Genomic DNA, 57,671 nt, shown 5'->3' with positions numbered 1-57,671 from the left:
GCGCCTCGAATTCGGCACTGCCGGTGCGGAGTTCGGTGAGCAATCGGGTCAGGTCGGGGTCGTCGGGATAGGCGGCCTTGACCGCGCGCAGGCAGCCGACGCAGGCGGCGGCATTGCTGTCGGCCTCCTCGGGCGTCATGACGACGCGGCCCATGCCGGTGCCGAGGAAGCGCTGCCACATGATGTTGCGCCGGCCGGGCGGGATCGCGGAGAAATCGCCGAGCAGGGCCGCCGACAGGGGATTCCACGCGAGGATGTCGGACTTGGCGGAGAGCACGAGCACCGGCAGGTCGGCCAGTCGATCCAGCAGCCGCTGCACGCTCGGGCGGATGACCAGCGGAATGCGCCCGGCCTGCGGCGGTTCGGATCCGGCGAGCCGATAGACCAGATCACGGTCGACATCGGTGAGCCGCAGCGCCCTGCTCAGCGCGCCGAGCACCTGATCGGACGGCTTCGGCCCGCGCCCCTGCTCCAAGCGCACGATGTAGTCGACACTCACCCCGGCCAGACTCGCCACTTCCTCGCGCCGCAACCCGGGCACCTGCCTGCGTGATCCGGCGGGCAGACCCGCGTCGGCGGGGGTGAGCCGAGATCGCGCGCTGCGCAGGACGGTCGCCAATTCCGCTCTGTCCATGTGCTCCATGGTGCCGCAGGTCCTCGGGCGCGGGGTGGAACCGCGAATCCCATCCGGTGCTGCCTGTGTCGCAGACCATATCGCTGGATCTATACGGATACGTATAAATAGCCGATATGCTGTGACTTATACGGTGCCGTATAGATATGAGGGGTTCGTGATGGAGCGACAGGGCGTGAATCGGATGATCAAGTGGGCTGGGGTGGTGCTCGCGATCATCGGCGGCGGACATCTCACCATCGGACTGCTGCTCAGCTCGTCTTCCTTCGACGAATGGCTGTCCCTCGAGCTGTGGGGTCACTGGTGGGAGGACACCCCGGCGGCCAACAGCTTCTGGGCCAATCCCGCCGGTTTCGGCTGGCCGCTGCTGCTCGTCGGCTCGCTCATCGTGTGGATGGACCGGCGCGGCATTGTTCCGCCGGAATTCCTCGCGTGGGCGGTGCTCGGCTGGGGTGTGGTGTGCGCTGTCATCGTCGAACCGACTCCGGGGCCGGTGGTGGTGATCGCCGCGATCGTGCTGCTGCGCGGCATCCGTGTCGCCGGTGCGCGGGCCGAATCCGGGTCGCCGGTGCCGGCGTCGTAGGCCCTGGTATCGCCCGTCCTATGCCTCGTCGGCACTGGAGCGCGGCCCGTCGCGGCGCGAATCTGGGTGCATGACACAGACGATCGCCCTGGTCACCGGGGCCAACAAGGGACTGGGCCTGGAAACGGTCCGCAGGCTGGCCGGGTCGGGCTGGCAGGTGTACCTGGCCGCGCGCGACACCGCTCGGGGCGAGGCGGCGGCGGGTGAATTCACCGCGGCCGGGCTCGACGTCCGGTTCGTCGCACTGGACGTGACCTCCGACGACTCCGTCGCCGCCGCCGCGGACGCGGTAAAAGCCGAGGCGGGCCGCCTCGACGTCTTGATCAACAACGCGGGGATCGGCGGTCCGCGCACCGCACCGGGCTACACCAGGCCCGACGACCTGCGGGAGGTTTTCGAGACCAATGTCTTCGGTCCGATCCGGGTGACCAGCGCGTTCCTGCCGCTGCTTCGCCTGTCCGGGCATCCTCGGATCGTCATGGTCTCCAGTGGAGTCGGCTCGATCGCTACCATCACCGACCCGAAATGGGCGGGTCTGCTGCCACCGGCTCTCGGTTACCCGAGCACTAAGGCGGCGCTGAACATGCTCACCGTCATGTACGCGAGTGAACTCGACGGCATGAAGGTCAATGCGGTCGATCCCGGCTACACCGCGACGGACCTCAACGGGCACAGTGGGTTCCAGACCGTCACCGAGGGCACCGATGCCGTCGTGGCCATGGCGACGGTCGACCGGGACGGGCCCACCGGCGGCTTCTTCGACCGCACGGGCACCACGTCGTGGTGAGAGCGGGCGTCCTGCTCGCGACAGTGCTCGCGGGTCTGGGCGCTATCGCGTATCTGATGAGAATGGAGGACGCAGTGGCCCAACAGAATCCGCAGACCGTGCTGTCGATCGGACTGCACCCCAGCGCCGTCGACTACTCCCGCTACCCGCAGCTCGACGAGGCGACCCTCACCGCCCGCATCGCCGCCGGTGAAACCGCTTTGCGCGAAGCGGGTTTCGACCTCGTCAGCTGTCAGCTACCCGCCGACCCCGATGCGGCGGAGGAACAGCTGCGTGAGTGCGTGGCTGGCCGGGACTTCCGGGTCGCCATGATCGGCGCCGGGGTGCGGATGGCGCCCGAACACACCCTGCTGTTCGAGCGCCTGATCAATGTCGCATCCGAGCTGGTCCCGGGAATCCGGTTCTGCTTCAACACTTCCCCGGAAACCACGATCGACGCGTTGCGTCGCTGGGTGCAGCCGAGCTGAGCGCCGAGATCCGATTCGCCCATGTCGTCGGCGGGCAGCCAGTGGAACACCGAACCGTAGAGCTCGGTGAGGAAGCCGAGGTCGGCGTTGTCGCGAGCGCTGAACCGGGCTTCGTCCATGGTCACCGTGGACGAGCGCAGCGCTCCGGTGATGGCCAGCTCGTCGATGGCGCGTTCGATCGCAGCGTTCGTCCGATAGTGCGACATCACCGACTGGTCGAGGAGGTATCTCGGACGGACGGTTGTCGCGGTCACCTCGCGTCGCCCTGATCGGCCGCCAGCTCGTCCTCGGTCAGGAAGGGGTTGTGGTCCAAGCGCTTGAGCCGGGTCAGTGCCTCACGCTGCCGATACCCCTGGACGAGCTCGGACATCGCGAGATTGATGACAGCCTTCTTGGTCGGCAGTCCGGTCAGCCGCAGGGCTTCGGCTAGGAGCTCGTCCGGAATCTCCACTGTCGTCACCATCGTGCCTCCCTATTACGAATATGACGCGCTGGGGACTGCTCTGGCCAGTCGCTATTTGTGGCCGCCGCCGTGGTCGTGGGTGCCGCAGGTGTCGGCGCGCCGGCCGTCGGTGGTGCTCGCCTGGCCGGCGCCGTGACCTTCCAGGGCTGCGAACGGGCCGCATTGGTGCGGGGCGATCCAGACGTGGACCATCGGATTGCCCGATCCGGGGTTGATCGAATTGGGCGGGCAATTGCCTGCGGCGTCGGTGACGCCCGCGACCTGGGGGCCGTTGTCGCCTGCCTTCCAGCACAGGTTGTCGTGGACGTGCCACTGCATCAGCGGACCGGCGTAGTCGGTGAGGGCGGGGTCGTCGATCTTCTTGCCCTTGGCGATGTACATGGCCGAGACCAGGGTGCGGTTCTGCCCGTCGACCCGGTAGACCAGCGACTCCGGGCGGGTGGCGTCGAGGAAGCTGTCGTCGCGGATGTAGCCGGTGTTGACGTAGTGCTCGTAGCCGGAGGCGGCGTCCCCGATCGAGCGGAAGCCGAGCGCGCCGACGGTCGTCACGTCGGCGAAGGCGGGCAGCCCGGCCATGGTGCTGCGGATCAGGTCGGCGGCGCGTTGCTCCTGCTCCGAGGTCACGCCAGGCACACCGGACACGTCGATCGGCTGGGCCGGGTCGAACGGGCGCGGCCACGCGTCGCCGGTGTGACCGTGCTCGTCGCCCGCCGCGTGCGAATGTCCGTCGCCGCCTTCGCCGTGACTGTGCACGTGCCCGACACCGTTGAGCATCGCCGCCACCGCGAGCACACCCACCGCGGCGGCCGCGATCCCGGACCGCATCGGCGGCAGGGTCGCGGTGGGCCGGAGCAGCGCGATGGCCGCACCGATCACGGCGAGCGCACCCAGCGCGGCGCACGCGGTATCGGCGACACCGGGTGACTCCGCGGTCAATCCGGTGACCCACGGGATATCGGCGAAACGGGTGAACGCCCACACCGCCACCGCGAACGCGTTCACCGCGATCAGCGACGTCACCACGAGCTTGCGCTCGTTCAGCAGTACCGCCAATCCGGCGGCGCACTGGATCGCGGCGAGGACGACCATCAGCCGCGCCAGCGTGGCGTGGTCGGTGTGCATTCCGGCGGCCAGGAAATGCACCGCTCCCGCCCCGACCGACGAGATCCCGCCGAATAGCAGGAATCCGTTTCGTCCGCTCACCTGCGTCACCTCTCCTGGTCGTGTCCGCGGACCCTACCGGGCAACCGTGAGGGTTGTGTGCCAGGCGGTTAAGAGGACTCTGTGACCCACGTCTCTCCCGTTGCCGGTGGGCCTGTTGCCTCATTGAGACCATTACGGTGGTTAACGACCTCGGGGCGAGCGGCGAATTCCTGAACATGAGTCTGAAAAGCACACAACGTCAACGGGTTTCGGTTCAGGTCGGGGTGGCCGCCGCAGCGGCCGTTGCCGCGCTCGTCGGGTTCAGCGGTCCAGCGACGGCCCTGCCGTCCGATCAAGTCGTCCAGTTCAACCCGACCCTCGCCCGGGTGCCGGGGAACGGCTGTGCGGCCATCATCAATGCCGAAACGGTGCCACAGCCGCAGGCCGGGCAGCTCGGGGTCCGGGTGAAAATCGTCCAGACCGGGCAGAACTGTGAGGGTTACCGAGTCTCGGTGCGGTGGAAGAACCTCGACACCGGCGTCGCGAACGGCCAGTCCCACAAGGTCGACAGCAACGGCGTCATCGAACATGCTCCCGACGGCGTGATCACCGGCATGGGCATGGCGCCCGGCCCCGGCCGCGTCGAGGCGACCGTCGTCGCCACCGCCGACATCTATCCGAACCACCCTGAACTGGAACAACTCTCGGGCCAGGCCTGGATCACGCTCAACAAGTAGGAAGCGGACGATGGGGGCGGATCCTGGACGGACCCGCCCCCATTTCGGCTTCGGTGATTCCTGTGCGGATTCCGGGCCGTCATCGAAAGAATTTGCGGGAGTGGCGGATTCGTGGTTTTCTGTGTGGTTCCGATCCTCGGAACTGTTCGCAAGAGGAGAACTGTCGGATGAGTTTTATCGGTAGGGCCGGCGTTGCGGTGGCGGCGGTGGGCCTTGCGGTCGGGTCGGTGCTGGGTGCCGGGTCGGCCAATGCTGCGGGGGACCTGTGGGGAGCGATCGGGTTCAGCGAGCAGATGTGGGAGAGCTGGAGCTCGGCGAACTGGGACAGTGCGGAGGGGGCGCGGGGCGCGGTGCTCGACGCCTGTGCCGCCAAGGGCGGGGAGGACTGCGGGGTCATGACCACGTGGGCCAACGGGTGCGGTGCAGTGGTGTGGAACGACCAGGGGTGGGTCGCCGCGGCGTCGGGGCCGAATCGGAGTGAGGCCATTCGCAAGGCCATCGACCGGCTCTCCGACGGTGTTCCGATCGCGCGCCTGGCCAACTTCGGCTCGTCCGATCTGAGCGGCACCAAGGTCATCGACGTGGTGTGTACCCGGAACGCGGGCTGATCACCCACCGACCGAAACGGCGAACGCCGGGTGGATCGTGCTGATCCACCCGGCGTTCGCCGTTGTGCGGTAACCGGTTACGCGGTCGGCTCGAAGGCCTCGGCGATGATCTCGGCCTGTTCCACGGCGTGGACCTTCGACGAACCCGAGGACGGGGCCGACATGGCGCGGCGGGAGATGCGGCGCAGTTTGCCAAGGCGGTCGGGGAGGACCTCGGGGAGGTTGAGGCCGAAGAACGGCCAGGCGCCCTGGTTGGCGGGCTCCTCCTGGACCCAGGCGATGTCGGTCGCGTTGGGGTACTTGGCCAGTGCCTCGTTGAGGCGGTACGTCGGGATCGGGTAGAGCTGCTCGACCCGGACGATGGCCACGTCTTCGCGCTTCTGCTTGGCCTTCTCCGCGGCCAGCTCGTAGTAGAGCTTGCCCGAGGTCAGCAGGATGCGCTTGACCTTGGTGGTGTCGCCGATGCCCTGCTCGTAGGTGGGCTCGTCGAACACCGAACGGAACTTCGACTCGGTGAAGTCCTTGATGTCGGAGACCACGGCCTTGTTGCGCAGCATCGACTTCGGGGTGAAGACGATCAGCGGGCGGCGGATGCCGTCCAGTGCGTGGCGGCGCAGCAGGTGGAAGTAGTTCGCCGGCGTCGACGGAACCGCGACCGTCATCGAACCCTCGGCGCACAGCTGCAGGAAGCGCTCGATGCGACCCGAGGTGTGGTCGGGGCCCTGGCCCTCGTGGCCGTGCGGCAGCAGCAGCACGACGTCGGAGAGCTGGCCCCACTTGGCCTCACCGGAGGAGATGAACTCGTCGATGATCGACTGCGCGCCGTTGACGAAGTCACCGAACTGCGCCTCCCACAGGACCAGCGCGTTCGGGTTACCCAGCGAGTAGCCGTATTCGAAGCCCACCGCCGCGAATTCGCTCAGCGCCGAGTCGTGCACCGCGAACCAGCCCGGCTTCTCCGAGCCGATGTTGTGCAGCGGGGTGTACTCGTCGGCGTTGAGGCGGTCGATGATGACCGCGTGGCGCTGGGTGAACGTGCCGCGGCGCGAGTCCTGACCGGTCAGGCGCACGTCGTGGCCCTGGTCGATCAGCGAGCCGAAGGCGAGCAGCTCGGCGAAGGCCCAGTCGACCTTGCCCTCGTAGGCCATCTCGCGGCGCTTCTCCAGCACCGGCTTGACGCGCGGGTGCACGTTGAAGCCGTCCGGCGGGGTGTTGAACGCGTCGCCGATGCGCTGCAGGACCGACTTGTCGACCGCGGTCTGCACGGTGGCAGGCACCTTCTGGTCGTCCTCGACGGACTCCGACGGCTCCGGAACGTACTTCTCCAGCTCGCGGACCTCGTTGAACACGCGCTCCAGCTGACCCTGGTAGTCGCGCAGCGCGTCCTCGGCCTCCTTCATGGAGATGTCGCCACGGCCGATCAGCGATTCGGTGTAGGCCTTGCGGACCGAACGCTTGGTGTCGATGACGTCGTACATCTCCGGCTGGGTCATCGAGGGGTCGTCGCCCTCGTTGTGCCCGCGGCGGCGGTAGCAGACGAGGTCGATGACGACGTCCTTGCGGAACTTCTGCCGGAAGTCGACCGCGAGGCGCGCGACCCAGTCGCAGGCCTCCGGGTCGTCACCGTTGACGTGGAAGATCGGCGCGCCGATGAACTTCGCGATGTCGGTGGAGTATTCGGTGGAGCGGCTGTTCTCCGGCGCGGTGGTGAAGCCGATCTGGTTGTTCACCACGATGTGGATGGTGCCGCCGACGCGGTAGCCGCGCAGGCCACCCAGGTTCAGCGTCTCGGCGACCACGCCCTGACCGGCGAACGCGGCGTCACCGTGGAGCATCAGCGGCATGACCGAGAAGCCCTCGGGACCGTCGCCCTTGTTCAGCAGGTCCTGCTTGGCGCGCACGAGGCCCTCGAGGACGGGGTCGACCGCCTCCAGGTGCGAGGGGTTCGCGGTGAGCGAGACCTCGATCTCGTTGTCGCCGAACATCTGCAGGTACTGGCCCTGCGCGCCGAGGTGGTACTTCACGTCGCCGGAGCCGTGTGTGGCCGCCGGGTTCATGTTGCCCTCGAACTCGGTGAAGATCTTCGAGTACGGCTTGCCGACGATGTTGGCCAGCACGTTGAGGCGACCGCGGTGCGGCATGCCGATGACGACCTCGTCGAGCGCGTGCTCGGCGCACTGGTCGATGGTGGCGTCCATCATCGGGATGACGGCCTCGGCGCCCTCGAGCGAGAACCGCTTCTGGCCGACGTACTTGGTCTGCAGGAAGGTCTCGAACGCCTCGGCGGCGTTGAGCCGGTTCAGGATGTACTTCTGCGCGGCGACCGTCGGCTTGACGTGCTTCTGCTCGACCCGTTCCTGGATCCAGCGCAGCTGATCGGTCTCGAGGATGTGGGTGTACTCCACACCGACGTGGCGGCAGTAGGCGTCGCGCAGGATCGACAGGACGTCGCGCAGCTTCATCCGCTCCTGGCCGTGGAAGCCCGCGACGTTGAAGGTGCGGTCGAGGTCCCACAGGGTCAGGCCGTGCTCGGTGACGTCGAGGTCGGGGTGGCTGCGGAACTTGTCCTTGACCAGGCGCAGCGGATCGGTGTCGGCCATCAGGTGACCGCGGTTGCGGTAGGCCGCGATCATCTCCAGCACGCGGGCGCTCTTGTCGACACCGCGCTCGGCCATGTCCTTGCGCCAGCGGATCGGCTCGTACGGCACGCCGAGGCCGTGGAAGATCTCGTCGTAGAACTCGTCGGAGATCAGCAGGTTGTGGATGGTGCGCAGGAAATCGCCCGACTCGGCACCCTGGATGATGCGGTGGTCGTAGGTCGAGGTCAGCGTCATCAGCTTGCCGACGCCGATGTCGGCGAGGCGCTCGTCGCTCATGCCCTGGAACTCGGCCGGGTACTCCATGGCGCCCGCACCGATGATCGCGCCCTGGCCCGGCATGAGGCGCGGCACGGAGTGGACGGTGCCGATGGTGCCCGGGTTGGTCAGCGAGATGGTGACGCCGGAGAAGTCGTCGGCGCCGAGCTTGCCCTCGCGGGCGCGGCGGACGATGTCCTCGTAGGCGGAGTGGAACTGACCGAAGCTCATCTCTTCGGTTTCCTTGATGGCCGCGACCACCAGCGAACGGTTGCCGTCCTTGCCCGCGAGGTCGATCGCCAGGCCCAGGTTGGTGTGCGCGGGGGTGACCGCGTTGGGCTTGCCGTCGATCTCGGCGAAGTGGCGGTTCATGTTCGGGAACGCCTTGATCGCCTGGACGATCGCGTAACCGAGCAGGTGGGTGAACGAGATCTTGCCGCCGCGGGTGCGGGCCAGGTGGTTGTTGATCACCAGGCGGTTGTCGATCATCAGCTTGGCCGGGATCGCGCGCACCGAGGTCGCGGTGGGGATCGTCAGCGAGGCCGACATGTTCTTCGCGATGGCGGCGGCGGGGCCGCGCAGCACCTTGCTCTCGTCGGCAACGGCGACAGCGGCGGCCTTGGGCGCGGCGGCCGGTGCGTTGGACACCGGGGCCGGCGTTGTCTGCGGCGCGCGCACGGTGGCGGGAGCAGGCTTGGCGGCGGGCGCCGGCGCCGGAGCGGGAGCCGGAGCGGGCTTGGGAGCCGCGGCGGCAGGCGCGGGAGCCGGTGCCGGAGCGGCGGCGGGAGCCGGAGCCTGGCTGTTACCGGATTCGGTGGCCTCCGGTGTGTAATCCGCGAGGAACTCGTGCCAACTCGCGTCGACCGAGGATGGGTCCTGTTTGAACTTCTGATACATCTCGTCGACTAGCCACTGGTTCTGTCCGAACTGGGAAGTTGAGCTGCTCACAGCTGGTGTTCGCCTCATTTCGTTCTTCGCGCTGCGACGTTTGTGACGTGCCCGGCAGGGGTATCAGCGGATGGCTGCCGATGCGCCCTCACCGAGCATATGCCCAGCGGCATACCCGTGTTGCTACTGACCCGATCTCCTCGACTACGACCGGTCACGCGCCGACAGTATTCCCTCGGCTTCGGCGCCCGCCGCCCAGAGTCGCGCGTAACGTCCGCCCTGGGCGAGCAGTTCCTGGTGCGACCCGAATTCCACGACCCTGCCCTGCTCGACCACGCCGATCAGGTCGGCGCGCGCCGCGGTGGCCAGCCGGTGCGCGACCACGACGGTGGTCCGGCCTCGCGCCAGCGATCGGCTCGCTACCAGCACCGATGCCTCGGTGTCCGGGTCGAGGGTCGAGGTGGCCTCGTCGAGCAGGAGCAGATCGGGGTCGACCAGTTCGGCGCGGGCCAGCGCGATCAGCTGACGCTGCCCGGCGGACAATCCACGCCCTCTTTCACCGACCGGTTGGTTCATTTTTCGGGGCAATCCGGCGATCATTTCCGCCGCGCCGACGTTCTCGGCCGCGGTGCTGATGTCCACCGTTGTGGCGAAAGGTTGCCCGAACGCAATGTTGCTCGCGACGTCACCGGTGAACAGGTGAGCTTCCTGGGGCACAATTCCCAGCCGCGTCCGGTAGTCGGTGAGCACAAATTTACGTAAATCGACGCCGTCGACGCGGATCGAGCCCGCGGCGGGGTCGTCCGGGAGGTCGTAGAGGCGGGCCAGCAGCTTCACGATCGTCGATTTGCCCGCGCCGGTCGCGCCGACGAGCGCCAGTGTCGACCCGGCCGGGACGGTGAAGGAGACGCCGTCGAGCGCCGGGGTGTTGGCGCCGGGGTAGCGGAAGCGCACGTCGTCGAAGACGATCTCGCCGTCGAGCCGGTCGATGGTCAGCGCGTCCGGCGGATCGGCGGCGATCGAGGACTCGGTGCGCAGCAGATCACCGATGCGGCGCAGGCCGACCCTGGCCTGCTGGTAGCCGTCGAACACCTGCGAGAGCTCCTGGATCGGGCCGAACAGCAGGCCGAGATACAGCACGAAGGCGACCAGGGTGCCGGTGGTCGTTCGCCCGTCGGCCACCGCGTTCGCGCCGAGGTAGACCACCACGGCAAGGGCGAGGTCGGCCCAGGCAAGGCCGAAGGAGAAATAGGCCGCGATCGCGCGCTGGGCGCGCATGCGCGCGTCGCGATAGCGGTGGGAGTACTCGGTGAAGCGGCGGGCCGCGGTCGGCTCGTTGCGCGCGGCCTGCACCGCCCGCAGGCCCGCGATGTTCTCCTGGAAATCGGCGTTGACCGCGGACACCCGCTCGCGGGAAACGGAGTAGGCCACCGACGAGACCCGGCGGAACGCCAGCGTGGCCAGCAGCATCGGCGGCACGGTGGCCAGCACGATCAGCGCGAGTCCGGCATCGATGAAGACCAGGCCGACGGCGACGCCGATCAGGGTGATCAGCCCGACCAGGCCGGTCGCGACGCCGGTCTGCAGGAACGTCGAGAGCGCGTCGACGTCGGTGGTCATCCTGGTCATGATCCGGCCGGACAGTTCGCGCTCGTAGAAATCCAGGCCGAGCCGCTGCAACTGGGCGTAGCTGCGCACCCGTAGCCCGAACAGCACGCGTTCGCCGGTGCGCGCGGTGAGCACGGTGACCGCGACGCCGACCAGCAGCCCCGCCAGCACCAGCCCGATCCCGATCGCGCCCGCGATCGCCAGCGCGGTGCCGTCGCCCGCGGTCACGCCGGTGTCGATGGCGTAGCGGACCAGCGGCGGGAAGGCGACGCCGATCAGCGCGTCGGCGATCAGGAGCAGCATGACCGCGGCCACCAGGCCGCGCACCGGGCGCAGCAGGACGCGCAGGCCGAAGTCGGGTTGGGGAGCGCGCAGGTCACCGGGTAGGCCGGGTTGCTCGGTGGCCGGTGGCAGCGCGTCGACGGCGGCGCGCAGTTCGGGGGTCTCGCTGAGATCGGCGGAGGCGGCCGACATCGAACGCGGTCTGCCGCCGTCGGGGAGGCGCTTGGTGAGTGAGGTCGCCGCGGGCACCGCCGAGCCGGTGGGCCCGGGCAGCCGGATGACGCGATCGGCCTGGGCCAGCGTGGACTCGCGGTGGGCCAGGATCAGCGTGGTCCGCCCGCCAGGGTCGGGCAGTCTGCGGAAGATCTCGGCCTCGGTGACGGCGTCGACGGCCGACGTGGCGTCGTCGAGCACCAGCACGCGGGGCCGGGTGAGCAGTGCTCTGGCCAGGGCGATGCGCTGGCGTTGCCCGCCCGACAGGGTGAGGCCGCGTTCGCCGATGACGGTGTCGTAGCCGTCGGGCAGGGCGGCGATGAACTCGTCCGCGGCGGCGGCGGTCGCGGCCGCCGCGATCTCGGCGTCGGTGGCCTCGGGACGGCCGAGGGCGATATTGGCGGCGATGGTGTCGGAGAACAGGAACGGATCGTCGAAGACCACGCCGAGCGCGCCGCGCAGGTCCTCGGCGCGCAGGTCGGCCAGGTCGGCTCCGGTGCCGTCGGCGCCGACCAAGCTGATCCGGCCCGCGTCGGGCGCGTAGAAGCGGGGCAGCAGCAGCGACAGCGTCGACTTGCCCGAGCCGGCGGGACCGATGATCGCGACCGTCTCCCCGGGCCGCACGGCCAGGTCGAGGTTCTGCAGCACCGGCTGATCGGCCTCGAAACCGAAACTCACCGCATCGAATTCGATGCCGAGCGGGCCGGGCGGCACCGTGACCGGCTGTTCGGGATCGACCAGCACGGGCGCGGCGTCGATCACCTGGAAGACCCGGTCGACGGCGGCCTTGGTGAGCTGACCCATGATCACCACCGAGGTGATCGTGCGGGCCGAGGATGTCATCGTGGCCAGGTAGGCGGTGAACGCGAGGAAGGTGCCGACGCCGATCGCGCCGTGCCTGGCCAGCACCCCGCCGACGATGATCACCGCGACCAGCCCGGCCTGCGGCAGCGCCGAGACCACCGGCGCGAACCTGGCATTGATCCTGGCCGCGCGCAGCCGTTCGGCGAACAGGCGGCGGCCGTGGTCCTCGAGCACGTCGACCATGCGGGCTTCCTGCCCGAACCCCTTCACCACCCGCACCCCGGTGACGGTCTGCTCGACGTGTTCGGCGAGGTCGGCGGCGCGCTGCTGGGCCGACCAGGTCGCCGCGTACAGGCGCGGCCGCAGTCGCAGCACCACCACCGCCATCGCGGGCGCGACCAGCAGGGCGGCCAGCGCCAGCGGCGGGCTCAGCCACACCATCACCACCGCCGACAGCACGAACTGCAGCACCGCCAGCCCCGACCACGGCACCATCGCCAGCAGTCCCTGCACCAGTTGCAGATCGGTGATCGAGCGCGAGACCACCTGCCCGGTGCGGATCGCGTCCTGGCCCGCGCCGTCGAGCCGTTGCAGGGCGGCGAGCAGCGAGACCCGCAGGCTGTGCTGCACTTCCAGCGACAGCTTGCCCGCCCAGAGTCTGCGCGCGAAGGTGACGAAGAACCGGCCGACCGCGAGCAACGCGAGGAGCGCGGCCGCGGTGCCGATGACTGTGGTGTCGCCCGCGACGGCGGCGTCGACGGCGCGTTTGGTCGCCAGCGGCGCGGCGATCGATACCGCCGCACCCGCCAGCACCGAGACGGTGATGCCCGCGAGCAGGCGGGGGTGCTGCAGGCTCAGGTGCCAGAGTCTGCGGATCCAGCCGGGTTCGGTGGTGGCCACCGGCGCTACAGGTCGCGGGTGCGCAGGTCCCACCAGCCCGCGGCGCCGATCGCGACGGTCCACAGCACGAGCACCACCAGCGCGGCCGGTGTCGGCGCGAAGACCTCGGCCTCCTGGAACGAGCCGGCGCTCACCCCGGCGACGGTCGCGGAGACGGGCAGGATGGACGTGAAGCCACCGGCCCCGAAGCCCTTGGCCACCACCCAGATCAGCGGTTCGAGCACGAACGCCCAGCCGAGCACCAGCCAGACCGCCCCGCTGACCGTGCGCAGCAGCAGCCCGATGCCGGCCCCGATCACCGCCCAGCACATGGCGACCAGCAGGCCGGCGCCGAGCACCTCGATCAGCTGCCAGCCGAGCTCGAACTTGCCGCGCCCGACCGCAAGCAGCACCAGGAAACTCACCAGTTCGGCGGCCAGCGCGACGGCGAAGGCGAACGCGGCGGTCGTGGCGTATTTCGCGGTCGCCAGCCGATCGCGGTCGGGCGCGAACAGCACCGTCAGCGCCATGGTCTTGCGCCGGTACTCACCGCCGGTCGCGGCGATGCCGAGCACCGCGGCCACCACGAACACCGCGATCATCCCGAGATAGAGCCCGATCGTGGCGGCCCCGGTGGCGGGCTGACCCTTCGGATCGGCCGGCCCGGACATGAGCGCGGTGATCAGCGTCGCGACCAGCGCGAGCACGACGGGCGCGCCGAGCAGCACACGGGCAGGGCGCACCGCGACGACCTTGCGCGCCTCGGACTCGATGCCGGGCAGGAGATCGGCGGGCAGCACAGCGGTCATCGTGGCATCCCATACGAGGTCGGCGCCGGGGCGAACGCGGCGGGATTCGCCGCCTGCACGGGCGGGGAGTGCCGGTGCCTGCGCGGTTTGGTCAGCGAGGCGAGCACCCGGTCGGGGTGGATCGGGTCGGTGACGATGCTGCCGATGCGCACCTGCGCGGCCTCGGCGACCGAGCGGATGGTCGACTCGCTCGCCTCGGCCACCGCCAGCCGCCCGTCGGGCCGCATCACCGCGTCGGTGAAGCCCTGCGCGGCCAGGGCGGTGGCCAGCGCGATCGAGGGCGAGGCGGCCACGACCAGCCGGTCGGGATGCCCACGCCGCAGTTTGGCCGGGGTGCCCTGCCAGACGACGGCGCCCTCGCTCAGCACGACCAGCTGATCGGCCGTCGACACCACGTCGGCGAGCTTGTCCGAGCTCACCAGCACGGTGCCGCCGCGGCCCACGTGGCGGCGCAGCAGTTCGTGCAGCCAGCCACGTTCGAAGCTGTCGGCGCCGGTGAACGGATCGTCGAGCACGAGCAGCGGGGGATCGGCCAGCAGCGCGGTCGCCAGCGCGAGCCGGGTCTGCTGACCCGGATGCAGCTGGGCGACAACGGTATCGGCGATCGAGGCGAGCCCGGTCTCCTCCAGCACCGCGGCGACGCGCCGCCGCCTCGCTCCGGCGAGCGGCGCGTAGCAGCGCAGATGATCGCGGACCGTGCGCGCCGGATGCAGGCCGCGCGGGCTCAGCACCGCGCCGACCGCGCCGGGACCGGTGCCTGGCACGCCGATGTCGACGCTGCCGGTGGTCGGCTGCTGCAGGCCGAGCACGATCCGCAGCACCGTCGACTTGCCCGCGCCGGTCGGCCCGACGAGCGCGGTGACCGCACCGGCGGGCACCGCGAAGTCGATGTCGTGCACGGCGCCGACCAGATCGAACTGTTTGCCGACGCCGCGCACCCGCACAGCGTCGCCGGGCCGCCCGCTCACCGCTTCTTCGCCGGCGCGGCGTTCTTCGCCGGCGTGGCGTTGATGGCGGGCAGTGGATCGGCGTCGATGACGCGGTGCAGCGGGGTCGGCCAGAACGCGGGCGCCGGCCCGAAAGCCTTGCGCGCGTTGTCGATCGTCACCCTGCCCAGCGTCCGGTTGCCGACGCCACCGATGGCGGCGCCGATGCCGGCGGGCAGGATCTTGCCCGCCATCAGCGCCGCGCGCTTGGTGATGAACCGCTTGATGAACTGCTGCAGCAGCTTGTTGTTGATGGCCGAGATCCCGGGCACCTTGTTCGCGACCATGCCCGCCCAGTTCTTGGACGAGGTGCCGAGGCCCTTCTGCACGATCGCCATGCCGGTGTCGCCGAGCACGACCGCGAGCACCATCGCGCGCCGTGTCTCCTTGTCCTCGGGCTCGATGCCGTGGACGTAGGCCTCGGCCAGGGTGAACAGGGCCGAGGCCTCCATGAAGAACGCGGTCTCCGCGCTGATGGCGCCGAGCGCGGCCAGGGTGCCGATCCCCGGGACCGCCGCGGTCGCGCCGACCGCGGCGCCGCTGCCGGTGACGGCGAGCAGATACTGCTTCTCCAGCCGTACCACGATCTGGGCGGGGCTCTCACCGGGATGACGTTCACGTAGGAATTCGACGTAGCGACGCACGGCGGGCGCCTGCAGTTTCGACCCGGTGTCGAGTACGTCGACCACGGCCTTTTCGATCGCTTTGTTGAACACGGCGTCGTCCTCCATCTTCGCCCCGACGAAACGAACTGTAGGGCACCGAGGTCCCCGGCAGCTCATCATGTCAACGCGCGCCGACACCCCGCTGGTTCCACGATGTGGGCACGGTCTCCGCCCGGTAGGTACTGTCCGCGAGCCCGCGCTGGTTCTACGCTGACCGGATGAGTGCAACGCAGCCGACCCGATTGACGCGCGAGTTCACCGAAGCCGGTGCCGAGATCGCGACGATCACCCTCGCCCACCCGCCGCTGAACCTCTTCGATCGCCAGCTCATGAGCTCGCTGATCGCCGATATCGCCGCGGTGACCGCGCAGCCGCCGCGCGCGGTGCTCCTGCGGGCCGAGGGCAAGGTCGTCTCGGGCGGCGTCGACGTCAACGTCTTCTACGGGCTCGGTGTCGAGGAGGGCGCGCAGCTGTGGCGCGAGCTGTTCGCGCAGATCATCCACCCGCTCGAGGCGCTGCCGTGCCCGGTGGTGTTCGCCGCGCACGGGCTCACCCTCACCGCGGCCTTCGAGATCTCGCTGGCCTGCGACATCATCCTGGCCGCGCCGAAGGCGAAGTTCGGGTTGGTGGAGACGGTCGTCGGCCTGACGCCGTCGATGGGAGGCCCGCAGCGGCTGGCCGAGCGGGCCGGTTCGGGCCGCGCCCGCGAGTTCGTGATGACCGGCGACCTCTACGACGCGGCCACGATGGCGGAGTGGGGCGTGGTCAACGCGATCCACGAGGATGTCGACACCGCGGCCCGTGCGCTGGTCACCCGCCTCGCCGAGGGCCCGACCCGCGCGCACGCCGCGACCAAGCGGATCATCGAGGCGTGGCGTTCCGGCGGTGTGGCACACGCGGATTCGGCGACGCCGAAGGTGTCGGGCGAGCTGTTCGACACCGCCGATCTGCAAGGCGCCGTGCTCAGTTTCCTCGAGGTCGGGCCCGGTAAGGCGACCTATCGCGGCGAATGACCCCGCCGACTGCCTGACAACACTGTGATCCACGTCATATAGTCACAGGTGCGGTGCTGCATCGACGTACGTGGAGGTCCGGATGGGTCAGAGCGAGCACGAACCGGGCGCGACCATCATCGAGTTCCCGGCCAAGGGCGCGGCCGGGCGGCTGACCAGGGGTTCCGACGGCATCCTTCGCTACGGAGATCTCAGCCCGGCCCTCACCGAACTGCTCGACCTGCGGGTGCACTCGTTCACCGGGCGGGAGGCGATCGTCGAGGTCGGCGGGCCGCGCCTGACCTATCGCGAACTGTGGCACAGCGCCTCGCGGATCGCGGGTGGCCTGCAGGACCACGGCATCGGCTACGGCGACCGCGTCGCGGTGCACATGCCGACGAGCGCGCGCTGGGTACAGGCCTTCCTCGGTGCGCTGCTCTCCGGCGCGGTGCCGGTCCTGGTGCCCGACTCGCTGCCCGCCGCGATCGCCGAGCGGGTGATCGCCGACAGCCGCGCCGATTTCGTGCTCGGCCCCGACGGCCCGCTGCCCGACAGCGCCGCCTATATCGATGACGGTGCGGCACTGGATGATCCGGCGCTGCTCTGCTACACCGGCACCGCGGCCAGGCGGCCGGTGCCTACCGGCGTCGAGCTGACCAACGAGAACCTGCTCTCGGCGGTGTCCTCGGTGATCGGCGCGCTCGACCTGTCCGCCGACGGCATGCGCAACCTGGTGCTGTTGCCGCTGGCCCACGCCAGCGGCTGCGTCGACCAGCTGCTCCCGACCTTCGCGGTCGGCGGCACGGTGGTGCTCGCGCCGGGCACGCGCGACCTCGCCGACGTGCTCGAGACCGAGCGGATCGACACGGTCTCGGCCACGCCGCGCATCTTCACCGGGCTCCTGCCCGAACTCACCGCACGTCAGGCCGGGGCGGGCGTGCGGCGGATCAGCAAGGCCTGTCACCGGTCCGAACGCGCCGCCGCCGCGGCGCCTGCCACGCTGACCGCGGCGCTGCGCGGGCTGTTCCCCGCGGCGAGGCAGTGGTCGGTCTGGGGCGCCACCGAGACCAGCGGCATCGGCCTGATGGTCGACGACACCGACCTCGCCGAATCCGGGTCCACCCTCGGATTCGCCTTCGGCGGCACGGAATTGGCACTGGCCGGACCGCAGGCGAGCGCGGGCCGCGGCGAATTGCTGTGCCGCGGCCCGAATGTCAGCAGGCGCTACTGGAACGACCCCGACGCCTCGATGGCCCGCTTCAGCGGAACCTGGTTCCACACCGGCAATCTGGTGAGCATCGAGGCCGACGGCCTGGTCCGCGCGGTGCTGCCGGTACGGCAGCGCCGGGTCAGCGGCCTGTAGCTCAGAGCAAGCGCGTGCGTAGTGCCTCGCGCAGCGCACCGGTCAGCCCGATCGCGCTCAGGTAGCCCTCGGTGCCGCCGTAGGTCTCGTGTACCGAGGCGTCGGCGGTGCGCAGGTATTCCTCGCGCACACCGAGCAGATCGATCGACAGCGCCCCGTCCGTGGCGATCTTCGGTTCCAGCATCATCCGCAGCGGCTCGACGGCGGCATTGCTGGCGAGGTAGTCGGTGTAGACGTCGTCCTCGGTGACGCCGACCGCGCGCAGCACGGTCGCGACCGCCCAGCCGGTGCGGTCCTTGCCCGCCGCGCAGTGCACCAGCGCGGCGCCGTCGCCCTCGGCGACCGAGGTGGCGAGGCGGACGATCGCCGCGTGCGCCTCCGGCATCACCGGGAACTGCCGGTAGACCTCGATCATGTGCGCCAGCGCCGAGGTCTTCTGCGCCTCGTGCGGCGGCGCCTCGCCCATCCTGGAGTCGAACGGGGTGACGTGCAGGCGCACGCCGTCGGGCAGCGTGTCGTGGCCGATGTGGTCGATCTCGGCGAGGCCGCGCAGATCGTGCACGTCGGTGACGCGCAGCGTCCGCAGGGTGTCGTGGCCCTTCGCGTCGAGTCCGCTCAGCTGGGCCGAGCGCAGCAGCACCCCGGGGCGCGTCGTCGTACCGTCGGCGGTGCGCAGCCCGCCCACATCGCGGAAATTGAAGGTGCCGCTGAGGGCGAACTGGTCGGCAGGAGGCGAGAGAGTCACTTGTCCAGGTTATCGACGCGACGGCAGAGTCCGCGATGGAGTTCGCGGATCCGACACACACTGTGTGGCGTCCGTTCCGCGAGGTGCCACTGTGCTGTCGCCCACAGAAACCCGGGGGCCGCCTGCGGTGACTCGTACACTCGACTTGGGGTCGGATGAGGGCGTGGGGGCGCCGGATGCAGGGAATGCGAAGTAATTCAACCGTATGGTCGGTTTTACAAAAGGTCGCATTCGGATAACAAAACAATCTTTCAGTCTGAAAAGGACGGCTGAATCAGTTCATGAATCCAGAAAACCTTCTAAGATCGAGCTCGCTGGATAGGTTGATCGCACGTGATCGATCTTCTCCACTTAGCTCGCATCGCCGCGGGCAGCGAAATTTGTTGCCGAGGAGTTGTCGTTGAGCGCCAGTCGTGAACTTACCGAAGCCGCGTTGCGGCCCGCCGTCTGCGAAGCCATCGAGCAAGCCGCCGCCAATTCGGACGCCACCGGCGTGCGGGCGCTGCGCATCCTGCTGCACGCGGGCATGAGCGCCTACTGGCCGCTGGTGAAGGCCGCGCCGGACCGCAGGGTCGCCGCCTACGAGGCCACGCTGCAAACCCTGCGGCAACGATGGTCCCCGTCGGGCGAGACCATCGGCGACCCGACAGCTACCGCACTGTTCCGGGAGATGGACGACGAAGCCGTCGCCTTCCTCGGCCTGTGCGCCAAGCACTCGGGCACTCAGTGGCTCGAGCCGATCGACTCGGTCGCCACCTACATCGTCTCGGTGCTCTACGGGGCGGTCCTGCGCTGGCTCGCCGACGGCAACGACGAGACGACCCTCGTCGTCATCGATGACCTGGTCGGCTGCCTGACCCTCAAGGCCGTCGAAGTCTGACCGGCGGGATGCTGGACGACTGACCAAATTGGTGGTTCAGTAGTCGAGTGACCCAGACGACATCGCTGCCCGGTCTGCACGCGGCGACCGCCGAGCTCGACCCGCCGCTGGCCGCCCTCGACCTGACCGCCCTCGATGCCAATGCCGCCGACCTGGTCCGCCGCGCGAACGGTGTCGCGGTCCGCGTCGCCAGCAAGTCGGTGCGCTGCCGCGCCGTGCTCGAACGCGTCCTCGGCACCGGCCTCACCGCGCAGGGCGGCTTCGCCGGCATCATGGCCTACTCGCTGCGCGAGGCCATCTGGCTGACCCGCCTCGGCGCCCGCGACGTCCTGCTCGGCTACCCGGTCACCGACCGGGCCGCGCTGGCCGAACTCGCCGCCGACCCGCTCCTGCTCAGCTCGATCACTCTGATGATCGACGACGTCGCCCAGCTCGAACTCACCCGCGCCGCACTCGGCACCGATCTGGTCCGCCCCCGCGTCTGCCTCGACGTCGACGCCGCCCTGCGGATCGGCCCGCTGCACCTGGGGACCCGCCGCTCGCCGGTGCGCACCCCCGACCAGGCCGCCGTGCTGGCCACCGAGGCGCGCAGGCGCGGGTTCGACGTGGTCGGCGTGATGACCTACGAGGCCCAGATCGCCGGCCTGCCCGACAGCAACCCCGCGGTGCGGGTGGTCAAGCGCCTGTCGGCCGTCGAGATCGGGCGCAGGCGCGGCCAGGTGCTCGACGCCGTGCGCATGGTGACCGGGCCGCTGGAGATCGTCAACAGCGGCGGCACCGGGTCGATCGAGGTGTCGATCACCGATCCCGATGTCACCGAGGTGACCGCCGGGTCCGGGCTGTACGTGCCGACCCTGTTCGACCACTATCGCTCGTTCACCCCGCGTCCCGCGCTGTTCTTCGCCACCCCGGTGCTGCGCAAGCCGACCCCGACCATCGCCACCGTGTTCGCGGGCGGCTACATCGCCTCCGGCCCCGCGGGCCCGAGCCGCGTCCCGCTGCCGGTGTGGCCCGCGGGCCTGAAGCTGCTGGGTTCCGAAGGCGCTGGGGAGGTACAGACCCCGCTGGCAGGCGGCGCGGAGCTCGAGATCGGCGATCGCGTGTGGTTCCGGCACGCCAAGGCGGGCGAGCTGTGCGAACGGTTCGACCAGATCCACCTGGTCGACGAATCGGGTTCGCGGACAACGGTTCCGACCTACCGCGGCGAGGGGCAGTGCTTCGGCTGAGCCGGCTCTAGCTCAGCAGTTCGGTCACCTCGTCGTCGGCGAGCTGATGGAAGTCGCGGTACGCCATGCCGACTCCGCCGAGTTCGGCGGGCGTCCACAGGCAGACCAATTCGTCGCACTCGCGCCGGACCCGCCGCGCGGCCTCGGGCGACGACACCGGCATCGCGACCACCAGCTGCTCGGGATCCTGGGCTCGCGCGACCCGGCACGCGGCCACCACCGTCGCGCCGGTCGCCATGCCGTCGTCGACGATCACCACGGTGCGCCCGGTCAGCGACACCGGATCGCCGGTCCGCAGCGCGTGCTGCCTGCGGGCGAGCTCGATGCGCTCGTCCCGCTCGACCTCGTCGAACGCGTCCTGGGAGACCCCGCTGCGGTCGATGACATCCCGGTTCAGCACGAGCACACCGCCCTCCCCGAGCGCCCCCATCGCCAGCTCCGGCTGCCAGGGCAGACCCAGCTTGCGAACCAGCAGCACGTCGAGCTCACCGCCGACGATCGAGCACACGGCCGCGGCCACCGGGACACCGCCGCGCGGGAGCCCGAGCACCAGCGGATGCGAGTCCCGCAGGTGCTCCAGGGCCGTGCCGAGGACGCGGCCCGCCGCTGCTCGATCCGGGTAGACCACGTCTCGAACGCTACTCCGCGGCGGGCTCCGGCGAAACGCGCTCGGTGATGGCGAAACGGCGCAGCGCCAGGCTCGGGTTGGCGGTGCGGACGCGGGCGATGTGCGCCGGGTCGATCGTCGCGGTGAGCACGCCCAGCTCGTCGCCCAGTTCGGCAAGAACGGCACCCGTGGGGTCGACGATCATCGACGCGCCAGAGCCATGCGGCGCGCATTGATCGGCGGCCGCGACGTAGATCGTGTTCTCGATCGCGCGGGCGCGCAGCAGCGTCGTCCACTGGTCGACCTTCGCCGGGCCGGGAATCCACTGCGCGGCCAGCAGCAGCACCTGCGCGCCCGCGGCCGCGACACGCCGGCATCCCTCCGGAAAACGGAGATCGAAACAGGTCTGCATGCCGAATATCACACCGTCGACGGCGAAGGTGGCGGGCGCGACGAGCGGGCCGGCTTCGACGACATCGGATTCCAGATAGCCGAACGCGTCGTACAGATGCACTTTCCGGTACACCGCGACGCGCGCGCCGTCGGGCCCGTGAGCGACGAGCGTATTGCTGATCCTGGTCGCTCCCGGCGTCGGCTGCTCGACGACACCGGCCACCAGATAGACCCCGAATTCCGCGGCGAGAGCGCTGAGTCCGGTGGTGAACGGCCCGTCGAGCGGTTCGGCGATCGCCACCACCCGCTCATCCAGGCGGGTCACCGCAAACATCGAGTATTCGGGTGCGAGCACCAGCCTGGCACCCGCCTCGGCGGCCGTGCGGACGTGCTCACGCAGCGTCGCCAGATTGGCCGCCGGGTCGGTCTGGGGAGCGAATTGGACGACCGCGATCGGCACCTCGGCGGGCGTCGGTTCCTGATGTGCTGACCCGTTGGGCAGTTGCATAGGTCTCACCGTATTCACCCGGTGGCCGGGACAGCTACCGTCAGGCAGTAAACTGCTGGTCAATGAGTACCAATGAGGTCGACAGCGTTCCTGCCGACGACGACAGGCACGAAGAAGGCCCGACATTCGCCGATCTCGGGATCGATGACCGCGTCCTCGCGGCCATCGCCGATGTGGGCTACGAATCGCCGTCCCCGATCCAGGCGGCGACGATTCCCCCGCTGCTGTCCGGCGCGGATGTGGTCGGCCTCGCCCAGACCGGCACCGGCAAGACCGCTGCCTTCGCGATCCCGATCCTGATGGGTCTGGACACCGCCCAGAAGAAGCCGAGCGCGCTGGTGCTCGCCCCGACGCGTGAGCTCGCCATCCAGGTCGCCGAGGCCTTCGGCAAGTACTCCTCGCACATCCCCGGCCTGCACGTGCTGCCGATCTACGGCGGGCAGAGCTACGGCGTGCAGCTGTCGGGCCTGCGCCGCGGCGCGCATGTGGTCGTCGGTACGCCGGGCCGCGTGATCGACCACCTGGAGAAGGGCACGCTGGATCTGACCCAGCTGCGCTACCTGGTGCTCGACGAGGCCGACGAGATGCTCAAGATGGGCTTCCAGGAAGACGTCGAGCGCATCCTGCGCGACACCCCGAACGACAAGCAGGTCGCGCTGTTCTCCGCGACCATGCCGGGCGCGATCCGCAAGATCTCCAAGCAGTACCTGAACGACCCGGTCGAGATCACGGTCAAGTCCAAGACCCAGACCAACACCAACATCACCCAGCGTTATGTGCAGGTGTCACATCAGCGCAAGCTCGATGCCCTCACCCGCGTGCTCGAGGTCGAGGACTTCGAGGCGATGATCATCTTCGTGCGCACCAAGCAGGCCACCGAGGAGCTGGCCGAGAAGCTGCGCTCGCGTGGTTTCTCCGCCGCGGCGATCAACGGTGACATCGCGCAGAACCAGCGTGAGCGCACCATCGGCCAGCTGAAGTCGGGCGCGCTCGACATCCTGGTCGCCACCGACGTGGCCGCGCGTGGTCTCGACGTCGAGCGCATCTCGCACGTCGTCAACTACGACATCCCGCACGACACCGAGTCCTACGTGCACCGCATCGGCCGCACCGGTCGCGCGGGCCGCTCCGGTCAGGCGCTGCTGTTCGTCGCGCCGCGCGAGCGTCATCTGCTCAAGTCGATCGAGCGCGCCACCCGGCATCCGCTCACCGAGATGCAGCTGCCCAGCGTGGACGACGTCAACGCGACCCGTGTCTCGAAGTTCGGTGACGCGATCACCGAGAACCTGTCCTCGGACAATGTGGCGCTGTTCCGCAAGCTGATCGAGGACTACGAGGCCGAGCACAACACGCCGCTGGTCGACATCGCGGCGGCGCTGGCCGTCGGCGGCTTCGACGGCGACAACTTCTTCATGGAGCCCGAGCCGGAGCCCGCGCCGCGCCGTGAGCGCGATCGTGACCGGGATCGGGACCGGGAGCGCGCCCCGCGCCGCTTCGACGACGAGGACCGCGCTCCTCGCGGCCCGTCGTTCTCCCGCGAGAGCGGCCAGGAGCTGGCGACCTACCGGATCAGCGTCGGCAAGCGGCACCGCGTGGTGCCCGGCGCGATCGTCGGCGCCATCGCCAACGAGGGCGGCCTGCGCCGCAGCGACTTCGGGCACATCAGCATCCGGCCCGATTACAGCCTCGTCGAGCTGCCTGCCAACCTGCCGAACGAAACGCTGGAAGCGTTGCGCCGCACCAGGATCAGCGGTGTGCTGATCCAGCTGCAGCCCGATCAGGGCCCGCCCTCCCAGCGGCTGAACGCGCGCGGCCCGCGGCGCGATCGCGAGGCGCGTCCGCGGACCGAACGGCGCAAGCCGCGGTTCTGACGCCGGGCGCCTTCGCAGGGATCGGCGAAGGCACACCCCGTGGCGAAGTTCGACATGCCGCGGGTAGCGCCCTGGTCGCCCGCGGTGCTGGTTAAGGTGTTTGCCGTCGGGTGTGCGTGAACACAGGAGGGCCGCGTTTGTTCGTGTCCGGTGATCGGGTGATCGGTGCCGTCGGCGACCTCGTGCGCGCCGCGGACTGTGAGTTCGCGCTGCTGCGCGCCGTCGACGCGGCCCTCGGCAACCTCCCCGGCGCGCCGGACGCCGCTGTCCCTGTCGTCCGCACGGCCGAGGTGGCGCCGGAGTTGCTGCGCCACCTCGGTGACGCACTGATCCGTATCCCGTCACCCGAGGTGCCCGGCGCTTCACCCGCCGACCGGATCACCGCGCTCACCACCGCCGCCGAACAGACCATGGCGGCGCTGCGTGACGGAGCCGCCGCCATCCACGGCGCGGTCTTCTTCGACGGCCGATTCGCCTGCGGCGCCGACCTTCTTGTCCGCGATGCGGGAGCGCAGCGCTACACGCTGCACACCGCCATCGGATCTGCCGAGGTCGGTGGCGATCCGCGTGGTGGTTTCGGGACTGACGTGCCGGACGAGCCCGACGGCGAGCTGCACGGTGATCTCGGCTCCCGGCCGGAAGCGCCCGGGCTCGTGGACAATGCGACCGCCGCGTCACTTCTCGAGCCGCCGACGCCCGCGCCAACCGACGCGCGATTCGCTTCGCCTCGCGATGATTTCCGCGCTCTGCGTCGCGAGCTTGCTATAGGCCGGACGCCGTTCGAGCGGGCCACCGCGTCGGCCGGCGCGCTCGAGGTCGACACTCCTCGTGCATCGTTGCGTGCCCGAATCGCGTTCGCGGCGTGCGCGGAGGCGCTGACCGCCGCAAAGATCGGCATCGATCCGTGGGCGTCTCTGTCTACACCGACAGGGGAGCAGCGCGTGCGCACCGATGAGCTCCGGTCGGTGTACCTGGCGCGGCGGGCGCGGGTGGAGCGGATTGTCGAGGAGAAGCTGACCGAGCTGCTGCCGGTGCAGTGGGGTGATCCGCGCTACCTCGCGTGTGGACGATGCGCGAGCTGTCGCGTGGCCGCTGCGACCGCGCGGGATCTGTTGCTGGTGGCGGGGATTCGGCCTTCCCAGCGGGCGCGGCTGCGCGAAGCCGGTGTGCTGACGATCGACCGGCTCGCCACGACGACCACACCGGTCGCGGGTCTCGCTCCGCGCACGGTGACCGCCCTGCGCCGCCAAGCCGAGATCCAGGTGCAGCGGGAGCGCACCGGCGAGCCGGTCTTCGCCCTGCGCGATGCCACCGCATTGGGTGCGCTGCCCGCGCCGAGCCACGGCGATCTCGCACTGATCGTCGACGTCGACGAGCGCGGCGCCGTCACCTCGGTCGAACTGTCCGACGCGAGCTCGGTCGTCTATCGCCCCGCGATCAGCCGGGCGCGCGCGCCGCAGGACGACTTCGACCGGTGTACCGGCGCCGACTCGACGGGTGACGTGCTCGACGAACTGCTCGACATCATCGGCGAGCACCGCGCCGCCGACCCGCGGGTGCGGGTGTACCACTACGGTTCGGCGGTCAGGACGGCACTGCTGGACTGGTCGGGCCGCCTCGGCACCGGCGCCGACCTGCTCGACGAGCTGCTGGCCGACGGCGCCCTGTTCGATCTGGCGCCCATCGTGCGCACCGCGCTGCTGATCGGCGAACAGTCCTACGACACCACGGGTTTGGCCGGGCTGTTCCCCGCCACCGAGAGCCGCGCCACCACCGTGCTCGCCCTGCGCGACTGGCTGCTCGCCCGCGCCGCCGACGCGGGTGTCGACGTGCCGGGCACCCGGTTCGCCGTCGCCGAGTCCGACGCGCCGCCGTCGCTGCGGCCCGGTTCGCTGGAAGCCGCGCTCGCCGAATTCGCCGCCGCCGCCGAGGGCGACGCGGCCCGCGCCGCCGCGCTGACGGCCGCCGTCCTCGGCTACCACCGCCGCGAACGCCAGCCCCGCTGGTGGGCCCACATCGACCGGCTCGGCCATCCCGTCGGCGAATGGGCCGACGCGCCGGGCGTGCTGGTCGCCGAGTGGGGCACCGTCGACACCAAATGGCATCGCACACCCCAGCTTCCGACGATGCGCCGCTACCTGACGCTGACCGGCAGGCTCGGCACCGGCGCGACGCTCACGCCGGGCACCCAGATGGTCACCATCTACGACGGCGCCGCCGCGGCGGGCATGACCCAGACCCTCGGCCGCCGCGCCACCGCGACGGCGACCGTCCTCGGCTGCGCCGTCGACGCGAACTTCGACGACACCGTCCGGCTGGAGGAGCTGCTGCCCGCGGGCTGCCCGCCCTACGACGACCTTCCCGCGGCCATCGCCCCCGGCCCGCCCGACGGCGAAGCCGATATCGAAGCGGCACTGGAGTTCACCGCCCAGGACCTGCTCATGACCCTGCCTTCGGTCCCCGAGAACGCCGTCTACGACCTGCTCCTGCGCCGCGCGCCCCGCCTGCGCGACGAGCCGGCGCTGCCGGAGGTACACGGCGACGTCGCCGCGGCACTGGCGAACGCGGTGGGCGCCCTCGACGCCTCCTACCTGGCCGTGCACGGCCCGCCCGGTACCGGCAAGACCGGCACCACCGCCCGCGCGATCGAACGGCTCGTCACCCGGCACAAGTGGCGGATCGGCGTGGTCGCGCAGTCGCACGCGGTGATCGAGCGGATCTTCGACGCCGTCGTCGATGCCGGGTTGCTGCCCGAGCTGGTGGCCAAGAAGGACGTCGCCTCGGTCGGCCCGGAATGGTCGGCCATCGATGCCGATCGGTACCCGCGGTTCCTCGACAATGCCGTCAACGGGTGCGTGATCGGCGGTACCACCGCCGATTTCGTCGACGACACCCTGATCGCGCCGGAGGCACTGGACCTGCTGGTGATCGCCGACGCGGGGGAGTGCTCACTGGCCGACACCGTCGCCGTCGCTGTGAGCGCGCGCAACCTGCTGCTCATCGGCGATCCGGTGCCTGCTCCCGCGCAGGCGGCGCATCCGGAGCGGGTGCAGGTCTCGGCGCTGGAATGGCTGTGCGACGGCGCCGCCACCCTGCCCGCCGAGCGCGGCTACTTCCTCGATCGCACCTGGCGCATGCATCCCGCGGTGTGCGAGCCGGTGTCGGCGAGCTGCTACGACGGGAAGCTGCGGGCCAGCGAAACCATCACCCTCGCCCGGGATCTGGCCGGGATCGCGCCCGGCGTGAGCACCGTGCTCGTCGAGCATCGCGGCAGTGCCACCGAATCCGATGCCGAGGCGCGCGAGGTGGTGCGCCGGGTGCGCGCCCTGCTCGGGGAGACCTGGACCTCCGGCGGCCGGGCGCGTCGGCTGCATCCGCACGACGTGTTCGTCGTCGCGCCGTACGCCGCGCAGGTCGCGCGAATCCGCACCCTGCTGGCGCGCGCCAAGATCGAAGACGTCCTGGTCGGCACGCCCGACCGGTTCCGTGGCCGCGAAGCCGCCGTCGTCGTGCTGTCGATGACCACGTCCACCCCCGCCGACGCGCCGTTCGGGATGCGACCGTTGTTGTCGCGCACCGTGATCCACGCGACGCTGTGCCGGGCGATGTGGAAGGCGATCGTGATCCGCTCGCCGCTGCTCACCGAGTACCTGCCGGACACACCGGAGGAACTGGCGGCCCTAGCCGGATTCCTACAGCTGGGCTAGCCCGTCCACCCGCGCCGGGCATGCGCTAGCGTTCACCGGTCTCCGGTCGGCTGGGCCGTGTTCATACACTCCGCAGCAACCTGCGCAGCCAGTCGGCCGCGCATTCCGGTGTGGCAGGCGCGATGTCGACGTGGTGTGCCGCGTGCACCAGGTAGCGGCCGTCGCCGGTGACGTCGATCCAGGACAGCACGCCGGTCGGTGCTTCGTCCCGGCCTTGGCCGACGAGTATCTGTCCGATGCCGGTGCGCGGGCGCTGCAACAGCTTGCGGATGCGGGCGGCGTCGGACGGTCCGGCGACGGGTGCGGTGACCAGGTCGCGGCTGTCCTCGCGCACCTTGGCCGCGAGTGCGGAGATCCGGTGGCCGGTCCCGACGAGCTGCGCGGGAATCCGCGAGAACACCTGGGCGGCGAATCGTTTCGTGCTGCCGACCTGGACGTGGACGCTGCCGCCGCGGTCGTCCGTGCTGCCCGGCTCCTGCACGGCGAGCACGGCGACGTCACCGGTGACGGCGCCGAGCATCCGGACCGGCGTGGCGGCCCGCCCGCAGACTTCGACCCGGATCTCCGGCTTGGCGAGCACCCGCAGCGCCGCCGACAGGTCGGCGTCCAGGGTCCGGGCGCACCAGGCGTCGAGCGCGGGCCGCTCGGCCGCGCGTTCGGCGGTGTCGCGGGCCGAGGCGCGCACGGCGAGCGGATACGGGATCCGGTCGCCGTCGATGCGCGCCCAGGCCAGCGCGAACTGGTCCGGCGTGAGGTGCCAGTTCACCCCCGCTCGGTCCACTCACCGAGCACGGCGGGACTGGTCGGCTCCATCTTGCCGATCAGCGCGTTGACCTCGTCGGCGGGTTCCAGATAGGTCGGTTCCTCGTCGAGGAACCGCAGGAACTCGTCGTCGTCTTCCAGGTCGTCCTCCTGCGATGGCTGCGGACGCGGACCGTTCGGGCGGGTCGTATCGGCGGCCATCATCGCCCCGCCCATCATGCCGCCGATCGCGCCCGCGCTCATGCCTGCCGCGGCGTCGCCACCGGCGGCGGCTGGGTCGTGGCCGGTCGATGCCGTCGCAATGTCTGTTCCGGAGTTCGCACTGCTGGTGGACTGCTGCCCGCCGGCCATACCCGTCGCGACGGGGTGGGCTGACGCGGCGGAGACTTTGTCATCCGAGGGCTGTCCGGCCGAGCGACGGTCGCGGCGGGTGCGCGGGTCCGCCGAGGGAACGAACCCGGTCGGAGCGGCCGAGGCGGTCGCCGCCGGGCTGCCGGCCGGCGAGGTCGCGGCGCCGCTGTTCGACTGCACGATCTGTGCAACCTGCGTGGGCGCTTCCGCAGCCGCGACAGTCGCCGCCGGTGCGACGGAAGTTCCTGTCGGCGTACCGTTTCCGCCGCTCGACTGTGCACCTGCCGCGGTCGTATCGGCCTCGGTACCTGCCGTCGCCGCCGGTGTTCCGGCACCCGAGGCGGTGTCGGTCGCGGTCGTGACCGGCACGGTCACGGCCCCGGGTTCGGTGGTGGAGAGAGCCCCCGCGGCACCATTCGACACGGCCGCAGCGGGCAGCGCCCCTGGCTCCGTGGTGATGTCCGGGAAGGCCGGAACCCCCGACCCCGTCGGTACGAAAGCCCCCGCGTAGATCGACTCCATCGCCCGCACCGCGTCGAGGCGGGCGTTCTCGGCCTGCCGCACGATCGTGGCATTGTCCGAAGCCTGCTGGGAATCCAGTAGTGCCGCTGCCGGATCGGGCTGCACCCCATCGGGTTCCGCGATCGCGGCACGCACCGACTCGGCGGCATCGCCGGCCTGGCTCAGCCGAACCCCGACCGCGGTCAGCACATCGGCGATCCGCCTGCCCGCCTGCTCGAAGTCACGCACCGCGTCGCTCGCCTGCTGGGCGGCGGCGCCTCTCCACCCGTCGGCGATCGCGGCCCTGATCTCGCTGTGCGCGTTCTCGACCTCGTCACCGAGCCCGGTCGACGCGGCCAGGAACAACTGGCCGGCACCGGCCAGCGCCGCCGGATCGAGCTGCCGGACAGCCTGATAGATCTCGGCGTGCGAGAGGTTGTCGAAGACCTCGACGGTGGGGCAGTAATCGGGATCGGTGCCCGGTGCGGAAATGCTACGCATGGCTCGCTCCCGGAACCTCGATCGCGGCGACCGCGCCCGCCAGCGCCTGATCGCCTTCCTGATAGGCGACGCCCGCGGCGCGGAAGACGGCGGCGAGCGCCCGCGCGGTGCTGGCGTAGGCGCGCAGCTGTTCCAGCGCGTCCCCCGCCTTGCCCTCGAATCCGGTGCGCAGCGCGGCACCCGAGGCGAGTCCGCCGAAACCGGGAATCACCTCCGCGCCGCCGAGCGCCTGCACCTGGGCTTCCACCGCGTCGGCCAGCCGCTCGTAGCGCTGGGCGCAGCGTTCCGGTGCACCGTCGGCGACGAGCACGCCGTCGATCCACAGTCCACCCTCGTCCACGGCCTGGCCGAGGGCCGCCGTATTCGGCAGCCCCGTTCGATTCGGTTGCACCGTTCCCCCTTCGTCGTTCATCGCACCGCGGCCAGTACCCACTCGGCGATATCGGCCGTCACGCGCTGCTGCACCGGTTCGTGCAACAGGTCGTGTCCGGCGTCGGCGTACTCGCGCAAATCTACCGATCCGTGCCGCGCTGTCCATAGCCGGATTACATCGATGGGCGCCCGCCGGTCGTCGGCTCCGTGCACCGCGAGGACCGGCAGACGCGGGTCCGGTGCGATCTCGGTGGCGCGGCGTGGCGTGCCGCAGAGGACGAGTCCGCCCAGGTCGCCGGGGTTTTCGGCGGCGACGGCGAGCGCGGTGACGGCGCCGAGCGAATGACCCATCAGCACCGGCGCCGCCGCTGTGACCTCGCCGAGCAGTCCCCGTGCGTCGGCGGCGAGCTCGTCGATGGTGCCCGGCGCATCCGGATCGCCTTCGCTCAGGCCCTGACCCGCGGTGTCCAGCGTCCACAGCTCGATCCGCGCGAGCCGTTCCAGCGTGGTGGCGAAACGGTGATAGTGCCCGCTGTGCTGGCCGGTGCCCGGCAGCAGCACCAGCGTCGCCGCCGGCGCGTCGACGGACCACCGCCGGTAATGCAGCCGTCCGCGGGCGCTGTCGAAGTAGGGCACGCACCGATTATGACCGCCGGGCGAATTGTCGTGTGCGACAGAACCGGTGCGCGATACCGTTGCTGTGCACGATGCGTGGTGTCGACGCGGTTCGCTGTGCAGAGTGGGCACACCACTACCCGTTGGTAGCCGTTAGACTTCGCGCGTCGAGCTGGGTCAACTGAGTCGAGGTCTTGCATGTCGTCGTTCCGCCGTTGCGTCGCCCACGTTGCTGTCGGCGCGGCCATCGTGACCACCGCTTCGCTCGGTACCGGCCGCCCGGCCGCCGCCGCCCCACTCACCAACTGCGGGCAGGCGCGCCAGGATGTCGCGATCCGCTCGAGTGTGCCGCTGCTGGACTGGTCGGAGAACTTCGGCCTCGACACCGCCGGGAATCTCTGGGTCGCGCGGGTCATGCGCGGCGAGGTGCAGCGCTACGACCGCGAGGGCAGGCTGACCGCCACCGTCGCGGTCGCCGCGCCCGGCGCGGTCCGGCTCGGCCCCGACGGGCTGCTCTATGTCGTCACCGGCAATTCGCCGCTGGCGGGCTCGGGCGGGATCGTCCGCTTCGACCCGATGGCGGCCGACCCGGTGCCCGCCCCCTTCGCCACCGGCTTCCCGCAGCCCAACGGCGCCGCGTTCGACGCCGACGGCAACCTCTACGTGACGACCGCCAACGGCCTGCACCGGCTACGCCGCGACGGCAGCGAGGACATGGACTGGTGGGCCCGCGTGAAGGTAGAAGGCTCCAACGGCGTTGTGGTAGCCGGTGATTCGGTCTACGTCACCGCCAACTTCGTCGCCACCGACGGCGCGCCGGTAGGCAGGGTGCTTCGCCTGTCCCGCACGAACCCGGCCGACAGCACCACCGTCGCCGACCTGACCTCGTTCGGCACCCTGCCCGATTTCGTCGACGACCTGGTCGTCCGGGACGGCGCGCTGTACGTCACCACCCTGGCCGGTCACCTGGTCCGCGTCGACCCGAAGTCGGGCGCCGCGTGCACCGTCGTCTCGACGCAGCCGTTGACCGCGGTCGTTGCCGACCCCGCCGACTCGTCGGCCCTGCTGGCCGGATCCGAGGAAGGCACCGTCCTGCGCATCCGCCCGAGCGCCTAGGCCCGGGCGACTGTTGTCTTCTGGCCAGCCGCCCTGATCCGCAGTCGATCCTGAGCGCAGGCAGAACGACGACGCGACCAGTAGGCTGGTGTCGTCCCGCACGTAGGGATGGTTCACGTGCACCACCCCAGCGTGGCATGCGCACGAGGGAGCTCGCACGCCACCTTCGTAGCCATGCCAGCACAATGAGCATCAAGCATCCCATCGCCCAGCTGAGTCGGGATGCCGCCCGCGAGAACATGGCATCTTCCAACCTCGCCGTAAAGGTTGAGGAGTCCTTGAAAGCGCTGGACACGGCATTGAAATACCATATCCGCCGCCTGAATGAACACGGTGATGCGATCCAGAACGCAGCTGATGCATTCGAACGCGGCGATCAATCATGGGCCGACGCACTCAATAGTGGGAGATGACCATGGTTGAACAATTGACGGTTCCTGTAGTCCTGAAATGGGATCTGCGCTACCTGAAACAATGCGTAACCATTATGCGGGAAACCGCGACTTCCATCGACACCGAAGCGAGCGGTGCTGGCCAGAAAAATGCGCAGTCAGAGCCTTTTTTCGCAGGTCAGGCTGGAGACGTATCCCGTACGCGCGGTGCGGACGACAAATTTGACACCATCGCAACTTCGGATGTACTCGAGAACCTTGCCGACAGTCTGGACCTATATGTTGGCGAATTGGAAACCAATATAAATACAATTCGCGAACAGAAACGGCAAGCCGAGAGTTCGACATGGGATCTCTATGTGACCGATGATGGCCATGTAAAGTCTCGAAAATCGAACTGGGAGACGATGCTGGAGAATCCGCTGTTCGGCGCGGCGGCCGTGGCAGCCAAAGAATTCTGGACCACACGGTATGACAATTTGATTTCAGCCGCCCTGACCTGGGTTCAGCGCGTGGATCAAGAGGGTGCAGAACTCTATATCAGAAATATCGAAGGCCTGTCAGATCGAACAAAGCAGGAGACCGTCACTACACCAACCGATCCGGAACTCGCCCGAATCCTCAGGGACAACCAGGTCGATTCCTCAGGTGAGCCCCCTCGCCTCTGGCCAGTCGGGTTCATCGCTGATGCACTCGAGGAGAACGGAATCCAGATTTCACCCTCCTTGTACACCGCAGAAGAAATAGCGGCGATGGAGCGCCTCTATTATACGCAAGGAATAGGTGCAGTCGGACAGGCCTTGTCGTTTCCCGACCAAGCAAGGCAAGCCGCCGAAGAATACTCTCCAACCACCGAGGCGGATGGTCAGGGAGATGCCTTCCGGCACATGTATTGGAACGCGCTCATGTCGCAGAAGTTCGGTGAGGAGTGGACGGAAACGTACGCTACTGCACACGAAATGACTGGCGGAAACAACCCGCACCGCGAGGCGATGGACCTCTGGAACAACGACCTAGGCAGGAAGATCGGTGCCGCGAATCCGGATGCATCCCCCGAAGAACTGCAAGCGCTAGTTCGTCAGGAAGTTGAAAGCGGAAAGGGTGTCGTGATCACTGCGAAGGACGCGACGGGCAACCAACTGCCTGCCGACCAGGTGCAGTTGTCATGGAGTCGGTCGACCGACCCCGGAGTTACTGGACCGCCAGCGGGTGTCGGCATCCCGCTCCCCGGAGGAAAGTAATGATTCAGAGACTTTCAGGAGACTTGATCCTCGTTCTCGGATCTGTAGCGATGTCCTGTGGACTTCTCGTTGGGTGCGGATCCAATCATTCGGGAACAGAGTCGGGGTGCACGACCACCTTCGATCTAAAGTCGTCAGATACACCGCTAGGCGACGGAAAGGGCCTACTTACCGCAGCTCGAAACGCCGCCAACGCCGGAACCCCCGTAACTATGCAGGAGGTGACGCGCGCTGCCGGCATCAAGGACGACTGGGATCGGATAGTCGTTGTATTTCCTGGAACTAAGAGCCCAGCCCTGAACAAGGATAGTGAAGCGGTCGGAGTCTGCTGGAAGAATCTTCCAGGACCGTACAGCGACGATACTCCACATGCGGCGTACTACCTGTTTCTTCGACAGCAAACTCCTCTGCAATCGATCCAGTGGTTCTATCCCAATGATCGCGAACTGGACTTCACATCCACCCGAATGAAGGTCGTAGATCCCGATACTTCCCTCATGCCCGTAAAGACGCCCGGGGTAGAGCCGTACCTTCGTCCTGCGAAGTAGCCCAGCCTGCTCACCGGCATCCACTCGCCCTTAAACGTGTCCTCGGCCACCGCCCAAGGGTTGTCCCGTAAGTTGTTGAGTGGCAATGGGTATCGTGTCTGCGGTGGTGATCTCGGCGGCTGATCCGGTGATGGTGGAGTTGTTCTCCGGGCTGCGGCCACGCACGTTCACTCGCCTGATCACCCGGCTGCGGCGAGAAGGTGCCGACCGGCCGTTGCGGGGCGGCCGTGGGGGTTGTGTTTCGAGGACCGGGTGTTGCTGGTGGCCACGTATTGGCGGACGAATCTGACGATGCGTCAGCTCGCGGCGGTGTTCGGGGTGTCGAAGTCGGCCGCGGCCCGGGTGATCGAGGACCTGGGACCCGCGTTGGCGCTACGACCCCGAGTCCGGTTCCCCCGTGGTGCGGTGCTGATCGTGGACGGCACCCTGGTCCCGACCCGGGACCACGAGGTAGCCGCACCGAGCAAGAACTACCGGTACTCGACCAACCACCATCTGTCTGGCCAGACGCCGCTGCGACGTGCTCTACGCAATGCTGGAATCAGGACAGCTCTACGGGACACGGAGGCAGCACCCTCCTGACAGGAACCATAGGGACACCCCTAAGAGTGCTCATGGCTTTGTACTGTCGCGGTAACCGGCCAGCAGGTGTCAGCTTCTGGAAGTAGCGGAGTCTGCTAGCAGCCTCGCGCGTATCGCCCGAGATTGACGGCACCGAGGACACGGCGTGATGGGCGAGCGGGCTTGTCGACGGACCAATGGCGTTGTGGTCGCAGGCGATTCGGCGGTGCGAGAGCGGTCAGCCGTCGACGGTGACCGCGGAAGGCCCGGGTGCGGGAGCAGGTTGTGGCAACTCGGCGGGAGCAGGTGCGGGAGCCGGTGCCGGAGCGGCGGTTTCCGAGGCGGGAGCCTGCGACTTCGGCGCACCCGTGGAAGCCTCGCCCGAGCCGGGGCTGGGGGCCTGCGGTGCGGGCGCGGGCGCTGCGGGCGCTTCGGTGGCCTGGACCGGCAGGTCGGGGACGACGAAAGTGCCGACGGTCGGGGTCATCACGCAGCGGGCGCCCGGGTAGTCGATCGTGCCCCACATCGAGGCGATCACGGTGCCTGCGCCGCTGTGCACGGTCTTCGACAGCGACGGCAGCTGGAATTCGGTCTGGTCGTCGAGCGCGACGATGCCGCTCTGTCCGGTGTTCACGTTCAGCCAGGCCACGCTCAGGCCCGAGGACAGCGCGAAACCGGTGTGCCGCGGGCTGGCGCTGAACCGGATGTCACCGGGCGCCATGCTGGTCTCGGTGCGCGGGCCCGGCCCCTCGAAGGTGGCGGCGGCGATGATCGTGGTGATCGGGCCGTTGCTGCCGCAGCCGAATGTCGGCGCCGCGTAGGAGAACGGGATGAACTGTGCCGAGATGTCGCGCAGCGTGTCGGCGCCGACCAGCGTGGTGAAGCTGTCCAGCGCGCCGACGCCCGCCTTCGCCGAGATGTCCTCACCAGCGAGGTGGGTCAGGTGGCTGATGCCGTCCTCGACCGGGGTGGGGGCCGCACTCGCAGGCGTGGCCAGCAGTGCCAGCGCGCCGATGCTCGCCGCGGTGACCGTCGCTGCCCTGCCTGCGATGGATCTGCCGTTCACCCGTAACTCCTCGGTGGATGCTCGTCACCGGTTCCCCGGCTCGTCTGGCAACGTACCAGGTCGCCGACCGGGTCGCCGAGCCACCGGCGAGGGTGCGGCCGCGAGGGCTGAGCGTGGGCAAGTGTGATGTAGTCGACACTGGCGTTTACTCAGGGGTAGGTTTTTCTCGACGGCTACCGACCCACGCTGGGAGACCCGGATGAAGTTAGCCCTTTCCTCTGACGAGGTCGCCTTCCGCGACGAGCTCCGGCATTTCTACAAGACCGAGATCCCGGTCGAAATCCGCGACCGCGTCAAATACGGCCACGAGCTGTCCCGCGACGACATCGTCACCGCGAACAAGATCCTCAACGACCACGGCCTCGCCGTGCCCAACTGGCCGGTGGCCTGGGGTGGCAAGGACTGGACGCCGATGCAGCGCCACCTGTGGCTCGACGAGATGCAGCTGGCCTCGGTGCCCGAGCCGCTCACCTTCAACGCCTCGATGGTCGGGCCGGTCATCGCCCAGTTCGGTTCCGAGGAACTCAAGCAGCGCTTCCTCCCGCCGACCGCGGCGCTCGACATCTGGTGGTGCCAGGGCTTCTCCGAACCCGACGCCGGCTCCGACCTCGCCTCGCTGCGCACCACCGCGGTCCGCGACGGCGACTCCTACATCGTCAACGGCCAGAAGATCTGGACCACGCTCGGCCAGTACGCCGACTGGATCTTCTGCCTCGTTCGCACCGATCCGAGCGCGCCGAAGAAGCAGGCCGGCATCTCCTTCCTGCTGTTCGATGTGAAGTCGCCCGGCGTCACCATGCGCCCGATCAAGCTGATCGACGGCAGCTACGAGGTCAACGAGGTCTTCTTCGAGAACGTCCGGGTGCCCGCCGATCAGCTGGTCGGCGAGGAGAACCAGGGCTGGACCTACGCCAAGTTCCTGCTCGGCAACGAGCGCACCTCGATCACCGGCGTCGGCAAGACCAAGGTCAAGATCGGGCTCGCGAAAGACTATGCGCGCCAGACCAGGACCGGCCACGGCACGCTGCTCGACGACCCGGTGTTCGCCGCCCGCGTCGCCGAGCTGGAGAACGAGCTGCTCGCCCTGGAACTCACCCAGCTGCGGGTGGTCTCCAACTCCGCCGACGGCAAGCCGAACCCGGCCTCCTCGGTGCTGAAGCTGCGCGGGTCCGAGCTGCAGCAGAAGGCCACCGAACTGCTGCTCGACATCGCGGGCGCCGACGCGCTCCCGGTCGACGCCGACGGCATCGCCTCGCCCGCCTGGGCCCAGCACACCGGGCCCAGCTATCTGAACTACCGCAAGGTCACCATCTACGGAGGTTCGAGCGAGGTCCAGCGCTCGATCATTTCCTCCACGATCCTCGGATTGTGAGGCGCTGACATGGATCTCGAACTCACCGACGAACAGACGATGCTGCGCGACACCGTGCGCGAACTGCTGCACCGGTTCTACGACGGCGAAGCCCTCGCCAAGGTCGGCGAGACCGACCCCGGCTGGAACCGCACGGTCTGGAAGCAGCTGGCCGAGCTGGGCGTGCTCGGCCTGACCATCGACGAGGACGACGGCGGGGTCGGCGCGGGCCCGGTCGAGGCGATGCTGGTGCAGGAGGAGCTCGGTCGCGCGCTCGCCCCGGAACCGGTGCTCGACGCGGTCGTGATCCCGGCCGAGCTGCTGAAGCTGACCGGCAGCGCCGAACAGCGCGGCCGCCTGCTGCCCGCGCTGGCCGCGGGGGAGAAGCTGCTGGCGTTCGCGCACGCCGAGCCCGGCCTGCGCTGGCCGTCGACCGAGATCACCACGGCCGCCACCGCACAGGGCGACGGGTACGCGCTGACCGGCGTCAAGAACCCGGTGCTGCGCGGTGACTGTGCCGACGAACTGATCGTCAGCGCCGTGCTGCCCGGCGGCGGGACCGGCCTGTTCCTGGTCGACCCGACGGGGTCCGGGGTGACCAAACGCGCCTACCGGACCTTCGACGGCAGGCGCGGCGCGCAGTTCGACTTCGACGGCGCCCCCGGCGAACTGCTGGGCGACACCGTCGACGCCGCCGAGCAGATCGCGCTGGCCCAGGGGTACGCGCAGGCGGCGCTGTGCGCGGAGTCGGTGGGGGCGATGGAGATCGCGCTGACCCTGACCACCGACTACCTCAAGACCCGCAAGCAGTTCGGCGTCACGCTGTCGAAGTTCCAGACGCTGACCCAGCGCGCCTCGGACTGCTACGTCTCGCTCGAACTGGCCCGCAGCATCAGCCTGTTCGCGACGGCGGCGCTGGCCGACGGCGGCAACGATCCGGTGGTGGCCTCGCGGGCGCGGCTACAGGTCGGACGCTCCGCCGAGCACATCGGGCGCGAGGCGATCCAGATGCACGGCGGCATCGGCGTCACCGCGGAATATCCGGTGAGCCACTATGTCGCCCGGCTGACCGCGATCGGGCAGACACTCGGTGGCGCGCTGGAACACCGGCGGGTGCTGGCCGACCGCGTCGGCAGTTACGACCTGCCGGAGCTGTAGGACGGATCGGTGATGGTGCGTGCCCCGGCCGGGGTGCGCACCATCGCTGTGTCAGTCCTCGTCGTCGGTGGTCGTCGGCTCGGTGGTCGCGCCCGGCGTCGGGGTGGCGCCGGTGTCGGCCGGGGTGGCGATCGCCGGGGTGGTGTGGTCGTGTTCGTGCGTCGTCGGATAGTCCGGCTCGGTGGTCTCCTCGACCGGGGGAGTGGTCCGCGGCGGCGAGGTGCGCGTCGGCACCGGCCGGGTGGTGGTGCTGCGCGGCGCGGTCGTCGTCGACTGATCCTCGGCGGTGGTCGCGGGCGGACGCGACTCGGTGGTCGCCTCCGCGGGCTGGGACTCCGTCGTCGTCTCGCCCTCGGGCGGCGGTTCCGACGGTGAGGTCTCGGTCGAGCTGAGGCTGAACGGTTTCCGCGGCGACATGTACGGCGCGATCCGCCAGCTGGGGGAGGGCGGGATCGAGATCCGTACGGTCGTCGAGGAGGTCTCCTCGGCGATCCGGCTCGGTGCGGCGGCCAGATTCGCGTTCAGCGGTGGCGGCGGAACGTAGACGTCCTGCTGCCCGACACCACACGCACCGATGACGATCAGTCCGAGCGACACCGCGCCAACAGCGATTGCCGGACCTACGAGCTTGGTCGGGCTGTCATCCATCGCGTGCACTCCTCGTCGGCTTCGAGTCGCCTCACAGTAGTGCAGGACCGGCGATTCGGCAGTACGGGTCCGGTGAATCAGTAGTTTTTAAACATTTGTGATTCAGATATCGGATTGATTTCGTCAGCGTGTCGCGGGGACGTGTCGCGCGCGATCGGCGTCGCCGGGTCGTAGCGTGTGTGAGCGAAGTTACGCATGAGACGCCCGGAACGACACTGCTGACGCGCGAGGGTTGCGCGACGAAAGAATCTGATCGGCGTCATCGAGGAGAAACTGATGGGAGCTTATTCGACACCCCGGCTGAAACCCGCGGCGGCGAACGGTGATTCGTCCGCGGCGGCAAATCTTCAGCACGCACTGTCGAACCCGCCGGGTAATCGCGCTGGCGCGGTCACCGCACGGGTCATGGGCTGGTTGTTCTTCGTCGGCGGTCTCGTCGGCGCCGGGCTCGGCATCGCCGGCCTGCATGTGGAGATCACCGTCGCCGGCCTGATCCTGGCCTGCACAGCGGGTCTCATCCTGCTGAAGCTGCGCACCGACCGGGACGTGCTCGAGAAGGACTGAGCAGCAGCCGAATTCAGGTGCGATCGGCCCGTCTGGGGCCTACCGTCGATGCTGTGCGTATCGACATCACCGGCGACGCCGCCCGCTTCCTGGCCGAGGCCGAGAAATTTCTTCGTCAAGACCCCTTGCGGCATACGGTGATCGCCACCGCCGTCGCCAACGAACTCGGCGGCCGGGCGGGCGGCGCGATGACCCGATTCCTGACGGTGCGCGACGACGCGGGTCAGGTCGTCGGCGTCGCCACCAGTGCCTTCGGCGGCAGGGTCTACCTCGGCGAGTTGCCATCGCACAGCATCTCGGCCGTGGCCGATGCCTTCTCGGCGGAGCAGGCCCCGCCGACCAGCGTCGAAGGCGTCGGGGCCGACGCGGCTGCCTTCGCCGGGTACTGGTCGCGGGAGACGGGCGGGACCAACGCGGAATCGTTCTCGGCCCGCCTGTTCCGGCTCGCGACCCTGTCCGTTCCCGAGGCCGTCGGCAAGCCGCGTCCGGCCACCGAGGACGATCTCGGCGTCTGCCGGGCCTTCATCGAGGCCTTCTGTGCCGAGATCGGTGAACCGCGGCCGTTCGACGAGGAGGCCGCGCGGCGGCGGATCGACGCCGGGTTCTGGTGGCTGTGGGAGCACGACGGGGCGCCCGCCGCCTTCGTCGGCCGCAACGTCGAGGTACTCGGCTGGGCCAGAATCGGGCCGGTCTACACGCCTCCGCAACTGCGTGGCAATGGCTTTGCCAGTGCGCTGACCGCCGCGGTTTCCGGGGTCGTGCGGGCCGAGGGCGCCGGCGTCTGCCTGTTCACCGATCTGGCCAATCCGACGTCGAACAAGATCTACCAGGCGATCGGATACGAGCCGGTGCGCGACTTCGTGAACTACACGCTGACCGCCGCGGGCTAGGTCAGCGGCGCGGCGTGCCACCAGTCGAGCATCTGCGCCTCGTCGGCGATGAACCCGCGGCTGTACATGAGCATGGCCGCGCGGTCCGGGTCGGCGTCGAACCGGGTGACCATGCGCGGCGACTTCGGCTGGCTGTCGTGCAGAACGAAGTTCGTATAGGCGTGACCGGTGTGCGTCGTTGCCCGGACATCGTGGGCGGGCAGCGCGGCGACGGCCTGCTGTGCCTGGTCGGCGGACGGGTAGAGGAAGAACTCGTAGATCGCCTTGTTGCCGCCGCCGAAGCAGTGCCACATGACCACCCAATCGCCCATGTCGGCGTCGGTGGTGTCGCGGCTCGCGGTGGCCCGGTCGTAGGCGAAGCAGCCCGCATTGCCCAGGCCCGAACCCGCGTGGACCAGATTGCTCGCGGAGGTCTGCGGCAGCATGCGCGGGAACTGCTCGCTGAGCCGCGCGGCGTTCGCCCCGATGACCTTGCGGTCGCTGGTCGTCGGCGCGGGGCTCGATGTCGTGCGCTGGGCGACGGAAGTGGCTGTGTGCGACGCGGACTCGGTCGTGGTCGAGACGCCCGACGACGATGCGGTGCCCTCCGGGCCGGTCAGCGCACCCACGATCAACCAGGCGATCAGCCCGAGCAGGGTGATCGTGGCGACCCAACTCACCGGTGACGCCTGCCAGCGGGAGCCCCGTTTCGGACCGAGATAGTCCTCGGCCACCTTCGACCGCCCGTCGTCGCCACGCGGCGTCGAGGCGTCGCGCGGCCGCTCGGCCCGAACATTCGGCGCGGGACGATGCGGCGAGGAACCGGCCTGCCACGATCCGTGCTGCGCCCCGGCGCCCGGCCAGGAGGGCTGTTGGGCGCCCCCCGGCCACCCCGCCTGCTGCGCGCCTGGCGACGAAGACTGCTGGAAACCGGGCGACGAAGGCTGCTGACCGACTGGCCATGAAGGCTGTTGTATGCCAGGTGATGAGGGCTGTTGCGCGCCGGGCCATGAATGCTGTTGCATGCCAGGTGATGAGGGCTGTTGCGCGCCGGGCCATGAAGGCTGTTGCATGCCGGGCGATGAGGGCTGTTGCGCGCCGGGCCACGACGCCTGCGGCATGCCGGGCGATGACGGCTGTTGCACGCCAGGCGACGACGGCTGCTGAGCGCCTGGCCACGAAGGTTGTTGCGCGCCGGGCCACGATGCCTGCGGCAGCCCGGGCGATGACGGCTGCTGGGCGTCCTGCCACGACGGGGTACCGGTAGCGGGCGACGCGTTCGGTGTGGACGCCGCATCCGAACCGGGGAACGGCGTCATCCCGGCGACCGGGTATCCAGGCGCCGGCGTGTAGGGCGAGTTCGGTGGATATGTCCTGGTCTGCGCGGACGTCGGGAACGATTGTCCCGCCGTCGGGTCGGTCAGTGCCTGACCTGCGGCCGCGGCAAATTCGGCGCACGAGCCGAACCGCTCGTCCGGCCGCTTGGCCATGCCGCGGGAGATCACCGTGTCCAGCGCGGGCGGGAGATCGGACCGCAGCGAGCTCGCACGCGGGGGTGGCTGCTGGAGATGGCCCTGGATCACCGCGACCGGGTTGCCCGCCTCGAACGGGGTGGTGCCGGTGAGCAGCCGGAACAGTGTGCAGGCCAGTGAGTATTGGTCGGCGCGTCCGTCGAGGGCGATTCCCGACAACTGCTCGGGCGAGGCGAAAGCGAGGGTGGCGGTGAAGGTTCCGGTCTGGGTGAGTTTGGCGGCGTTGTCGTTGTGCAGGCGGGCGATGCCGAAATCGGTGAGGTAGACGCGTTCGCCGCCGTCGACCGGCTCGAGCAGGATGTTCGCCGGTTTCACATCGCGGTGCAGCACGCCCCTGCTGTGCGCGAAGTCCAGTGCCGCCGCGGTCTCGGCGACGATGCGCACCGCCCGCGCCGCATCGACGGGGGCCGAGAGCGAGGCCGCGTCGGCGCCGTCGATGTAGCGCATCGAGATCCACAGCTGGTCGTCCTCGACGCCGCGGTCGTACACGGTGACGATGTTCGGATGCTCGAGCTGCGCGACCAGGTCCGCCTCGCGTTCGAACCTGGCCCTGATCTCGGTGTCGAAGAACAGTTCCCGGTTCAGCAGCTTCATCGCGGTGCGCCGGGGCAGCCGCGGATGACGCGCCAGGTACACCGAACCCATGCCGCCGCGGCCGAGCAGCCGCTCGATGGTGTACCCGGCGAAAACGCCGCCCTCGTCGATCATTCGCTCAGTTCAGCGGTGCCGAGCGCCACCAGCGCAGCACCTCGTCGGCCGTGCCGTAGGCGTCGGTGAACATCAGGAACTGGGCGCGATCGGGGTCGCCGGTGAACTGGGTGATGATCTTGTTCCCGTTGTCGGTGTACTTGTAGTTGGTGTACTGCTTGCCGCCGTTGGTGTCGACCGACTTGGTGTTGGTCGGCAGCCCGTCGATCACGGCCTGCACGTCGGCCGCCGAGTTGTAGACGTAGATCCGGTAGAACGGATCGTTGCCGCCGCTACCGCCACCGTCGTAGCAGCGCCACTGCCAGACCCACGCGCCGAAGTCGGGGTCGCCGTCGTTGGGCGAGGGGGTGTAGCCGGTGTCGGTCTCCCAGCAGGACGCGCCGTTGTAGCCGGTGTCGCCGTCGGTGTCGGCGGGCACCATCTGGGCGAACTCGGCGCTGATGGCGTCGGCGTCCGGGGTGACATGCTTACCCGCCGCGACCGAGGTCGTCGTGGTGGTGGAGCCGCCGGAATCGTCGCCGCTGACCGCGACCCCGATGCCGATCAGCAGCGCGAGCACCACGACGACGGCGACCACGATCCCGACGATCAGGCCGGTGTTCGACTTCGACGGCGGTCGCGGACCCTGCGGATACTGGCCGAAACCCCCGCCCGCCGGCGGACGCGGCGGGGCAGGCGGCGCCGGATACTGCGGCCGGGACTGCTGGTTGTACGGATTCTGTGTCGCCGCACCACCGGTCAGCGGCGACGCCTGGTTGGCCATCGGTCCGCCGGTCATCGGGCCTTGTGCCGCGGTGCCCATGGCGCCGCCGGTCATCGGCCCGTGGCCCACGGTGCCCATCGGCCCGCCGGTCATCGGACCCTGCGTCGCGGTGCCCATCGGCCCGCCCGTCATCGGGCCTTGCGCGGCAAGGGGATACGGCGACCCGGTCTGCGGGATCGCACCGCCGGTGGTCGGACGCGGACCACCGGTCACCGGGATCGCACCGCCCGTGGTCGGACGCTGTCCGACGATCGGCATGGCGGGGGCGCTCGGGTTGTTCAGCGCGGCGATCGCGGCGTTCGCGAAATCCGAGCAGGAGTCGAAACGGTCGTCCGGCCGCTTGGCCATGGCCTTGGCCAGCACCGCGTCGAGTGCATAGGACAGGCCGGGCCGCGCGCTGCTCAGCGGCGGCGGCGGTTGCTGCAGATGACCCTGGATGACCGCGGCGGGATTGGTCGCCGTGAACGGCCCCGACCCGGTGAACAGCCAGAACAGGGTGCAGGCCAGCGAGTACTGATCGGAGCGGTGATCCAGCGAGGCACCGGTGAGCTGTTCGGGGGAGGCATAGGCCAGGGTCGCGGTGAAGGTGCCGGTCTGGGTGAGATGACCGGTGTCGTCACGCAATCGGGCGATGCCGAAGTCGGTGAGATAGACCCGTTCACCGCGGCCCGCGCCGGAACGCGCGAGCAGGATGTTGGCGGGCTTCACATCGCGGTGCAGCACACCCATGCCGTGCGCGTAGTCGAGCGCGTCGGCGGTTTCCTTCACGATCTGCAGCGCGCGAGCGGGCGGCAGCGTCTGCGGGTCCACCGAGGCGGCGTCGATACCGTCGATGAACTGCATGGAGATCCACAGCTGTTCGTCGTCGAGACCGCGGTCGTAGACGGTGACGATGTTCGGGTGATCCAGGCGCGAGACCAGATCCGCCTCCCGTTCGAACCGCGCCCGCACCTCCTGATCGAAGAACATCTCGCGATTGAGCAACTTCAGCGCGGTCATGCGCGGTAGACGAGGGTGCTTGGCGAGGTAGACCGAACCCATGCCACCACGGCCGAGCTGCCGTTCGATGACGTAGCCGGCGAAGACATCTCCGTTGGCCAGCATGTCTGCTCCACTTCCCGCCGTGCGCCGGGACCCACCAGCACACACGCGTACAGCAAGAAAGCCGCGGCCGGGTGGCCCGCCACGGGAAAATCAACGAAACCTTAGCAGCAGCCGACCGGGTGGACAGTTGCTCGTATAGCGACCGTCCAGCCCGCACCGATCACGGTGGCCGCCTCGGCTGCGGCGGCACGATATAGCCGGGATGGTTACGGCCGCCGGGGAAGTCGATGGTGCCCGGCCGCTGCGTCCCGCGCCGCGGCGGAATCGCACTCGCCGGCGGCCGCGGTACGTGCTGATGCGGCTGGGCCGGGGTGGTCGGCTGCGCCTGCTGATGCGGCTGCGGCGGCGTGGCCGGTCGCGCCTGCCGATACGGCTGCGGCGGCGTGGCCGGTCGCGAATAGTGCTGCTGCGGATACGGTTCGCGCGCTCGCAGCACCACGCCGGTCGCCGTCGGCTGCTGGTGGTGATGCCACGGGCCGGGGACCGCGAACAGCGCGGCCTTGGCGGCCAGGGCGAATTCCGTGCAGCTGGCGTAGCGCGCCTCCGGCTGCTTGGCGGTGGCCCTGGCCAGCACGGTCTCCAGGGTCGGCGGCAGGTCGGGGCGCAGGCTGCGCAGCGGCGGCACCGGCTTGCTCAGGTGCGCCTGGATCACCGCGGCCGGGTTGGGACCGGGGAACGGCACCGAGCCGGTGAGCATCCAGAACAGGGTGCAGGCCAGCGAGTACTGGTCGGCACGGTGATCGAGCGGAGCGCCTGCGATGTGTTCGGGGGCGGCGTAGGCCAGGGTGGCGGTGATCGTGCCCGCCGAGGACAGCGTCGTCTCGCTGTCGCGCACGGCCGCGATCCCGAAGTCGGTGAGCACCACCCGTTCCGGGCGCCCGATCGGCGGCTTCGCGAGCAGGATGTTGGCCGGTTTCACGTCGCGGTGCAGGACGCCGCCCGCGTGCGCGAAATCCAGGGCGGTCGCGGTCTCGGCGACGATCTGCACCGCCCGGTCCGGGGTGAGCACATTGACATCGGCGGTCGCGACATCGGTGCCCGCCACGAACTGCATGGAGATCCACAGCTGGTCGTCGTCGTTGCCGCGGTCGTAGACGTTGACGATGTTGGGATGCTCGAGCTGGGCGACCAGGTCGGCCTCGCGCTCGAACCGGCGGCGGCTCTCGTCGTCGGCGGACAGCTCGTGGCTGAGCAGCTTCAGCGCGGTGAGCCGGGGCAACCGGGGATGCCGGGCCAGATAGACCACGCCCATCCCGCCGTAACCGAGCACGCGCCGGATCGTGTACCCGGCGAACACGTCGCCTTTGCGCAACACCGCGAAGTCACCCCCTCCAGGGCAGAAGCACCCGTCCGAATTCTACCGATGTATCTCCTGATGCCCGCCGAGTGCAACATCGCCGATCATGTCGGTGCCGCGGATTAGGGTGACATCATGCGCATTGGAGCACACGTTCGCGACGAGAGCGATCCGATCGGCTTCGGTGAGAAGCTCGGCGCCGAGGTCATCCAGCTGTTCGTGGTCGATCCGCAGAGCTGGGACAAACCGCAGCCCCATCCCAAGGCCGCCGAAATCCTGGCCAGTCCGATCGACGTCGTCGTGCACTCGTCGTATCAGATCAATGTGGCCAGCCTGAACAACCGGCTGCGGATGCCCTCGCGCAACGCCGTGGCCCAGCAGGCGAAGGCCGCCGCCGAGCTCGGCGCGTTCGGCCTGGTCGTGCACGGCGGGCACGTGCGCTCCGACGCCGAGCTCGACACCGGAATCGATAACTGGCGCAAGCTGTTCGAACGCCAGCAGGACAAGGGCGGATTCGCCGTGCCGATCCTGATCGAGAACACCGCGGGCGGCAATCACGCGATGGCCAGGCACTTCGATTCGATCGCCCGGCTCTGGGACGCGGTCGGCGACTACGGCGCCGGCTTCTGTCTCGACACCTGCCACGCCTGGGCGGGCGGCGAGGAACTGGTCGGCGTCGTCGAGCGGATCAAGGCGATCACCGGCCGGATCGACCTGGTGCATCTGAACTCCTCGCGCGACGAATTCGATTCCGGCGCCGACCGGCACGCCAATTTCGCCGACGGCACCATCGACCCGCAGCTGCTGGCCGAGGTCTGCCGGACGGCGGGGGCACCGGTCATCCTGGAGACGCCCGTCGACGGTGTCGCCGAAGACCTCGCCTACCTGCGGGAGAACCTCGGCTGAGGCCTTCCGATCACCCGGAGGGAAAACCTGTCAGTCGAACGGGATTCGCGGTGTGCTTGATGCATGACGCACAACTACCCCACCCCAGCCACCGTGACGGTGACCAAGCTCGGCGCCCACATCGGCGCCCAGGTAGACGGCGTCCGTCTCGGTGGTGACCTCGACGCGGCGACCGTCGCGACGATTCGTCGTGCGCTCACTGAGCACAAGGTCATCTTCTTCCGCGGTCAGCAGCACCTCACCGAGGACGGCCAGCACGAGTTCGCGCAGCTGCTCGGCAGCCCGACCACACCGCACCCGACGGTGAAGTCGCAGGGCGTCAAGAGCCTGGCGATCGATTCCGAGAACGGCCGCGCCAACTCCTGGCACACCGATGTCACCTTCGTCGACCGCATCCCGAAGGCGTCGATCCTGCGCGCCGAGTACCTGCCGACCTACGGCGGCTCGACCACCTGGGCCTCCACCGTCGCCGCGTACAACTCGCTGCCCGAACCGCTCAAGGCCCTCGCCGAGAATCTGCGCGCGGTGCACACCAACGTCTACGACTACGCCGCCCGCACTGTCGAGCCGCTGCGCCCGAAGTCCGAGGAGTACCGCGCGGAGTTCCAGTCCACCTACTACGAGACCGAGCACCCGGTGGTGCGCGTGCACCCCGAGACCGGCGAGCGCGCGCTGCTGCTCGGCCACTTCGTGAAGAACTTCGTCGGCCTGTCCACCAGCGAGTCGCAGGCGCTGTTCCGCCTGTTCCAGGACCGCGTCACCCGCCTGGAGAACACCACCCGCTGGACCTGGGCCGACGGCGACGTCGCCATCTGGGACAACCGCGCCACCCAGCACTACGCGATCGACGACTACGACAACCAGCCCCGCCGCCTGACCCGCATCACCCTCGCCGGCGACATCCCGATCGGCGTCGACGGCACGCCGAGCACCGTCATCGAGGGCGACGCCGAGCACTACTCGATCGTGGAGGAAGTGGAACTCCTGGCCAGCTGAAATTCCGCTTCGGCGCCGGGTGCGCATGTGCCCGGCGCCGGTCCGCGCGGCACTGCGATACTGCCCCTATGAGTATTCGGCCGCTGGACGGTGTTCGCGTCCTGGAACTCGGTAACTATGTTGCCGCTCCCACTGCCGGACGTATTCTGGGCGACTTCGGCGCCGAGGTGATCAAGGTGGAACGCCCAGGTACGGGCGACGAGTTACGCAATTGGCGGCTCTATGGTGGCGACACCTCCATGCTGTATCGCACCGTGAACCGCAACAAGAAGTCGATCGTGCTCGACCTGCGCACCGAGGCGGGTCGCACGGTCGTGCTCGATCTGCTGCGGCACTGCGATGTGCTGCTGGAGAACTTCCGGCCCGGCATGCTGGAGAAATGGGGTCTCGGCCCCGAGGTGCTCGAGGAGGTGAACCCGAAGCTGGTCATCACCCGCATCTCCGCCTATGGCCAGACCGGCCCGATGGCCGCGCGTCCGGGTTTCGCGGCGGTCGCCGAGGCCGTCGGCGGTCTGCGTGAGCTCGTCGGCGATCCGGACCGCCCACCGGTGCGGGTGGGAGTCTCGATCGGTGACTCGATCGCGGGCATCTACGCCGCCTTCGGCACCGTGATGGCGTTGTTCCAGCGCGAGCGCGTGTCCGGTCAGGTGCCGCAGAGGGAACGGATCATCGACGTCGCGCTCAACGAGTCGATCCTGTCGGTGATGGAATCGCTGGTCCCCGACCACCTCGCCTACGGCATCAACCGGGAGCGGGTCGGCGGCCGCATGGAGGGCATCGCCCCGAGCAACGCCTACCCGACCAGCGACGGCTACAGCATCATCATCGGCGGCAACGGCGATGCCATCTTCCAGCGCTACATGCAGGTCATCGGCCGTCCCGACCTGGCGGCCGACCCGGAGCTGGCCGACAACGCCGGCCGCTGGCGCAACCGGGAACGACTCGACGCCTCGATCGCCGAATGGTCGAGCCGGCGCACCCGCGACGAGGCACTGAAATTGCTCGACGACGCGGCCATCCCGTGTGGCCCGATCTACACCGCCGCCGACATCGTGGCCGACGAGCAGTACCGCGCACGCAATATGATCCAGTCGTTCCCCGTCGACGTGGGCGAGCCCGAACCCAAGCAGGTGGGGTTCGCCGGCATCGTCCCGGTGATCGGGGGACAGTCGCTGCCGATCCGCAATGTCGGCCCCGACCTCGGCGAGCACACCAGAGAAGTGCTCGGCGGGCTGCTCGGGATGAGCGAGGATCAGATCGACGCGCTGGAGGCATCGTGAGCAGGCGAGTACACGGCAGACGCCGCCCACCGGTGCGCAGCAAGTGGGAACAGCGCGGGCCGGGCCATGTGCGCCCGACTGTGCATCCGACGCCGGCCAGCGTCGGTGACAAACCGTGCGGCGGCGTGATGTGCGTGCCCGCCCAGGAACCGGACCAGCGGTGATGACTGCCCCGCTGCTGCGGGATGTGACCCTGCGCGACGGCTTGCAGCTCACCGGCAAGGTGCTGCCCACCGAGCAGAAGATCGATGTCGTCCGGCGGCTGCTGGCCGCTGGTGTGCCCGCGCTGGAGATCGGCTCGATGGCCCGGCCGGATCTGGTGCCGCCGATGGCCAACTCGCTCGAGCTGATCGCGGCGCTCACCCCGGACGAGCTGGCGAAATGCTGGGTCTGGGTGGCCACACCGCGGCACATCGAGAAGGCGGCCGCCGCAGGCGCGCGCAACTTCCAGTACTGCTTCTCGGTCTCCGACAGCCACAACAAGGCCAATATCGGCCGTGACACCGAGGCTTCGGTGGCGGCCATGCCCGACGCGATCCGCCTCGCCGAGGAGGCGGGCGGTGAGATCCAGCTCTGCCTGGCCACCAGCTTCACCTGCCCGTTCGAAGGCCAGGTCGACCCCGCGCGAGTGCTGGACATCGCCAACGATCCGCGCACCGACGGCGCCGCCGACATCGTGCTGGCCGACACCCTCGGCCAGGCCCACCCCGGCCAGGTGAGCGCGCTGGTCTCGGCGGTCCGCGACCGCTCACCGTCGCGCCGCATCGTCTTCCACGGCCACGACACCTGGGGCATGGGCGTGGCCAACACCCTCGCCGCCGTTGCGGCGGGCGCGACGATGGTCGACGGCGCCCTCGGCGGCCTCGGCGGCTGCCCCTTCGCCCCCGGCGCCAGCGGCAACACCGCCTCCGAGGACATCCTCTTCGCGACCCGCCCCGGCTGGTTCACCCCGGCGGCCCTGGCGAGCCTGGTCGGCCTCACGGAGGAGCTGCTCGCCGACCTCGGCGAACCCAACCGTTCCCGCACCGCGGAAGGCGCGCGCTCGAAGGCCGAGGCCTTCGACTGGGTCATCAGTTAGGTATCGGGGGGATTCCGGATGGCGCGCTGACCGGTCGGCAGACAGACTGGACATCATGACTTCGCACGCCATGGGCACCGAGGCCGTCGACGCGGCGGCCCCCACCCAGATCGCGGCCGCCGCGCAAGACCTGGTCAAGTTGTATGGATCGGGAGACACACAGGTCAAGGCCTTGGACGGGGTGTCGGCTGACTTCGCGAAGGGCGAGTTCACCGCGATCATGGGCCCCTCCGGCTCGGGCAAGTCGACGCTGATGCACTGCCTGGCCGGGCTCGACAGCGCCAGCGAGGGCCATGTCCGCATCGGCGAGACCGCGCTGACCGGGCTGTCCGACAAGCAGATGACCGCGCTGCGCCGCGACCGGATCGGGTTCGTCTTCCAAGCGTTCAACCTGGTGCCGACGCTGACCGCGCTGGAGAACATCACCCTCCCGCTCGACATCGCGGGCCGCAAGGTCGACCAGGAATGGCTCGACACCGTCGTCAAGCGCCTCGGCCTCGGCGACCGCCTCGAGCACCGGCCCTCCGAGCTGTCCGGCGGCCAGCAGCAGCGCGTCGCGTGCGCTCGCGCCCTGGTCGGCAAGCCGGAGATCATCTTCGGCGACGAGCCGACCGGCAACCTGGACTCGCACTCCTCCGGTGAGGTGCTGGCGATCCTGCGCGCCTCGGTCGACGAGTTCGGGCAGACCGTCGTGATCGTCACCCACGACCCGCGCGCGGCCGCCTACTCCGACCGCGTCGTGTTCCTCGCCGACGGTCGCATCGTCGACGAGCTGCGCGATCCGACCCAGGATTCCATCCTCGACCGGATGAAGGCGCTGGAGACCCGATGAACAACCCGATGCGCAAGGTCGCTTTGCGCAATCTCGCCGCGCACAAGGTGCGACTGGCGTTGACGCTGCTGTCGGTGGTGCTGGGCACCGCCTTCATCTCCGGCTCGTTCGTCTTCACCGACACCTTGCAGCGCACCTTCGACGGCATCTTCGAAGGCCAAGCCCAGGGTGTCGACGTGCGTGTCGGCCCCAAGGACCGGCAGTCGCTGGGCGTACCGACCAATATCGTGGACGCGCTGGCCAAGACCGAGGGCGTCGACCGCGTCGCCCCGGCCATGAACGGCCCGGTGGTGCTGCTCGAACCCGACGGCAAGAAGGCCGTGCAGACCGGTGGCGCACCGAGTTTCGGCCTGTCCTACCTGCCGCCGGACAAGTCGGTCGAAGAGCCGAACACGTTCGTCGCGGGTGCGCCGCCCGCCCAGCCGGGCGAGATCGCGCTCAACACCAGCGGCGCGGAGAAGGCCGGGCTGCGGGTCGGCGACAAGACCAAGGTGCTCATCCCGGCCAAGGGTGACCCGTTCGAGGTGACCCTCTCCGGCGTCTACGAGATGCCGGGTACCGAGGGCGGCGGTGTGGTCGCGGTGATGTTCACCGAACCGCAGGCGCGCAAGCTGTTCACCGACGGCTCGCACGTCGCCTACGCCGATCTCGCGGCCGAACCGGGTGTCTCGGCCGACGAGCTGCGCGACCAGCTCGCCGCCGGCCTGCCCAACTACAAGGTGCAGAACGCCGACGAGGTCCGCGAGGACATGAAGAAGGAGGTCTCGGAGGCGCTCACCTTCATCAACTACTTCCTGCTCGCCTTCGGCGCGATCGCGCTGATCGTCGGCACGTTCATCATCTACAACACCTTCTCGATGATCGTGGCCCAGCGCCTGCGCGAACTGGCGTTGCTGCGGGCGATCGGCGCCAGCCGCCAGCAGGTCGGCCGGTCGGTGGTCGGTGAGGCCGTCGTGATCGGCATGATCGGCAGCGCGATCGGTCTCGCCGCGGGCATCGGGCTGGCGTTCGGGTTGTCGGCGGTGCTGAACGCCTTCGATGTCGGCCTGCCCACCGGATCCCTGACGGTGCTGCCGCGCACCGCGATCGTCGCGCTGCTCGTCGGCCTGATCGTCACTGTGGCCAGCGCCTACGCGCCTGCTCGCCGCGCCGCCAAGGTGCCGCCGGTGGAGGCGATGCGCGCCGAATTCGCCAGCGCCGGTGACTCGTTGCATGTGCGCACCGCCGTCGGTGCGGTCATGGCCGTGGCCGGTGGCGTGCTCGTGTATGTCGGCGCCCAGGGCACCGGCAAGGGCTCGGCGGTGACCGTCGGCATCGGCGCGCTCGGGTTGATTCTGGCCGTGCTGCTGGCCGCGCCCGCGCTGTCACGGCCGATGGTGCTCGTGCTCGGTGTGCTCACGAGGCCGTTCGGCGCCATCGGGCAGATGGCCCGCAACAACGCCGTGCGCAATCCGCGCCGCACCGCGGCCACCGCGTTCGCGCTCACTCTCGGGCTGATGCTGGTCTCGGCGATCGGCATTCTCGGCGCCTCGGCAAAAACCAGCGTGGGCGTGCTGATCGACAAGGGCGTGAAGGCCGAATACGTGCTCGCCGGTCCGCAGATGATCGGTGCGCCGCTCGGTGCGGTGGACGCCGTGCGTACCCAGGTGCCCGGCGTCAGCGAGGTCACCGGGATCAGGGTCGTCGCGTTCAAGGTCGGTGACGAGCAGGTCGTCGCCACCTCACCGGACGGGCCGATCGACCCGGTGATGGACATCGACCTGCTCAGTGGCTCCACCACGATCGGTGCGAACGAGGTGCTCGTCGACGAGACCGAGGCGGGCGATCGCGGCTGGAAGGTCGGCGACAAGATCACCATCACCAGCCTCGACAACAAGAAGTTCGAGCTCACCGTCGGCGGCGTCTTCGCCAACTCGCCGCTGCTCGGTGCGATGGTCGTCGACCCCGGCGTCTACGAGCAGTTGATGCCGCCGAGCCTGCGCACCAATGCCTTCGTGCTGGTGAAGGCGGAGCCAGGCACCGATCTCACCGCCATGCGGGCGAATCTGGAGAAGGCCACCGAACCGTTCGTCGTCGTGCAGGTGCAGGACCACGAGCAGTTCAAGGGCGCGCAGGGCCAGCAGATCAACACCCTGCTCGCCATCCTCTACGGCCTGCTGGCGCTGGCGGTCGTGATCGCCGTACTCGGCATCATCAACACCCTGGCCCTGTCGGTGGTCGAACGCCGCCGCGAGATCGGCATGCTCCGCGCCGTCGGCACCCAGCGATCCCAGGTGCGCCGCACGATCTACCTGGAATCCATGCTGATCGCCATCTTCGGCGCCATCGTCGGCCTCATCTTGGGCATCGCCCTCGGCGTCGGCTTCCTGCGCACCCTGCGTGACCTGGGCATCGACCAGATCACCATCCCGTGGTCGCAGTTGGTCGCCGTGCTGATCGCCTCGGGTGTGGTCGGTGTGCTGGCTGCGGTGTGGCCGGGTGTGCGCGCTGCCCGCACGCCACCGCTGGCGGCTATCGCGGATCTGTAGGAGTAGCAAGCGCTTCGGCCCCTGGCGGATGTTTCCGCCAGGGGCCGAGTGCGAGCGGCCCCGGTTACGCCGGGTAGCGGTCGTACCAGTCGTCGGTGGGATGGCCGTGGTCGTCCCGGGGTGGGGTGAGGCCGAATTCGGTGCAGTAGTCCGTGGCCAGGCGGTCCAGGACGGGGCGGGCGTCGACGGTGCGCGACCAGCGGCGGGGCAGCGCGGTGCGGCCGTAGCGGGCGCCGAGGAGGCTGCCTGCGATCGAGCCGGTGGCATCGCTGTCGCCGGAGTGGTTGACCGACAACAGGAGTCCGGTGCGGACGATGTCGTGCGGTGCGCCGCCACGGAATTCCGCGGCGAGTAGGGCGAAGACGGCGATGGCCAGTGCTTCGGGGCCGATCCAGCCCTGGCCCAGTGACTCGACGTCTTCCGGGGTCGGGACGCGGCGTTCGCGTTCGATCCGCGCGGCCAGTGCGTTCGCGGCGTCGAGCGCGGCCGACGTTTCCTCGTGGTCGGGGTAACCCGTCAGCTCGGCCCTGGCGTGGTGCAGCGCCGTCGCGGTGTCGGAGCCACGTGTGAGCTGGTAGACCACGGCGGCCAGGGTGCCTGCCGGTAGCCATCCACTCGGGTGTCCGTGGGTGAGTGCGGCGGCGTCGCAGCCCAACTCGAAGATCGCGCCGGTAGCTGCTCCGGTACGGTCTGCGGCGTATCCGAATCCGCACGGCGCGGCGCGCATCACCGCACCACTGCCTTTGGAGTGGTTGATCGGCTGATCGCGGGTGCCGAGCGGGTTTGTCGGCGCGCGCCGCGCCGCAGCCTGCCGCAGGGCCGTGTACACCGAATTCGCCACGCCCCGTTGCTCGGTCAGTTCGGGGTGCTTGCCGAGCGAGCTGTGCAATGCGAACGGCTGGTCGGGCAGTTCGACGACCTGTCCCCGTAGCCAGACGAGCAAGCCTTGCTGCAACAGGCCCATGGTCGCCCCGCCGATGCCCTTGGCTCTGGCGCGCACCGAACCGCGGATCAACGCCTCCACAGTGAACGCGGTCAGCTGCGTCTCCTCGGAGATACGCAGCGGGTCGGCATCCCTGACTCCCTGCGGCCCGAATTGGTCCCGGATCTGTTGCAGCGTCCTGGTTTCCACCGGTGCGCCGAGCGCGTCACCGATCGCACCGCCGATCAGACAACCATGTACCGCGTTCAGCCACACCGATGCCGCGCTGACCACGGCGTCGCTGCTCCGCCGCGGGTGTTCGAGCCGGGGCGCAGAGCCCTGCCCCGCACCGGCCTGCTTCCCGGCGCTGCGCTGCCCGGAGGCTGACGTGCCGGTGTGCCTTTCCGGGTGTCGTGTGTCGATTCGCGGCCGGTGGTCTGCGGCCGCTTCGCCGCGCGCGGTCGGGTCGAGCCGCCGCGCCAGGTCGGGTTCCGCGGCCCGGCGAACCTGCTGAGAATCGGTGCGTGACGGACTCTCTGTGCTGGTCGACGGCACGGCGCCGCCACGGATGTCGGTGCCGGATCGGTAATCCGGCGTGTGACTTGTGGCAGGTGTGGAAGGGGCGGAGCTGGTCCGTGCCGGAGCCGAGGCCCCGGTGGGGAAGGAGCCGCTGGGTGGGGCCTGCGCTCGACGGGTGAGGGCTTCGGTGAAAGCGTTGGCGAAATCCGTGCAGGTGGAGAATCGTCGCGCCGGGTCCTTGGCCATCGCCTTGGCGAGGACGGCGTCGACCGCTGTGGGCAAGGTGGACCGGCGGGTGCTGGCCCGCGGGGGAACGGCGTTGATGTGACCGAGCATGACGGTCGCCGGGTTGGGCGCGTCGAACGGGCCGCTGCCGGTGAGCAGCCGGAAGACGGTGCAGGCCAGGGAGTATTGATCGCCGCGACCGTCCAGCGGTGCGCTGCTGAGCTGTTCGGGCGAGGCGTAGGCGATGGTGGCGGTGAACTGGCCGGTGCGGGTCAGGCCGCCGGTGTCGTCGAGGAGTTTCGCGATGCCGAAGTCGGTGAGCAGCACCCGCTCGTCGAATCCGGCGCCGACGCCTGCGGTGCGCGAGAGCAGGATGTTGGCCGGTTTCACATCGCGGTGCAGCACGCCCTGACGGTGCGCGTAGTCCAGCGCGCTCGCCGTCTGGGTGACGATCTGCGCGATCCGCTCCACCCCGAACTGCTGGGCGGGCACCGCCGCCGCGTCGACACCGTCGACGAACTGCATGGCGATCCACAGCCGTTCCTCGTCGACGCCACGGTCGTAGACGGTGATGATGTTCGGGTGGTCGAGCTGGGCGACCAGATCGGCTTCCCGCTCGAACCTGGTCCGGATCTCGACGTCGCTGAACAGGTCACGGTGCATCAATTTCAGCGCGGTCAGCCGCGGCAGCCGCCGATCACGGGCCGCGTACACCGCACCCATCCCGCCGCGCCCCAGCTCCCGCTCGATGACGAACCCGGCGAACACCTCCCCGCGCCGCAACATCGCCTCACCCCGTTCACCGAACCCGATCGCTGTGCAGCCTAGCGAAACTCACGGTCTCACACGGCCGGAGCGTGGGTGTCGGCCCAGTGCGTGATGTCGCCCCGGTCCAGGGCGGTGGCCAGCAGGTCGGGGAATTTGTCGGGTGTACAGGCGAAGGCCGGGATGCCGAGCGCGGCCAGCGCGGCGGCGTTGTCGTGGTCGTAGGCGGGTGCGCCCTCGTCGGAGAGCGCGAGCAGGACCACCACCTGGACGCCCGCTTCCTTCATCGCATTGCACCGGCGCAGCATCTCCTCGCGGACCCCGCCCTCGTACAGATCGGAGATGAGCACGAACAGGCTGTCGGTGGGCCGGGTGATCAGTGACTGCGAGTAGGCGATGGCGCGGTTGATGTCGGTGCCGCCGCCGAGCTGGGTGCCGAACAGGACGTCGACCGGATCGCTGAGCTGTTCGGTCAGGTCGACGACCTCGGTGTCGAACACCACCAGCGACGTCTTCAGCGAGCGCATCGACGCGAGGACCGCACCGAACACCGACGCGTAGACGACACTGGCCGCCATCGACCCGGATTGGTCGATCGCCAGCACCACATCGCGCTGGATCGACTGCGCCTTGCGCCCGTAGCCGACCAGCCGTTCGGGCACCACGGTCCGGTGCTCGGGCAGATAGTTGGCCAGGTTCTTGCGGATGGTGCGATCGAAATCGATGTCGCGCAGCTTCGGCCGGTGGGTGCGGGCGGCGCGGTTGATCGCGCCCGAGACAGCGGCGACGGTCTTGGCGGCGATGCGCCGCTCGATCTCACGCACCACCTTCTCGACCACCATCCGCGCGGTGGCCTTCGTGGTCTCCGGCATCACCCGGTTGAGGCCGAGCAGCGTACCCACCAGATGCACATCGGGTTCCACCGATTCCAGCAGCTCGGGCTCGAGCAGCAACTGCGTGAGATTCAGCCGCTGCACGGCATCGCGCTGCATCACCTCGACCACGGTCGCGGGAAAGTAGGTGCGGATGTCGCCGAGCCAGCGCGCCACCCGTGGCGCCGAACCACCCAGCCCACCAGACCGTTTCGTCGATCCACCTGCCTCGCCCGTGTTGTAGAGCGCGCCGAGCGCCTGGTCCATCGCCTGGTCGGGGCCCGAGGACAGGCCGCCGAGCTGTTCTTCGGCGGCTTGGCCGAGCACGAGCCGCCATCGGCGCGAATGGGTTTCGTCGTTGTCGGTCATGGCTGCTGCTCCTGATCATCGAGCGGGTGGCATCGGCGTGCGTGCAGAAACCGCGTTCGTGAAACCGCGGCTCGCGCTGGGGTCGCAAGCCACGGCGGGGAGTTCGTCGCAGGCCGGTGGGCTGCGGGCGGTGTCGCGATCATCCGGCGGCGCCGAGGATCGCGGTGGCGGCGCGCAGGGCCAGTTGCCCACGGGCGGGGTCGATGGCGGTGGAGCCCGTGGGGGCGGCCGGCGCGGAGCCGGTGTCGCGCAGGGCCTGGCCGATGGCGCGGCGTTCGCCGGATTCGAAGGAACCGAAGGTGCGGCGCAGTAGGGGGAGGGTGGCGACGAACTGGTCTTCGGTGAGTTCGCGGAGCCACTCGTCGATGCGGCGCAACAACTCCCGGTCGTGCACCAGGAGCAGGCCGCGTCCGCCGAGGAAGCCGTCGATCCAGGCGGCCTTGGCGGCGGGGGTGTTGCCGATGGACAGGGCGGCGGCCAGGCGGCGGGCCGAGTCGGCGTCGTCGATGCGCTCGGCGTCGCAGAGCAGGCGCACCGCACGGCCGCCGATCGCGCCGTGCACATCGTCACGGTCGGCGATGCGCTGCAGGGTCGCCAGCCAGTCGGTGGTGGCGTGGTCGTCGTCGCGGGTGCTGATCGCGGTGTGTGCGGCGTCG

At 69.4% G+C, this 57,671-nt stretch carries 47 protein-coding genes and 1 pseudogene (2 of these 48 running past the window's edge); 25 read left to right on the top strand and 23 right to left on the bottom strand.

Annotated features, from left to right (window positions below):
- A protein-coding gene (locus ACFWF2_RS02565; RefSeq protein ID WP_379303829.1) for a helix-turn-helix transcriptional regulator crosses the window boundary here: on the bottom strand, window positions 1-634 show its 5' portion. It extends 218 nt beyond the left edge of the window; only the first 634 of its 852 coding nucleotides appear in the window; it begins with the start codon at window positions 632-634; its stop codon lies beyond the left edge, outside the window.
- A gap of 184 nt (window positions 635-818) precedes the next feature.
- Between ACFWF2_RS02565 and ACFWF2_RS02560 the strand changes: the two genes are divergently transcribed.
- The 3 genes from ACFWF2_RS02560 to ACFWF2_RS02550 all read left to right on the top strand — a co-directional run bounded on the left by ACFWF2_RS02560 (window position 819) and on the right by ACFWF2_RS02550 (window position 2,471).
- Complete coding sequence (locus tag ACFWF2_RS02560) at window positions 819-1,217, top strand: DUF6463 family protein (RefSeq protein WP_379303953.1); 399 nt, start codon at window positions 819-821, stop codon at window positions 1,215-1,217.
- Between the two features lie 70 nt (window positions 1,218-1,287).
- Window positions 1,288-2,004 (top strand): SDR family NAD(P)-dependent oxidoreductase, encoded by a 717-nt coding sequence (locus ACFWF2_RS02555; RefSeq protein ID WP_379303827.1) that lies wholly within the window; start codon window positions 1,288-1,290, stop codon window positions 2,002-2,004.
- A 74-nt stretch (window positions 2,005-2,078) separates the two neighbouring features.
- Window positions 2,079-2,471 carry a hypothetical protein gene (locus tag ACFWF2_RS02550; protein ID WP_379303825.1) on the top strand — a complete coding sequence of 131 codons (393 nt, stop codon included), beginning with the start codon at window positions 2,079-2,081 and terminating at the stop codon, window positions 2,469-2,471.
- 250 nt (window positions 2,472-2,721) lie between these two features.
- Here the strand turns inward: ACFWF2_RS02550 and ACFWF2_RS02545 are convergent, their stop codons facing one another.
- Window positions 2,722-2,934: a type II toxin-antitoxin system VapB family antitoxin gene (locus tag ACFWF2_RS02545; RefSeq protein ID WP_379303823.1), complete on the bottom strand. Its 213-nt coding sequence runs from the start codon at window positions 2,932-2,934 to the stop codon at window positions 2,722-2,724.
- Between the two features lie 51 nt (window positions 2,935-2,985).
- Window positions 2,986-4,137 carry a hypothetical protein gene (locus ACFWF2_RS02540; RefSeq protein WP_379303821.1) on the bottom strand — a complete coding sequence of 384 codons (1,152 nt, stop codon included), beginning with the start codon at window positions 4,135-4,137 and terminating at the stop codon, window positions 2,986-2,988.
- Between the two features lie 224 nt (window positions 4,138-4,361).
- Between ACFWF2_RS02540 and ACFWF2_RS02535 the strand changes: the two genes are divergently transcribed.
- Window positions 4,362-4,814, top strand: a complete 453-nt coding sequence (locus ACFWF2_RS02535) for a hypothetical protein (RefSeq protein ID WP_379303819.1) — start codon at window positions 4,362-4,364, stop codon at window positions 4,812-4,814.
- Window positions 4,815-4,981: 167 nt separating this feature from the next.
- Window positions 4,982-5,422, top strand: coding sequence for a DUF4189 domain-containing protein (locus ACFWF2_RS02530; RefSeq protein ID WP_379303817.1), 441 nt, complete (start codon window positions 4,982-4,984; stop codon window positions 5,420-5,422).
- A 77-nt stretch (window positions 5,423-5,499) separates the two neighbouring features.
- Here the strand turns inward: ACFWF2_RS02530 and ACFWF2_RS02525 are convergent, their stop codons facing one another.
- The 5 genes from ACFWF2_RS02525 to ACFWF2_RS02505 all read right to left on the bottom strand — a co-directional run bounded on the left by ACFWF2_RS02525 (window position 5,500) and on the right by ACFWF2_RS02505 (window position 15,477).
- Window positions 5,500-9,243: a multifunctional oxoglutarate decarboxylase/oxoglutarate dehydrogenase thiamine pyrophosphate-binding subunit/dihydrolipoyllysine-residue succinyltransferase subunit gene (locus ACFWF2_RS02525; RefSeq protein ID WP_379303815.1), complete on the bottom strand. Its 3,744-nt coding sequence runs from the start codon at window positions 9,241-9,243 to the stop codon at window positions 5,500-5,502.
- A 126-nt stretch (window positions 9,244-9,369) separates the two neighbouring features.
- The gene (locus ACFWF2_RS02520; protein WP_379303813.1) at window positions 9,370-12,972 is read right to left on the bottom strand and encodes an ABC transporter ATP-binding protein; all 3,603 of its coding nucleotides are present in this window, start codon (window positions 12,970-12,972) and stop codon (window positions 9,370-9,372) included.
- A 5-nt stretch (window positions 12,973-12,977) separates the two neighbouring features.
- On the bottom strand, window positions 12,978-13,760 hold the full coding sequence (locus tag ACFWF2_RS02515) for an ABC transporter permease (protein ID WP_379303811.1): 783 nt from the start codon (window positions 13,758-13,760) through the stop codon (window positions 12,978-12,980).
- Window positions 13,757-14,728: an ATP-binding cassette domain-containing protein gene (locus ACFWF2_RS02510; RefSeq protein ID WP_379303809.1), complete on the bottom strand. Its 972-nt coding sequence runs from the start codon at window positions 14,726-14,728 to the stop codon at window positions 13,757-13,759. Before ACFWF2_RS02510 ends, ACFWF2_RS02515 begins: the two co-directional genes overlap by 4 nt.
- Window positions 14,725-15,477, bottom strand: coding sequence for a hypothetical protein (locus tag ACFWF2_RS02505; protein ID WP_379303807.1), 753 nt, complete (start codon window positions 15,475-15,477; stop codon window positions 14,725-14,727). Before ACFWF2_RS02505 ends, ACFWF2_RS02510 begins: the two co-directional genes overlap by 4 nt.
- A 152-nt stretch (window positions 15,478-15,629) precedes the next feature.
- Between ACFWF2_RS02505 and ACFWF2_RS02500 the strand changes: the two genes are divergently transcribed.
- The gene (locus ACFWF2_RS02500) at window positions 15,630-16,424 is read left to right on the top strand and encodes an enoyl-CoA hydratase/isomerase family protein (RefSeq protein WP_379303805.1); all 795 of its coding nucleotides are present in this window, start codon (window positions 15,630-15,632) and stop codon (window positions 16,422-16,424) included.
- Window positions 16,425-16,506: 82 nt separating this feature from the next.
- The gene (locus ACFWF2_RS02495; RefSeq protein WP_379303803.1) at window positions 16,507-17,766 is read left to right on the top strand and encodes a class I adenylate-forming enzyme family protein; all 1,260 of its coding nucleotides are present in this window, start codon (window positions 16,507-16,509) and stop codon (window positions 17,764-17,766) included.
- Window position 17,767: 1 nt separating this feature from the next.
- On the opposite strand, the gene ACFWF2_RS02490 is transcribed toward ACFWF2_RS02495, so the two are convergent.
- Window positions 17,768-18,511 carry a tyrosine-protein phosphatase gene (locus ACFWF2_RS02490; protein WP_379303801.1) on the bottom strand — a complete coding sequence of 248 codons (744 nt, stop codon included), beginning with the start codon at window positions 18,509-18,511 and terminating at the stop codon, window positions 17,768-17,770.
- Between the two features lie 400 nt (window positions 18,512-18,911).
- Between ACFWF2_RS02490 and ACFWF2_RS02485 the strand changes: the two genes are divergently transcribed.
- Both ACFWF2_RS02485 and ACFWF2_RS02480 read left to right on the top strand, forming a co-directional pair.
- Window positions 18,912-19,391 (top strand): TetR family transcriptional regulator, encoded by a 480-nt coding sequence (locus ACFWF2_RS02485; RefSeq protein ID WP_379303799.1) that lies wholly within the window; start codon window positions 18,912-18,914, stop codon window positions 19,389-19,391.
- A 47-nt stretch (window positions 19,392-19,438) separates the two neighbouring features.
- Window positions 19,439-20,617 carry an amino acid deaminase/aldolase gene (locus ACFWF2_RS02480; protein ID WP_379303797.1) on the top strand — a complete coding sequence of 393 codons (1,179 nt, stop codon included), beginning with the start codon at window positions 19,439-19,441 and terminating at the stop codon, window positions 20,615-20,617.
- A 7-nt stretch (window positions 20,618-20,624) separates the two neighbouring features.
- Here ACFWF2_RS02480 and ACFWF2_RS02475 read toward each other — a convergent pair whose 3' ends face one another.
- Together ACFWF2_RS02475 and ACFWF2_RS02470 are read right to left on the bottom strand one after the other, a co-directional pair.
- Entirely contained in the window at window positions 20,625-21,245 is a 621-nt protein-coding gene (locus ACFWF2_RS02475; RefSeq protein WP_379303795.1) for a phosphoribosyltransferase, read from the bottom strand.
- Between the two features lie 10 nt (window positions 21,246-21,255).
- Window positions 21,256-22,125: a carbon-nitrogen hydrolase family protein gene (locus tag ACFWF2_RS02470; RefSeq protein WP_379303793.1), complete on the bottom strand. Its 870-nt coding sequence runs from the start codon at window positions 22,123-22,125 to the stop codon at window positions 21,256-21,258.
- Window positions 22,126-22,187: 62 nt separating this feature from the next.
- On the opposite strand from ACFWF2_RS02470, the gene ACFWF2_RS02465 reads away from it, so the two are divergent.
- Window positions 22,188-23,996 carry a DEAD/DEAH box helicase gene (locus ACFWF2_RS02465; RefSeq protein WP_379303791.1) on the top strand — a complete coding sequence of 603 codons (1,809 nt, stop codon included), beginning with the start codon at window positions 22,188-22,190 and terminating at the stop codon, window positions 23,994-23,996.
- Window positions 23,997-24,139: 143 nt separating this feature from the next.
- Window positions 24,140-27,703: an AAA domain-containing protein gene (locus ACFWF2_RS02460; RefSeq protein WP_379303789.1), complete on the top strand. Its 3,564-nt coding sequence runs from the start codon at window positions 24,140-24,142 to the stop codon at window positions 27,701-27,703.
- 61 nt (window positions 27,704-27,764) lie between these two features.
- Here ACFWF2_RS02460 and ACFWF2_RS02455 read toward each other — a convergent pair whose 3' ends face one another.
- The 4 genes from ACFWF2_RS02455 to ACFWF2_RS02440 are packed head-to-tail and all read right to left on the bottom strand — an operon-like array spanning window position 27,765 to window position 30,826.
- Window positions 27,765-28,469, bottom strand: a complete 705-nt coding sequence (locus tag ACFWF2_RS02455; protein WP_379303787.1) for an ESX secretion-associated protein EspG — start codon at window positions 28,467-28,469, stop codon at window positions 27,765-27,767.
- Window positions 28,466-29,818: a WXG100 family type VII secretion target gene (locus ACFWF2_RS02450; protein WP_379303785.1), complete on the bottom strand. Its 1,353-nt coding sequence runs from the start codon at window positions 29,816-29,818 to the stop codon at window positions 28,466-28,468. The genes ACFWF2_RS02455 and ACFWF2_RS02450 overlap by 4 nt, the downstream gene beginning before the upstream one ends.
- Entirely contained in the window at window positions 29,811-30,209 is a 399-nt protein-coding gene (locus ACFWF2_RS02445; protein WP_379303783.1) for a hypothetical protein, read from the bottom strand. The genes ACFWF2_RS02450 and ACFWF2_RS02445 overlap by 8 nt, the downstream gene beginning before the upstream one ends.
- A 17-nt stretch (window positions 30,210-30,226) precedes the next feature.
- Window positions 30,227-30,826 (bottom strand): alpha/beta hydrolase, encoded by a 600-nt coding sequence (locus ACFWF2_RS02440; RefSeq protein WP_379303781.1) that lies wholly within the window; start codon window positions 30,824-30,826, stop codon window positions 30,227-30,229.
- 177 nt (window positions 30,827-31,003) lie between these two features.
- Between ACFWF2_RS02440 and ACFWF2_RS02435 the strand changes: the two genes are divergently transcribed.
- From ACFWF2_RS02435 to ACFWF2_RS02420, 4 genes and pseudogenes are all read left to right on the top strand, one after another.
- A complete protein-coding gene (locus ACFWF2_RS02435; protein WP_379303779.1) occupies window positions 31,004-31,921 on the top strand; it encodes an SMP-30/gluconolactonase/LRE family protein in 918 nt (305 codons plus the stop codon).
- A gap of 185 nt (window positions 31,922-32,106) precedes the next feature.
- On the top strand, window positions 32,107-32,334 hold the full coding sequence (locus ACFWF2_RS02430) for a hypothetical protein (protein WP_379303777.1): 228 nt from the start codon (window positions 32,107-32,109) through the stop codon (window positions 32,332-32,334).
- 2 nt (window positions 32,335-32,336) lie between these two features.
- Window positions 32,337-33,554 (top strand): DUF6973 domain-containing protein, encoded by a 1,218-nt coding sequence (locus tag ACFWF2_RS02425; protein ID WP_379303775.1) that lies wholly within the window; start codon window positions 32,337-32,339, stop codon window positions 33,552-33,554.
- Between the two features lie 633 nt (window positions 33,555-34,187).
- Window positions 34,188-34,600, top strand: a pseudogene (locus tag ACFWF2_RS02420) (transposase family protein); the annotation flags it as partial.
- Window positions 34,601-34,901: 301 nt separating this feature from the next.
- Here the strand turns inward: ACFWF2_RS02420 and ACFWF2_RS02415 are convergent.
- Entirely contained in the window at window positions 34,902-35,729 is an 828-nt protein-coding gene (locus ACFWF2_RS02415; RefSeq protein WP_379303773.1) for a hypothetical protein, read from the bottom strand.
- Window positions 35,730-35,928: 199 nt separating this feature from the next.
- On the opposite strand from ACFWF2_RS02415, the gene ACFWF2_RS02410 reads away from it, so the two are divergent.
- Both ACFWF2_RS02410 and ACFWF2_RS02405 read left to right on the top strand, forming a co-directional pair.
- Window positions 35,929-37,101, top strand: a complete 1,173-nt coding sequence (locus ACFWF2_RS02410) for an acyl-CoA dehydrogenase family protein (RefSeq protein ID WP_379303771.1) — start codon at window positions 35,929-35,931, stop codon at window positions 37,099-37,101.
- 9 nt (window positions 37,102-37,110) lie between these two features.
- Window positions 37,111-38,238 (top strand): acyl-CoA dehydrogenase family protein, encoded by a 1,128-nt coding sequence (locus ACFWF2_RS02405; protein ID WP_379303769.1) that lies wholly within the window; start codon window positions 37,111-37,113, stop codon window positions 38,236-38,238.
- Window positions 38,239-38,289: 51 nt separating this feature from the next.
- Here ACFWF2_RS02405 and ACFWF2_RS02400 read toward each other — a convergent pair whose 3' ends face one another.
- A complete protein-coding gene (locus tag ACFWF2_RS02400; RefSeq protein WP_379303767.1) occupies window positions 38,290-38,886 on the bottom strand; it encodes a hypothetical protein in 597 nt (198 codons plus the stop codon).
- 276 nt (window positions 38,887-39,162) lie between these two features.
- Between ACFWF2_RS02400 and ACFWF2_RS02395 the strand changes: the two genes are divergently transcribed.
- Together ACFWF2_RS02395 and ACFWF2_RS02390 are read left to right on the top strand one after the other, a co-directional pair.
- Complete coding sequence (locus tag ACFWF2_RS02395; RefSeq protein ID WP_379303766.1) at window positions 39,163-39,450, top strand: hypothetical protein; 288 nt, start codon at window positions 39,163-39,165, stop codon at window positions 39,448-39,450.
- Window positions 39,451-39,503: 53 nt separating this feature from the next.
- Window positions 39,504-40,340 carry a GNAT family N-acetyltransferase gene (locus ACFWF2_RS02390; protein WP_379303764.1) on the top strand — a complete coding sequence of 279 codons (837 nt, stop codon included), beginning with the start codon at window positions 39,504-39,506 and terminating at the stop codon, window positions 40,338-40,340.
- On the opposite strand, the gene ACFWF2_RS02385 is transcribed toward ACFWF2_RS02390, so the two are convergent.
- The 3 genes from ACFWF2_RS02385 to ACFWF2_RS02375 form a co-directional block, all read right to left on the bottom strand.
- Window positions 40,337-42,559 (bottom strand): protein kinase, encoded by a 2,223-nt coding sequence (locus ACFWF2_RS02385; RefSeq protein WP_379303762.1) that lies wholly within the window; start codon window positions 42,557-42,559, stop codon window positions 40,337-40,339. The genes ACFWF2_RS02390 and ACFWF2_RS02385 overlap by 4 nt on opposite strands.
- Before the next feature lie 4 nt (window positions 42,560-42,563).
- Entirely contained in the window at window positions 42,564-44,426 is a 1,863-nt protein-coding gene (locus ACFWF2_RS02380; protein ID WP_379303760.1) for a serine/threonine-protein kinase, read from the bottom strand.
- Window positions 44,427-44,586: 160 nt separating this feature from the next.
- Window positions 44,587-45,741, bottom strand: coding sequence for a protein kinase (locus tag ACFWF2_RS02375; RefSeq protein ID WP_379303758.1), 1,155 nt, complete (start codon window positions 45,739-45,741; stop codon window positions 44,587-44,589).
- Window positions 45,742-45,858: 117 nt separating this feature from the next.
- On the opposite strand from ACFWF2_RS02375, the gene ACFWF2_RS02370 reads away from it, so the two are divergent.
- The 6 genes from ACFWF2_RS02370 to ACFWF2_RS02345 all read left to right on the top strand — a co-directional run bounded on the left by ACFWF2_RS02370 (window position 45,859) and on the right by ACFWF2_RS02345 (window position 53,343).
- Window positions 45,859-46,629, top strand: a complete 771-nt coding sequence (locus ACFWF2_RS02370; protein WP_379303756.1) for a deoxyribonuclease IV — start codon at window positions 45,859-45,861, stop codon at window positions 46,627-46,629.
- Window positions 46,630-46,692: 63 nt separating this feature from the next.
- Entirely contained in the window at window positions 46,693-47,625 is a 933-nt protein-coding gene (locus ACFWF2_RS02365; RefSeq protein ID WP_379303754.1) for a TauD/TfdA dioxygenase family protein, read from the top strand.
- A 68-nt stretch (window positions 47,626-47,693) separates the two neighbouring features.
- Window positions 47,694-48,905: a CaiB/BaiF CoA transferase family protein gene (locus tag ACFWF2_RS02360; RefSeq protein ID WP_379303752.1), complete on the top strand. Its 1,212-nt coding sequence runs from the start codon at window positions 47,694-47,696 to the stop codon at window positions 48,903-48,905.
- A 163-nt stretch (window positions 48,906-49,068) separates the two neighbouring features.
- Window positions 49,069-49,983: a hydroxymethylglutaryl-CoA lyase gene (locus ACFWF2_RS02355; RefSeq protein ID WP_379303750.1), complete on the top strand. Its 915-nt coding sequence runs from the start codon at window positions 49,069-49,071 to the stop codon at window positions 49,981-49,983.
- 55 nt (window positions 49,984-50,038) lie between these two features.
- Complete coding sequence (locus tag ACFWF2_RS02350; protein ID WP_379303748.1) at window positions 50,039-50,815, top strand: ABC transporter ATP-binding protein; 777 nt, start codon at window positions 50,039-50,041, stop codon at window positions 50,813-50,815.
- Window positions 50,812-53,343 carry an ABC transporter permease gene (locus ACFWF2_RS02345; protein ID WP_379303746.1) on the top strand — a complete coding sequence of 844 codons (2,532 nt, stop codon included), beginning with the start codon at window positions 50,812-50,814 and terminating at the stop codon, window positions 53,341-53,343. Before ACFWF2_RS02350 ends, ACFWF2_RS02345 begins: the two co-directional genes overlap by 4 nt.
- 64 nt (window positions 53,344-53,407) lie before the next feature.
- On the opposite strand, the gene ACFWF2_RS02340 is transcribed toward ACFWF2_RS02345, so the two are convergent.
- From ACFWF2_RS02340 to ACFWF2_RS02330, 3 genes are all read right to left on the bottom strand, one after another.
- Window positions 53,408-55,795 carry an ADP-ribosylglycohydrolase family protein gene (locus ACFWF2_RS02340; protein ID WP_379303744.1) on the bottom strand — a complete coding sequence of 796 codons (2,388 nt, stop codon included), beginning with the start codon at window positions 55,793-55,795 and terminating at the stop codon, window positions 53,408-53,410.
- Window positions 55,796-55,851: 56 nt separating this feature from the next.
- On the bottom strand, window positions 55,852-57,015 hold the full coding sequence (locus ACFWF2_RS02335) for a VWA domain-containing protein (protein WP_379303742.1): 1,164 nt from the start codon (window positions 57,013-57,015) through the stop codon (window positions 55,852-55,854).
- Between the two features lie 139 nt (window positions 57,016-57,154).
- Window positions 57,155-57,671: the end of a DUF5682 family protein gene (locus ACFWF2_RS02330; RefSeq protein WP_379303740.1), read on the bottom strand. Its footprint extends 2,006 nt past the window's final position; the window shows 517 of its 2,523 coding nt (coding positions 2,007-2,523); its start codon lies off the right edge, out of view; it ends in the stop codon at window positions 57,155-57,157.

The sequence above is a fragment of the Nocardia sp. NPDC060259 genome (assembly GCF_042728775.1).
Classification (GTDB): domain Bacteria; phylum Actinomycetota; class Actinomycetes; order Mycobacteriales; family Mycobacteriaceae; genus Nocardia.
Note: the sequence above shows the minus strand (reverse complement) of the source record. Positions and strands in the feature narration are given on the sequence as shown.

Coding starts and splice junctions, on each gene's coding strand:
- ACFWF2_RS02505 (WP_379303807.1), bottom strand. CDS start 15,477: ATGGAGGACGACGCCGTGTTCAACAAAGCGATCGAAAAGGCCGTGGTC.
- ACFWF2_RS02340 (WP_379303744.1), bottom strand. CDS start 55,795: ATGTTGCGGCGCGGGGAGGTGTTCGCCGGGTTCGTCATCGAGCGGGAG.
- ACFWF2_RS02400 (WP_379303767.1), bottom strand. CDS start 38,886: ATGGATGACAGCCCGACCAAGCTCGTAGGTCCGGCAATCGCTGTTGGC.
- ACFWF2_RS02345 (WP_379303746.1), top strand. CDS start 50,812: ATGAACAACCCGATGCGCAAGGTCGCTTTGCGCAATCTCGCCGCGCAC.
- ACFWF2_RS02405 (WP_379303769.1), top strand. CDS start 37,111: ATGGATCTCGAACTCACCGACGAACAGACGATGCTGCGCGACACCGTG.
- ACFWF2_RS02335 (WP_379303742.1), bottom strand. CDS start 57,015: ATGACCGACAACGACGAAACCCATTCGCGCCGATGGCGGCTCGTGCTC.
- ACFWF2_RS02430 (WP_379303777.1), top strand. CDS start 32,107: ATGAGCATCAAGCATCCCATCGCCCAGCTGAGTCGGGATGCCGCCCGC.
- ACFWF2_RS02360 (WP_379303752.1), top strand. CDS start 47,694: ATGAGTATTCGGCCGCTGGACGGTGTTCGCGTCCTGGAACTCGGTAAC.
- ACFWF2_RS02560 (WP_379303953.1), top strand. CDS start 819: ATGATCAAGTGGGCTGGGGTGGTGCTCGCGATCATCGGCGGCGGACAT.
- ACFWF2_RS02410 (WP_379303771.1), top strand. CDS start 35,929: ATGAAGTTAGCCCTTTCCTCTGACGAGGTCGCCTTCCGCGACGAGCTC.
- ACFWF2_RS02350 (WP_379303748.1), top strand. CDS start 50,039: ATGACTTCGCACGCCATGGGCACCGAGGCCGTCGACGCGGCGGCCCCC.
- ACFWF2_RS02380 (WP_379303760.1), bottom strand. CDS start 44,426: ATGCTGGCCAACGGAGATGTCTTCGCCGGCTACGTCATCGAACGGCAG.
- ACFWF2_RS02545 (WP_379303823.1), bottom strand. CDS start 2,934: ATGGTGACGACAGTGGAGATTCCGGACGAGCTCCTAGCCGAAGCCCTG.
- ACFWF2_RS02425 (WP_379303775.1), top strand. CDS start 32,337: ATGGTTGAACAATTGACGGTTCCTGTAGTCCTGAAATGGGATCTGCGC.
- ACFWF2_RS02395 (WP_379303766.1), top strand. CDS start 39,163: ATGGGAGCTTATTCGACACCCCGGCTGAAACCCGCGGCGGCGAACGGT.
- ACFWF2_RS02555 (WP_379303827.1), top strand. CDS start 1,288: ATGACACAGACGATCGCCCTGGTCACCGGGGCCAACAAGGGACTGGGC.
- ACFWF2_RS02370 (WP_379303756.1), top strand. CDS start 45,859: ATGCGCATTGGAGCACACGTTCGCGACGAGAGCGATCCGATCGGCTTC.
- ACFWF2_RS02450 (WP_379303785.1), bottom strand. CDS start 29,818: ATGCGTAGCATTTCCGCACCGGGCACCGATCCCGATTACTGCCCCACC.
- ACFWF2_RS02530 (WP_379303817.1), top strand. CDS start 4,982: ATGAGTTTTATCGGTAGGGCCGGCGTTGCGGTGGCGGCGGTGGGCCTT.
- ACFWF2_RS02515 (WP_379303811.1), bottom strand. CDS start 13,760: ATGACCGCTGTGCTGCCCGCCGATCTCCTGCCCGGCATCGAGTCCGAG.
- ACFWF2_RS02435 (WP_379303779.1), top strand. CDS start 31,004: ATGTCGTCGTTCCGCCGTTGCGTCGCCCACGTTGCTGTCGGCGCGGCC.
- ACFWF2_RS02365 (WP_379303754.1), top strand. CDS start 46,693: ATGACGCACAACTACCCCACCCCAGCCACCGTGACGGTGACCAAGCTC.
- ACFWF2_RS02525 (WP_379303815.1), bottom strand. CDS start 9,243: ATGAGGCGAACACCAGCTGTGAGCAGCTCAACTTCCCAGTTCGGACAG.
- ACFWF2_RS02470 (WP_379303793.1), bottom strand. CDS start 22,125: ATGCAACTGCCCAACGGGTCAGCACATCAGGAACCGACGCCCGCCGAG.
- ACFWF2_RS02495 (WP_379303803.1), top strand. CDS start 16,507: ATGGGTCAGAGCGAGCACGAACCGGGCGCGACCATCATCGAGTTCCCG.
- ACFWF2_RS02385 (WP_379303762.1), bottom strand. CDS start 42,559: ATGATCGACGAGGGCGGCGTTTTCGCCGGGTACACCATCGAGCGGCTG.
- ACFWF2_RS02355 (WP_379303750.1), top strand. CDS start 49,069: ATGACTGCCCCGCTGCTGCGGGATGTGACCCTGCGCGACGGCTTGCAG.
- ACFWF2_RS02465 (WP_379303791.1), top strand. CDS start 22,188: ATGAGTACCAATGAGGTCGACAGCGTTCCTGCCGACGACGACAGGCAC.
- ACFWF2_RS02500 (WP_379303805.1), top strand. CDS start 15,630: ATGAGTGCAACGCAGCCGACCCGATTGACGCGCGAGTTCACCGAAGCC.